The following is a 55,621-nucleotide window of genomic DNA, read 5'->3' on the forward strand; positions in this document are numbered from 1 at the left end:
GGCTGTTCGCCGGGCTGGAAGGGCTGCGCCGCAAGACCGCCGACCTGCGGCAGGGGCGGGCGGGGCTGGTGCGCATCGCGGCCTCGCCCCCGCCGGCGATGTCCTTCCTGCCGGGGGTGCTGGCCGCCTATCGCAAGGCGCATCCCGACATCCTGGTGCGCGCCCATGTCGCCCCGGTCGCATCCCTGATCACCATGCTGCGCGCAGGCGATGTCATGCTGGCGCTGGCGCTGGACGACACGATGCCGCCCGATATCGACGTCGAGCCGCTGGGGGGCACGCGGTTTACCTGTCTCTTGCCGCCGGACCATCCGTTCCTGGACCGCGACGGGCTGACGCTTGCCGACCTGCAGGATCAGGCATTGATCTCCTATCGCGCGGCGACCCGCCCGCATCACGAATTGTCCCAGGCGGCCCGCGCCCAGGGCCTGCGGTTCGAGCCGGTCCTGGAAATCGACATGTCGATCACCGCCGTCGGCTTCGTGCAGGCGGGACTGGGGATTGCGGTGGTCGATTCGCTGCTGCCCTGGGCGCAGTTCGCGGGCATCCGGCAATGCCCGCTGCTGGACGATGTGGCGCTGCCCCTGTCGCTGCTGACGCTGAAGGGCCGCGTGCTGTCGCGCGCGGAAAGCCTGATGCGGGACACGATCCGAAGGCATAAGCCCGACTTATAGCCCGCGCCGCTTTGCGTCTTGGACGCGGATCGCCGCTTCTGGTTCCATCGCCTCGACCAATGACGGAGTGGCGGAATGGACGGGACCGTAACGGACTGGAAGATCGGCGTCGATATCGGCGGCACCTTCATGGATTTCTGCGCGCTGGAGGCGAGTTCGGGCCGCGTCGCATCGCTGAAGGTGCTGACCACGCCCGACGATCCCGGCGCCGAACTGCTGGAAGGGCTTCGGCTGCTGGCTGAACGCGAGGGGCTGGATCCGGCAAGGGTCAGCCGCTTCGTGCACGGCACCACGGTCGGCATCAACACCATCATCCAGCGCAAGGGCGCGCGCCTGGCGCTGATCACCAATGCGGGCTTCGAGGATGTGATCGAACTCGCCCGGTTGCGGATGCCCGAGATGTATTCGCTGTTCTGCCACCGGCCCGACCCGCTGGTCTCACGCGACATGATCTTCGGCATCCCCGCCCGGATGCGCGCCGACGGCCGCCAGACCCTCGCCCCCGATGAGGCCGCCATCGCCGATGCCGTGGCCCGCGCCAAGGCCGCAGGCGCCGAGGGGGTGATCGTGGCGCTGCTGCATTCCTGGCGCGACGGCTCGCAGGAGGCCGCCGTCAAGGCGCAGATCGAGGCGCAGGCGCCCGATCTGTTCGTCTTCACCTCGGCAGAGGTCTGGCCGGTGATCCGCGAATACGAGCGCAGCTCGACCGCGATCCTGAACGGCTATGTCCATCCGCGCGTCGCGGGCTATCTGACGGCGCTGGAATCGCGCCTGGCGGGGCAGGGGGTTCCGGCCCGCGCCATGCTGACCAAGTCGAACGGCGGGCTGATGACGGCGGCCGAGGGGCGGCGCGACTGCGTCTCGATGCTGCTGTCGGGCACGGCATCCGGCGTGATCGGCGCAAGCTGGCTGGCCCGTCAGGCCGGCGAGGATCGCATCCTGACGCTGGATATCGGCGGCACCTCGGCCGATTTCGCGCTGATCGTGGACGGGCAGGTGCAATTCGGATCGGACGAGCTGATCGGCGAGTTTCCGTTGCACATCCCCTCGGTCTCGGTCAGCTCCATCGGCATCGGCGGTGGCTCCATCGCCAGCGTGGACGCGCAGGGGGTGCTGCGCGTCGGGCCGGAATCGGCGGGATCGAACCCCGGTCCGGCCTGCTACGCACGCGGCGGGACACAGGCCACGGTGACGGATGCGATGGCGGTCTGCGGCTGGCTGGGCCACAGCCAGATGGCCTACGGCCAGTTGCAGATGGACGTGGCGCTGGCCCGGCAAGCCGTTGCTGCCTTGGCCGAGCAGCTTGGCCGCAGCCCCGAGGAAACCGCGCAGGCGATCCTCGACATCGCGATTTCCGAGATGTTCGTCGAGGTCGAGAAGCTGTCCTCGCGGGCCGGCGTCGATCTGCGGGATTTCGCTCTGATGCCCTTTGGTGGCGGCGGGCCGATGCTGGGGGCGTTCCTGGCGCGCGAACTGGGGATCTCGCGCGTCATCGCCCCGCGCCGTCCGGGCGTGGTCTCTGCGCTTGGCGGTCTGGTGGCCGATCTGCGCGGCGACTTCATCCGCACGGTCTTTGCCGATCTGGGCGCGGATCTGACCGCGCCGTTCCGGGCGCTGACCGATGACGGTCGCGCCTGGCTGGCCGCCCAGGGCCATCACGGCGCCGCCGACCTGCGCCTGTCCGCCGACATGCGCTATGCCGGCCAAAGCTACGAGATCGAGGTCGATCTGGAACCCGCCTGGCTGAACGATCCCGCCCGCATCGCGCAGGCCTTCCACGCCACGCATCTGCGTCTTTACGATTTCGACGACCCCGAGGGCCGGATCGAGATCGTGAACCTGCGCCTGTCCGCCATCGGTGCCGGGCCGAAGCCCGAATTTCCGACAGAGACGGGCGACCCCGCCCCCGCCCGGCCCGCGCGCCATGTGCCGGTGCATCTGGGGGCCTGGCAGGAGATCCCGCTCTATGACCGCGCGGACCTGACGGGGGGCGCGCGTTTCCACGGTCCCGCCATCGTCGCGCAGGAAGACACCACCTTCGCGATCCCCGAAGGCGCGGCGGCCCGGGTGGACGACCACCTGAACATCCACCTGAGCTTTGCGGAGTAAGCCCATGTTCGACAAGATGACGCTTCAGGTCCTGGCCAACCACGCCCGCGCGGCGGCCGAGAACATGGCCCATACGCTGCACCGCACCGCCCATTCCGCCTTCGTCAAGGAGACGCAGGACTTCACCGTCATGCTGATGGACAAGGGCGGCGACACCTTCGCGGTGCCGATGGACCTGGGCGCGACCTGGTATCCGGGCCTGACCTATGGCCGGGCCATCGCCATGGTGGACGATTACCGCCCGGGCGACGTGGCCTTCACCAACGACCCCTATTCCGGCCATGTCGCGACCCATGCCCCCGACACCCACCTGTGGAAGCCGGTCTTCGCGGATGGCGAGATCGTCGCCTGGACCGGCGGGCATATCCACAACACCGACATGGGCGGCGCGGTGCCGGCGTCCCTGTCCCGGTCCCTGACCGAGATCCATCAGGAAGGCATCCGCTTCCCGCCGATGAAGCTGGTCAACGAAGGCGTCTTCGACGAGCAGATCCTGCGGATCATGCAGACCAATGTCCGCAAGCCCGCGCTGAACATCGGCGACATCAAGGCGCTTGTCGGCGCGCTGAACACCGGCGAGCGCAAGGTGCATCAGATGATCGCCCGGTTCGGCAAGCAGGGCTTCGTCCAGGGCGTCGCGGCGCTGAAGGACCAAGCCGAGGCGCAGGCCCGCGACATCCTGCGCGCGATCCCGGACGGGGATTACCAGTTCGCCGATTACGCCGACGAGGACAGCGACCAGGCCAATCCCTGCCGGCTGAACCTGACCCTGAAGATCCGCGGCGACAGCGCGGTGCTGGATTTCACCGGATCGGACCCGCAGCTTGGCAGTTCGCTGAACGTGCCTTCGGGCGGGGATCCGCGCCATACCATGCTGCTGGTGGGGGTCTATTACGTCCTCTACACGCTGAACCCGCGCATCCTGCTGAACACCGGGCTGACGCGGCCCTTTACCTGCATCGCGCCGGAAGGCACGGTGCTGAACCCGGTGGCGCCCGCTGCCGTGGGGATGCGGTCGCTGACCTGCGCGCGGTTGCGGTCGGTGATCTTCGGGGCATTCTCGCAGGCCATTCCCGACCGGATGCCCGCCGCGCCCGCCGGCAACAACTGCATCATCAACGTGATGACGCGGGACGAGCGCACGCAGAAGACGGTCATCGCTGCCGTGAACCCGGTGGTGGGCGGCGGCGGCGGCATGCCCTGGCGCGACGGCACCAACGGCTCGGGCGCGGACGCGGCCTATTTGAAGAACACTCCCATCGAGATCACCGAGACCGAGGTGCCGGTGGAATTCGTCCGCTACGGCCTTGCGCAGGACAGCGGCGGGGCCGGACGCTGGCGGGGCGGGCTGGCCACCGAGATGGCCTTCCGCGTCTTCGCCCCCGATAGCCGCATCACCGCGCGCAACCGCGACCGCAGCGTCTTCCGCCCCTGGGGGATCCTGGGCGGCAAGGCGGCGGGCCTGGCCGAGATGATCGTGAACCCCGGAACGCCCGAGGAACGGCGCACCGGCTCTGCCGACACCGCGATCCTTGGCCCCGGCGATGTGCTGATGATCCGTTCCGCCGGGGGCGGCGGGCGCGGCAACCCCTTCGAGCGCGAGGTCTGGCGCGTCGAGCAGGATGTGGCGCGGGGCTATGTCTCGGCCGATGCGGCGCGGCGCGATTACGGCGTGGTCGTCGGCGATGCCGATGCCACGGCGGCGCTGCGGGCGCAGGCGACGGAACACCAGGGGCATTTCCATTTCGGCCCCGAACGCGACGGTTTCGAGGCGCGCTGGACCCATGCCGCCTATGAGACCCTGACGGAGATCCTGGCGGCGTTGCCGATCCATTGGCGCTTCTTCGCCAAGACCGAGATCTTCCGCCGCATGGAGGGCAATGGCCCCGAGGCCGTGCACCGCGCCTTCGACGCCGTCTGCGCGCGTTTCCCCGACCTGCCGCGCCCGGCCCTTGCGCAGGCCGCGGAATGACCGGGCAACTGGTCCGGCTGGCCGAGACGGGGCGCGCGCCGGTCGCCTTCCGTTTCGACGGGCACGACATGACCGGGCTCATGGGCGACACGGTGCTGACCGCGATCCTGACCGGCGCCGGATCGCTGCGCCCGGCCGAGTTCGGGCCGGAACGGCGCGCGGGCTTCTGCCTGATGGGCGCCTGCCAGGACTGCTGGATCTGGGCCGAGGACGGCTCGCGCCTGCGCGCCTGCTCGACGCCCCTTGCGGCGGGGATGCGGCTGCTTTCCGAGGCGCCGCAAGGGTGGCCCGCATGACGCGGGTGCTGGTCGTCGGCGCCGGGCCTGCGGGCATCCGCGCGGCAGAGCGGCTGGTCCGCGCGGGCCTGCGCCCGGTCGTGGTGGACGAAGCCGCGCGGGCCGGCGGCCAGATCTATCGCCGCCCGCCCGAGGGCTTTACCCGGCCGCCGGAAAAGCTCTATGGCTCCGAGGCCGGGAAGGCGCGGGCGCTGCACGCGCTGTTCGACGGAATGGTGGCGACGGGGCAGGTGGATTATCGCCCGCAATCCTCGGTCCATGCGATCCGCGACGGGGTGGCGCATGTCGGCGCGGCACGCATTCCCCATGACCGGCTGATCCTGGCGACGGGGGCCACCGATCGCCTGGTCCCGGTGGATGGCTGGCAGCGTGCCGGGGTCTATTCCCTGGGCGCGGCGCAGATCGCGCTGAAGGCGCAGGGCGTGGCCATCGGGCGGCAGATCGTGCTGGCAGGATCGGGGCCGCTGCTGACCCTGGTGGCGACGCAGCTGCTGGCGGCGGGGGCAGGGGTCGCGGCGGTGCTGGACACCTCGTCCCTGGCGACGCAGATGCGGGGTGGCATCGGCATGGCCCTGGCCCGCCCGGCGGTGACGGCGCGCGGGCTGGCGATGCGGGCGCGGCTTGGACGGCTTTATCACGCCGGCGTCCGGCTGGAGCGGATCACGGACGACGCGGTGCATTGGCGCGATGGCAGGGGCCGGGCGCAGGTCACGGAATGCGACGCGGTGGCGCTCGGCTGGCACCTGCGGGCGGAAACGCAACTGGCCGATCTGGCAGGCGCGCGCTTTGCCTGGTCCGACACCTGGGCGCAATGGCTGCCGGTCGCGGACGAGATGGGCCGGGCGGGGCCGGGCCTCTATCTGGCCGGAGACGGGCTGCGCATCCTGGGCGCGGACGGCGCCGAAGTCGCGGGTGCCCTGGCCGCTAATGCCTGCCTGAACGACCTGGGGACCGCCACGCCCGGCACGCGCGCGCTGCTGCGCCGCGCCCGGCGGCTGCACCGCTTCGCCGCCGCGATGGCGCGGGCCTTTCCCTGGCCCTCGGGCCAGCTGGATGCGCTGCCCGATGCGGCTGTCCTGTGCCGCTGCGAGGGGATCACCTTGGGACAGATGCGCGATGCCGCAGGCCTGGGCGGGGCCGAGGCCAATCGCGTGAAATCCCTGGGCCGCATCGGCATGGGTCGCTGCCAGGGCCGCTATTGCCAGCTTGCCGCCGCTGCGCTGATCGCCCGCCACGCCGGTCTTGCTCCGCAGGAGGGGGGCCGGCTGCGCGGCCAGCCCCCGGTGCGCCCGGTGCCCGTCGGCGCGTTGCTGGAGGACTGACAGCATAATCTTCCGTGCCTCGGTGCGGCACGGTGATTTCTGCTGCCCGATGCGCCCCTTCGGCAGCTTTCGCCGGCCGCCCCGCGCCACCCTTGTCCCAACAGCCGAGGATGCCATGACCCTTGCCTTCGATCCCCTGTCCCTGACCCTGCCCGCAGGCCATTTCATCGACGGCGCCTATGTCGAGGACGAGGCGCGGCTCGAGGTGCGCGCCCCCTCCAGCGGCCGGGTGATCGGCCATATCCCCGTAGCCGATGCGGCCATGGTGGACCGCGCGGTGGCGGCGGCGCGGCGGGCGCTTGCCGTGTCGGGATGGGCGACCCTGCATCCCCGCGACCGTCTGCGCGCGCTGCATGCCTGGGCCGACCTGATCGAGGCCGAGGCCCCGGCGCTCGCCCGGCTGGAGGCGGTCTGCTCCTCCCGCCCGGTCGCGCATGTGGCCGCGGGCGACGTGCCGGTGACGGCAGAACAGATCCGCTTCTTTGCCGAATTCGCCGACAAGGAAGGCGGCGACCTGGTGCCCACGGGCGCGGGCAGCCTGGGCTTCATCGCCGCCGAGCCCTATGGCGTGGTCGGCGCCATCGCGCCCTGGAACTTCCCGATCTCGATGGCGGGCTGGAAGCTGGCGCCGGCCTTGGCCGCAGGCAATGCCGTGGTGCTGAAACCGTCCGAGATGACGCCCTGGTCCACGCTTTACATGGCCGAACTGTCGGTGCGCGCAGGCATTCCCGCGGGGCTGGTCAATGTCGTCCTGGGCGACGGGCCGGTCACCGGGGCGGCGATCACCGGGCATGCCGGCATCGACAAGGTCAGCTTCACCGGCTCGACCCGCGCGGGGGCGGCGATCATGGAGAATATCGCGTGCACCGGCATCAAGCCGATGACCCTGGAACTGGGCGGCAAAAGCCCGATGCTGGTGTTCGACGATGCCGATGTCGACCTGGCCGCCACCTGCCTGGAGCGCGGCATCCTGCCCAATGCCGGCCAGTTCTGCGTCGCCGGATCGCGCATCATCGTGCAGCGCGGCATCGCCGATGCGCTGGCCGAGCGGCTGGCCGACCGCTTTGCCAGGCCGCGGCCGGCGCCGACCTGGGCGGAAAGCCCCGGCTTCTCGCCCATCATCTCGGACCCGCAGCTGCGGCGGATCGACGGCATCGTGCAGGCGGCGCGGGCGCAGGGCGGCGAGATCCTGTGCGGCGGCACCCGCTTCGATCACGAGGGCAGCTTCTACCGGCCGACCCTGATCGGCGGCGTTTCGGCCGACAATCCCGCCGTGACCGAGGAAATCTTCGGCCCGGTCGCCACCTTCCAGACCTTCGACACCGAGGAGGAGGGGCTGGCCCTGGCCCAGCACCCGACCTATGGCCTTTGCGCCGGGCTGTTCACCCGCGACCTGTCCCGCGCCCTGCGCCTGACCCGGCGGCTTGAGGCGGGGACGGTCTGGGTCAACCGCTATGGCCGGTCGCGCGACCATATCCTGCCGACCGGCGGCTGGAAGGCCTCGGGGCTTGGCAAGGATCTGGGACGCGAGGCATTCGCCGCGAACCGCCGCACGAAATCGGTGCTGATCGACATCTGAAGGAGAAGACCATGACCGCCCACAAGATCGCGCTGATCCCCGGCGACGGCATCGGCGTGGATGTGACCGACGCCGCGATGCAGGTGCTGGACGCCGCCGCCGCGCGCTTCGGCTTCACGCTGGAACCGTCCCGCTTCGACTGGTCCTGCGAGACCTGTCTGGCGACCGGCCGCATGATGCCCGAGGACGGGATCGAGCAGCTGCGCCCCTTCGACGCGATCTATCTGGGCGCGGTCGGCTGGCCCGCCACGGTGCCGGATTCCGTGTCGCTGCACGGGCTGCTGCTGCCGATCCGCAAGGCCTTCGACCAATATGCCAACATCCGTCCGCACCGGCTGCTGCCCGGCGTGGAAGGCCCGCTGAGGGCGGAAGGCTTCGACATCCTCTGCATCCGCGAGAACACCGAGGGCGAATATTCCGGCGCCGGCGGCCGCGTCCACCAGGGCCGCGACAACGAGGTCGCCACCGAAACCGCGATCTTCACCCGCAAGGGGGTCGAGCGCATCATCCGCTTCGGCTTCGAACAGGCGCGGGCGCGGCGCGGGCACCTGACCTCGGTCACGAAATCCAATGCGCAGAAATATTCGATGGTGTTCTGGGACGAGGTGACGCAGCAGGTTGCCGCCGAATATCCCGACGTGACCGTCAGTCCCATGCATATCGACGCCATGGCCGCCAAGATGGTGATGGCGCCGCAGGATCTGGACGTGATCGTCGCCTCGAACCTGTTCGGCGACATCCTGACCGATCTGGGTGCGGCGATCCAGGGCGGCCTGGGCTTCGCGGCCTCGGCCAATATCTGCCCCGACCGCAGCGGCCCGTCGATGTTCGAGCCGGTGCATGGATCGGCCCCCGACATCGCGGGCAGGAACCTTGCCAATCCCATCGCCGCGATCTGGTCGGGGGCGATGATGCTGGAGCACCTGGGCGAGAAGCCCGCCGCCGATGCGGTGCTGGCCGCCATCGAATCCGCCACCGCCCGGGGCATCGGCATCCGCCCCGGCTTGCACGGCACCGATGCCATTACCGCAGCCGTCCTGGCCGCGCTGGAGGAACACGCATGAACCAGATGACCGATTTCGGCCCGCAGTTGAACGATCCCGGCCTGTTCCGCCAGGCCGCGCTGATCGACGGCCAGTGGATCGCCCGCCCCGACATGGAGGTAATGAACCCCGCCACCGGCCGCGCCATGGGCACCATGCCCGACTGCACGGCAGATGAAACCGCGCAGGCCATCGCCGCCGCGGAACGCGCCATGGTGGCCTGGCGCAAGCGCACCCATGCCGAGCGCGCCGACCTGCTGATGGGCTGGTATCAGCTGATGCTGGACCACGCCGACGACCTGGCGCAGATCCTGACCGCGGAACAGGGCAAACCCCTGGCCGAGGCGCGGGGCGAGGTGCTTTATGGCGCCTCCTTCCTGCGCTGGTTCGCCGAGGAAGCGCGGCGCATCAACGGCAAGATCATCCCCTCGCCGGTGCCGGGCAAGAAGGTCTTTGCCATGAAGGAGCCGGTGGGCGTCTGCGCGATCATCACGCCCTGGAACTTTCCCATCGCGATGATCACCCGCAAGGTGGCGCCGGGGCTGGCGGCGGGCTGCACGATGGTGGTGAAGCCGTCGGACCTCACCCCCTATTCGGCGCTGGCGCTTGGCGTGCTGGCCGAACGCGCGGGCATCCCGGCGGGCGTCATCAACATCCTGACCGGCCGCCCCGAGGCGATCGGCGCCACGCTGACCGCCAGCCCGGTGGTGCGCAAGCTGTCCTTCACCGGCTCGACCCGCGTCGGCGCGCTGCTGGCCGAGCAATGCGCGCCGACGCTGAAGCGCATGTCGCTGGAGCTGGGCGGCAACGCGCCCTTCATCGTCTTCGACGATGCCGACCTGGACGCGGCGGTCGAGGGCGCGATGCTGTCCAAGTTCCGCAACGGCGGGCAGACCTGCGTCTGCGCGAACCGGATCCTGGTGCAGTCGGGCATCCACGACGCCTTCGTCGCGGCGCTGGCGAAGCGTGTCGATGCGCTGCAGGTCGGCCCCGGCACGGCCGAGGGCACGACCATCGGCCCGATGATCAATGGCGCCGCCATCGCCAAGATCCGCGCCCATGTCGAGGACGCGCTGTCCAAGGGCGCGACCCGCGCCACCGCCGCGCGCGATCTGCCCGATGCCTATGCCGATCCGGTGGTTCTGGTCGGCGCCACGACCCAGATGCAGCTGGCCGCCGAGGAAACCTTCGGCCCCGTCGCCCCGATCTTCCGCTTCGAGACCGAGGAAGAGGCTCTGGCCATCGCCAACGGCACGCCCTTCGGCCTGGCCGCCTATTTCTTCACCCGCGACATCGCGCGGGCCTTCCGCGTGGGCGAGGCCTTGGAGTTCGGCCTTGTCGGGCTGAACACCGGCGCGGTCAGCCATGCCGAAACGCCCTTCGGCGGCGTCAAGGCCTCGGGCCTTGGCCGCGAGGGAGCGCAGGACGGGATCGAGGAATATCTGGAAACCAAGGCGTTCCATTTCGGCGGGCTGTAAGGCCCGCCCCTTCTCGAAACGCTGTCACACCCCATGAAAGGGCGAGCGGCCTGTAGGGTGGGGTTTCACCCACTTTTTGCCGGGCGCGCGGTGGGGTGAAACCCCACCCCAAGGCCTGCGCCCAAGGCCCGCCGTCACAACCCCAGGCACAGCCGATAGGCATCCAGGATCGAGGCGTGCAGGTCGCGGCTGGCAACGGCATCGCCGATCCGGTGCAGCGCGAAACCTTCGCCTGACTCGTGCAACTCGGTGAACAGATCGTCCAGCGGCAGGGTGCCGTGTTCGACGACCACCTGCGCGGCGTCCAGGCTGCGTTTCGCCCCCGTCATCTCGTTGCGCAAGGTGGCGCGCAGCCGGTTTCCCCGGCGCTCGACCCGGATCAGCGCGAGATCGGTCAGGGTGGCGAGGCCCGCCTGATAGAAGCGTTTGCGGAAGCTGGTGGCGTCCTGATAGGGCATCTCGGTCGCCGGGACCGCGTCGGGAGTGGCAAGGGTGACGGTCCGCCCGGCATCGGCCAGCTTCAGCGCGCAGGACGGCGCTGCCTGCCGCCCGGTGCCGTCATAGACCAGCACCTCGCCCTGGGCCGCGACCGCGCCGGTCAGCAGATCCCAGGTGCTGTGGCAATGCTCGGCCCCCTCCAGCCAGTCCAGGTCGGGAATGCCGCCGGTCGCCACGACGACGATGTCCGGCGCCTCGGCCAGGATGTCGGCCGCCTCGGCCCAGGTGTTCAGGCGGACATCCACCCCCAGCCGGCCCAGTTCGCTGCGCCGCCAGTCGATGATGCCCAGCAGGTCGCGGCGCCCCGGTGCCTTGGCCGCCACCAGGATCTGCCCGCCAAGGCGCGCCGCTGCCTCGATCAGGGTGACGCGGTGGCCGCGTTCGGCCAGCACGCGCGCGGCCTCCATCCCCGCCGGGCCGCCGCCCACGACAATGGCGCGGCGCGGCGCAGGGGACCGGGGGATCGCGTGGCCCAGGGTGGTTTCGCGCGTGGTCGCGGGGTTATGGACGCAATGCGCCTTGCGATACAGGCAATAAGAGGCGCCGACGCAGGGGCGGATGCGATCCTCGACCCCGGCCGCGATCTTGGCGACCAGATGCGGGTCGGCGATATGGGCGCGCGTCATGCCGACCAGATCCGCGATCCCGTCGCGCAGCACATGGCGCGCGGTGGCCACGTCGCGGATGCCGCCCGCGTGCAGGACCGGCAGCGACACCGCCTGCCGGAAGGCGCGGATATGCGCCAGATAGGGGGCTTGGGGCTGGAACATGCCGGGCATGTTGTCCTCGGTCAGCAGCAGGTCGCTGTCCATGCGGCCATAGATGCAGTCGAACAGATCCACATGCCCCTCGGCCTGGATCATCCGGGCGATCTCAAGGGCTTCGTCGGCGGTCAGCCCGTCCGTGCCGCCTTCGTCGACGACATAGCGGATGCCCACCACGAAATCGTCGCCCACGGCACGGCGGACCGCCTCGTGCACCATCAGCGCGAAGCGGGCGCGGTTGGCAGCCGATCCGCCGAAGCCGTCGGTGCGACGGTTGGTGCGCGGCGACAGGAACTGGCCGATCAGGTGCCCGCCGGTCAGCGTCTCGACCCCGTCCAGCCCCGCCTCCTGGCAGCGCCGCGCGGCGGCGGCGAAATCCGCGATCACCCGGTCGATATCGGCGCGGTCCATCTCTTTCGGAAAGCTGCGGGTCCGGGTCTCGCGCACCCGGGACGGCGCAATGGCCGGCAGCCAGGCGCCGCCAAGCGCCGTGGCCCGCCGCCCCAGATGCGAGATCTGGCACATGATCGCCGCCCCCTGGCCATGGATCCGGTCCGCCATCGCCGCCAGATGCGGGATGACCGCGTCATCCGCCAGGTTCAGCTGCCCCCCGCCCCAGCTGGAATCGCGCGAAATCATGGCCGAGCCGCCGATCATCGTCATGCCGATGCCGCCCCTGGCCTTCTCCTCGTGATAGGCCATGTAACGCTCCCCCGGCATTCCGCCATCGTCCAGCATCGAGGCATGGCTGGTGCTGACGATGCGGTTGCGCAGGTCCAGCCCCCGTAGGCTGAAGGGGCGAAGAAGCGGGTCGGCTGATCGGGCGTCGGGGGCGAACATTTGCATGCTGTGATCCTGTCTGCAGCGGCACGTTGGGGCGCAAGCCGCCCCCTCAACCTGCCTAGATGCCGTAATGGGCCAGCGTTCCTCTGGTGGCCATGAAGGTGGCTGTCCCTCGGGGTGATGATGTCGGAAACGGGGTCCGTTGGTTTCGGCCCCAGGCATCAGACGGGGAACAGCCATGGACTTATTATGCAGGAATCGACGTGTCGCTGGAACAGAGCAGTGTTTGCGTGGTGGATGCGTCTGGTAAGATCATGCGCGAAACGAAAGTGGCGAGCGAACCGGGGCATTCTCGCGGCACTTCGCCGAACTTGGATTTCCAGTCGCCAGGATCGGTCTCGAGGCAGGCCCTCTGTCGCAATGGTTGCGTGAGGGTCTGGTCGTCAAAGGTTTTGACGTGGTGTTGCTGGAAACGCGGCATGCGAAGGCTGCGCTGTCGGCGATGACGGTGAAGGCGGACCGCAGGGACGCGCGTGGAATCGCGCAATTGCTGCGCATGGACTGGTGCCGCCCTGTGCATGCGAAGTCGGCAGATGCCCAGGCGACGCGGGCGTTGCTGGTCGGCCGCGAGCTGTTGCAGGCCAAGCTGCGCGATGTCGAACCCAGCATCCGCGGCATGCCTCACGTGGCTACGGGCTCAAGGTCGGCGAGGTAAGCCACGGGTGTTTCGAGGCCCGTATTCGCGAGCTCATCGAAGGGCATGACATGCTGGCGACGGTCATCGGTCCGATGCTGAAGGCGCGCGCCGCCTTGTGGGAGGAATTAACCCGGCTGCACCCTGCGATGTTGAAGATCGCCCGTGTCGATCCTGTCTGCCATCGGCTGATGAGTCTGCCTGGTGTCGGAGCCTTGGTTGCGCTGACCTATCGCTCTGCGGTTGACGATCCAGGGCGGTTTTCCAGGTTCCAAGCCGTTGGTGCCTACCTCCGATTGCTGCCCGGAAAATATCGGTCGGGCGAGACCGACAGAGATGGCGGTATCACCAGGGTCGGTGACGGCATGGTGCGTAACGCGCCTTATGAAGCCGCGCATATCATGCTGACGCGCGCCTCAAGGTTCGCTTCATCTCCGAGATCCGCCGCATCGTCGGTGCGCATCTGCTGCGGGTCGCGCCAGATTACCTCGACACCCGCCACGCCACCGATCTGCTGATGCTGGACGGCCGGGACATGCGCATAGCCGCCAGGGTGCAGCGCCATGGCTATGCCGGCAGCTATCCCTGCGACCTCACTATCCGCTCGCGCCGGCCCTCGGGCAATCCGACCGGACTGGCCAAGATTGTGAACGGCGAGGGCGACTGGCTGTTTTATGGCCACGCCAATGCCTCCGGGACGGGGTTCGACCTGTGGTGGCTGCTGGACCTGCGGGCCTTCCGGGCCGGGCTGATCCGCCACGCCTCGAACGGCTATCCGACCGAGCCTGCGCAGATCGACGGCATTCGGAAAAGCTCAGCCAGAACCGATTGGCCTTCTCGGCCATCCTTATCGCCACTTGATGGACACCGCATCGGAATAGCCCCCGTCACGGCTGGCCTAACCGCTCCGGGTTTGAAATGATGCCTGCCGCTTCGGCCTCTGGAACGGGCGCGAAGGCTCCTAGTTGTGCCCCGAAGCTGACACCTCGATCCGGCTCGCTTCCGGGCTACACGGGTCGCTGAACGTCCAGCGAAATCCAGCGGCATCTTTTTTCGGGTGTGGGGGCGAGCGTGGGGTGGCACGCGGCGGCATTCGTCTAACCGGCTGATATTACATCGAAATGTGCGAGAGAATTGGTGGAGCCAAGGGGAGTCGAACCCCTGACCTCTTGAATGCCATTCAAGCGCTCTACCAACTGAGCTATGGCCCCACCGGAGGTCTCGGGCGGCGTCTCCGGCGCCCGTGTGAGGCGTCGTATAGGAGGGGGCGCCGGCGGGTGCAAGCGGAAAAATACGGCATCGGGGAAAAATTCTCGCGCTGTCCGCCAAGCCCAATAATCATGGCGGTTTTCCTGGAAAACCCGCGGTTCAAAACCCTGCGTGGGCAGGCGCGCGGCTGCCCCGAGATCGTGCCGCGAACCCCGCCAGGACGGTTTGCCCCTTGCGGTTCCGGGCCGCAATCGGGGCAGTGCCGGGGCCGGCCCCGGTCCGGCGCCGATGCCTGTCCTGCCGCGGGCGACCTGTTCAGAAGACGGGGGCGACTGCGCCGTCCCCCATGGTCAAGGTGGCGATGCCCATCGCTGGCCGGGCGGCTGGCGCGGATGGCGGATTCGCGCGGCAATCACGCCGCCTGATAAGGATCCGCCGCGGCGGCCGGGCGCCTGGCAAGGCTGCCCCTCAGCCCCGGCCGTGCGGCTCCTGCCAGTCGATCAGCGGGTTGATCGGGATGATGCGATGCGGGTTTATCGTGTCGTGGCTATAGTGGTAATGGCGCACGATATGGTCGAAATGCACCGTCTCGGCCACGCCGGGCCATTGGTAAAGCTCGCGCGTCCAGCCCCAGAGGTTCGGATATTCCCGCAGCCAGCGCCGGTTGCATTTGAAATGCGTGTGATAGACCGGGTCGAAGCGCAGCGCGGTGGTGAAAAGCCGCCAATCCGCCTCGGTGATCCGCGCGCCGCAGAGATAGCGGTTGGCGGACAGATGACCCTCGAGCCAGTCCAGCGTCTCGAAAAGCGGGCCGACCGCCTCGTCATAGGCCGCCTGCGATGTGGCGAATCCGGCCTTGTAGACGCCGTTGTTTACCCGGTCGTAGATGCGTTCGTTCATCGCGTCGATCCGGTCCAGCAGCTCGGCCGGGCAGTAATCGTCCTCATTCCCGGTCAGCCTGTCGAAGGCCGAATTGAACATGCGGATGATCTCGGCGCTTTCGTTGCTGACGATGGTCTGCTGCGCCTTGTCCCACAGCACCGGCACCGTCACCCGGCCCGAGGCTTTCGGATCCGCCCTGAGGTAGAGGTCGCGCAGATAGGGCAGGCCGTAAAGGCGATCCCCGGTCGCGCCGGGGAAATCGGTGGCGAAGGTCCAGCCCTCGGACAGCATGTCGGGATGCACGGCCGAGACGCCGATATGCGGCTCCAGCCCCTTGAGCGCGCGAAAGATCAGCGTGCGATGCGCCCAGGGACAGGCATAGGAGACATAGAGGTGATAGCGCCCGCTTTCGGGGCCGAAGCCGCCCTTGCCGCTGAGGCCGGGGCGGCCGTCCGGGGTGATCCAGTTGCGCCAGGCGGTCACGCTGCGCTGGAAGCGCCCGCCGCTGCTTTCGGTGTCATACCATTCGTCATGCCAGACGCCGTCGATCAACTGGCCCATGCCGCCCCCCCGCGTTTCCGTCCGGCCCAGCATAGCCGAGCGGGCAGGGCGGGCAACCGCCCGGTTCAGTTGCCCAGTTGCGCCTGCGCCCAGCCGGCGATCGAGGCGGCGTTCATGGCGCCCGATTGCCGCGCGATCTCGCGCCCGCCGCGATAGAGGATCAGCGTCGGGATGCCGCGGATACCCAGGGCGGCGGCGACCTGCGGCTCGGTCTCGGAGTTCAGCTTGATGAGCCGCATCTCGGGCTCCAGCATGCCGGCGGCGCGGGCGAATTCGGGCGCCATCATCCGGCAGGGGCCGCACCAGGGCGCCCAGACATCGACCAGCACCGGGATCGAGTTGCGGCCGACCTGGCGCTGGAACATCGCCCCTTCCACATCGGCGGGATGGCCGGAAAACAGCGCGTCGCGGCATTTGCCGCAGCGTGCCGCGCGCGCGTCACGCTCGGGCGGCAGGCGGTTCGTGGCGCCGCAGGCGGTGCAGACGATCTGGCGGTCGGTGCCGGACATGGTCAACCTCGGGGTTCCGGGCAGGGCTGCCCCGATATATTCGCAGGCGCGTAGGTAAACAAGGCCCGCCCTGCCGGAGCCCTATCCGCCCCGCAAAAGCCGCGCCGCGTCGCCGTAACAGGCCAGCCCCGTTTCCTGCGCCGGGCCGGCATCCGGCCCCAGGTCGCGGCGCAGCTGGCAGATGGCCTCGTGCTGGCTCAGGAACACCTGGCCGGACAGGTGGCGCATGAAATCGCTGCGCCGCAGCCGGTCCATCACCGGCCCCTTGACCTCCGAGAGGTGCAGCTTGATCCCGCCCTCGGCCAGGCGGCGGTTGATCTCCTCGAGGCTTTCCAGGGCGCTTGCGTCTATGTCGTTGACCGCGGGGCACATCAGCACGACGTGGCGCAGGCGCGGCCGGTCGGCAACCAGCGCGGCGATGCGGTCCTCGAGAAAGCGGGAATTGGCGAAATACAGGCTTTCATCGACGCGCAGCGACAGGATCTCGGGCCAGATCAGCACCCGGTGACGGTCGACATTGCGGAAATGCTCGGTTCCCGGCACCTGGCCCACCACGGCGGAATGCGGCCGCGAGCTGCGGTAAAGCTGCATGACCAGCGACAGCAGCACCCCGGCGCTGATCCCAGGCTCGACCCCGACCAGCAGCGTGACCAGGATGGTCGCCGCCATGGCCAGGAAATCGCGCGGCGAATAGTCCAGCACCCGGCGGATGGCGGGGAAATCGACCAGCGACAGCACCGCCAGGATGATCGTCGCTGCCAGCACCGCCTGCGGCAGGTCGGCCAGCAGCGGCGTCAGGAACAGCGCCGCCAGCGCGATGCCGATGGCGGTGAACACTCCCGCCGCCGGGGTCTGCGCCCCCGCGTCGTAATTCACCACCGAGCGCGCGAAGCCGCCCGTGACCGGATAGCCCGCGCTGAGCCCCGCGGCGATATTGGCGGCGCCCAGCCCGATCAGCTCCTGGTCCGGGGCGATCCGCTCGCGCCGCCGCGCCGCCAGGGTCTGCCCGACCGAGACCGATTCGACGAAGCCCACGACCGAGATCAGCAGCGCCGCCGGCGCCAGCGCCGCCAGCAAATCAAGCGACGGGATGGGCAGCGACAGCCCCGGCAGGCCCTGCGGGATGGCACCGACCAGCGCCACGCCGCGCCCGCCCAGGTCCAGCGCCTTGGCCAGCGCGATGGAAACGGCGATGGCCAGGATCGGTGCCGTGCGCGCCAGCATGTCGGCCAGCCAGCCGGGCAGCCCGGCCCGCACCAGCCCGCGCCTGCCCCAGCGCCGCGCCGCGTAAAGAAAGGCCAGCGACCCGGCGCCGATGGCCAGCGTCCAGGGATTGGTCCGGGGCAGGCCGGCGAAAAGCGCGGGCAGGATCTCGGGCAGGGTCGAGCCGCCGCCGCCCAGGCCCAGCAGGTGCCGGATCTGCCCGGCCGCGATCAGGATGCCCGAGGCGGTGATGAAGCCCGACATCACCGGATGGCTCAGGAAATTCGCCAAAAACCCCAGGCGGAAGATGCCCGCCGCCACCAGCATCGCGCCCGAAAGCAGCGCCAGCGCCACGGCGGCGCTCAGCGCATCGGCCAGCCCCGCCTGCACCACCGGCCCGATGGCCGAGGCCGTCATCAGCGAGACCACCGCCACCGGCCCGACCGCCAGCACCCGCGAGGTGCCGAAGACCGCATAGGCGACCAGTGGCAGGATCGAGGCGTAAAGCCCGACCTCGGGCGGCAGGTTGGCCAGCATGGCATAGGCCAGGCTCTGCGGGATCAGCATGATGGTGACGATCACCGCGGCCAGCAGGTCGGCGCTCAGCAGCGCCCCGCCATAGCCGCGCGCCCATTGCAGCATGGGCAGGCGGTGGATCAGGTGCATCTGCGGCGGACCCTTTGCCCTGTTTTGACGATTGCGATTCCAGCGGCCATTGTTGCGGAGAAGAGGACGGGTTCTGGGTGGATGAGGCCGATGGCGGGGATGGCGCCGCCGGGGCAGAATCCCGAGAGCCCCCAGCCCAGGCCGAACAGCGCCGATCCGCCGACCAGGGCCGGGTCGATGTCGCGCCGCTCGGGCAGGTGGAAGCGCAGCGCCAGCACCGGCGCCGGCCGGCGCAGCACCAGCCGGTAGCCCGGCAGGGCCACCGCCAGCGCGCCGCCCATCACGAAGGCCAGGGACGGATCCCAGGCCCCGGCAATGTCGAAGAAATTCAGAACCTTCGCAGGGTTGGCCATGCCCGAGACCGCAATCCCCGCGCCAAAGACCAGCCCAATCAGCAAGGCCGACAGCAAGACCATCTCAGAACCCTCCCGCAAGATGGCGCGTGGCATAGACCGTCGCCCCGGTCGCCAGCATGAAGCTCAGCGTCGCCACCAGCGAGCGCGCCGACAGCCGCGCCAGCCCGCAGACCCCGTGGCCCGAGGTGCAGCCGCCGCCATAGCTGACCCCGATCCCGACCATGAGCCCGCTGAGCGCCGTCCAGCCCAGCGGCACCGGGCTGGAGAAATCCACCGCGACCCCGCCCAGCCGCACCAGCAGCAAGGGCGCCGCCACCGCGCCGGCCAGGAAGGCCAGCCGCCAGCCGCCGCCCGGCGCGAAGGCCCCGGCCAGGATCCCGGTCATGCCGGCGATGCGGCCGTGCAGCGCCATCAGCAGCACCGCCGCCAGCCCGACCAGCCCGCCGCCCAGCAGCGATTGCACAGGGGTGAACTCGGTGGTGAACGCGGTCATGCCCCGCCTCCGTCTTGATGATCCCCGTTCCCGCGGTCGCCAGCTTCGCGCCCCCCGCCTTCCAGGCCGCGGGTGATGCCCGGCAGCGCCCAGACCGGGCAGAAGCGCAGCGCCGCGGTCGCCAGCAGCACCAGCCCGGCCAGCGCCGCCGCCCCGCTCCATGCCGGCGACAGCCCGGCCAGCAAGGCCAAGAGCACCAGCCCGATGCCCAGCACCAGCCGCAGCGCCCGCTCGGCGGTTCCGATATTGATCCGCATCCTTCCTCCTCCGCCTCAGTCCCAGGGCGCCTGCAGCAGGTCCAGCGGGATCTTCAGGTAGCGCCGGCCGTTCGCCTCCGGCGCGGGCAGCCGGCCGGCATTGGTGTTGACCTGCAGCGCATGCAGGATCAGCTTGGGCATCGGCAGGGTGCGGTCGCGCGCCTGCCGCGCCGCCACGAACGCGGCCTCGGTGCGGTATCGCGCCATGTGGCTGTTCCTGGCCTTCTGCTCGGCCACGGTCGATTCCCAGGCCGGCGCCCGCCCGCCCTGGCAATAGTCGTGGCCGGTGAAGACCCGCGTCGCGTCCGGCAAGGCCAGGATCGCCTGGATCGAGCGCCACAGCGCATGCGCGTCGCCGCCGGGGAAATCCGCCCGCGCCGTGCCGCTGTCGGGCATGAACAGCGTGTCATGCACGAAGGCCGCGTCGCCGATCACATAGGAGATCGAGGCCAGGGTATGGCCGGGCGAGAACAGCACCCGCGCCGGGATCGAGCCGAGGCGGAAGGTCTCGCCCTCGGCGAAAAGCTTGTCCCATTGCGAGCCGTCGGCGGGAAAGTCCGGCCAGTTGTAGAATTCCTTCCACAGTTTCTGCACCTCGACCACCTTCTCGCCGATGGCGGTGGGGGCGCCGGTCCTGCGCCTGAGATAATCGGCGGCCGAGAAATGGTCGGCATGGGGATGGGTGTCGAGGATCCATTCCAGCGCGTAGCCCTTCTCGGCGATGAAGGCGAGGATGCGGTCGGCCTCGATGGTGGCGGTGGCGCCGGATTTCTCGTCATAGTCCAGCACCGGGTCGATGACCGCGCATTGGCCGGTCGCCGGATCGGCCACCACATATTGCACCGAGCCGGTGCGCGCCTCGTAGAAGCCGGTCACTTCGGGCGCGGGTGCCAGGGCCGCCGGGCCCGCATCGGAACCGGGTTCGGCCTGCGGTTCGGCCTGCGGTTCGGAACGGGTGGCGGGCCGGGTGTCGGAACCGGGATCGAGATCGAGATCGAGATCGGGTGTCGAGACCGGGCCGGCGGCCGAGGTCGGGGCATGGCGCATCGAATACTCCTCCTGCACGCAGATCGCGCGTCGCAATAAAGCATATTCAAGTATGCGAATATATGCAAGGCCGCCGGAGGAGGGAAAGCTTGCGCCCTTGCGCTTGACGGCGGCAGGATCTTCGATTCTTCTGAAGAACCGGGGCGTCATCGTGCGGCGGCGCGCCTTCGCAGGGCTTGATTTCGCAGCATCTTGCGGAAAGGCAATGCCAGACTGGCGCCAGGAGTTCCAAAGCCAACGGGAGGAGAAGGGAATGAGGATCGGCTGCCCCAAGGAGATCAAGCCGCAGGAATTTCGCGTCGGCCTGGCACCCGCCGCCGCCGCCGAGGCGGTCATGCGCGGCCACCAGGTTCTGGTCGAGACCGGCGCCGGCCTGGGCTCGGGCTTCGCCGACGAGGATTACCTGGCCGCGGGGGCGCAGATCGCACCGGATGCGGCCGCGGTCTTTGCCGAGGCCGAGCTGATCGTCAAGGTCAAGGAGCCGCAGGCGCCCGAACGCGCCATGCTGCGGCAGGGGCAGGTGCTGTTCACCTATCTGCACCTGGCGCCCGATCCGGCACAGACGCGCGAGCTGCTGGCCTCGGGCGTGACCGCGATCGCCTATGAGACGGTGACGGATGCGCGCGGCGGGCTGCCGCTCTTGGCGCCGATGTCCGAGGTGGCGGGGCGGCTTGCACCGCAGGTCGGCGCCTGGGCGCTGCAAAAGGCCAATGGCGGGCGCGGCGTACTGCTGGGGGGCGTGCCGGGGGTCAGGCCGGCCAATGTGCTGATCATCGGCGGCGGCGTGGTCGGTGCCGCGGCGGCGCGGGTCGCGGTCGGCATGGGTGCCAACGTGACGGTGATGGACCGGTCGCTGCCGCGGCTGTCCTGGCTCGACGATCTCTTCATGGGCAAGCTGACTACCCAGCATGCCAGCGCAGCCGCGACCGCCGAGCTGATCCAGCGCGCCGACATGGTGATTGGTGCCGTGCTGGTGCCGGGGGCTGCGGCGCCGAAGCTGGTGTCGCGGGCGCAGCTTGAAACCATGCCGCGCGGCGCGGTGCTGGTCGATGTCGCCATCGACCAGGGCGGCTGTTTCGAGACCTCGCGCCCCACCACGCACCAGGATCCGATCTACGAGGTCGACGGCGTGATCCATTACTGCGTGGCCAACATGCCCGGCGCGGTGGCGCGCACCTCGACCCAGGCGCTCGGCAATGCCACGCTGCCCTTCCTGCTGGCCCTGGCCGACAAGGGCTGGCGCCGCGCGCTGGCCGATGACGCGCATCTGCGCGCCGGCCTGGCCACGCATGAGGGGCAGCTGACCTCGCCGCCGGTGGGCGAGGCGCTGGGGCTGGCGGCGATCACCCCCGACCAGCTGCTGGCCGGCTAGGGCTTCGCTGCGGCCCTAGCGCCAGAATCGCTTGGCATCGACGAAGGCCTCATGGGCTTCGGCGGCGGCCTCGATCAGGTTGCGCTTGTCGCGATCCGTGCCCAGGATCGCGGCCGCGGCGGGATCGCCGGCCAAGCCCAGCCGCTCGACCAGCGCCGGGGCGGCCGCCAGGTCGTTCAGCGCCCCCATGCGATCCTGCAACGCCTCGAGCGCGGCCAAGAAGCGCGCGGCCCGCCGCCTGCGGCGCTTTTCCGCATAAAGCGGCGCAAAGAACTCGGCGGCATAGCGCAGCTTCTTGGCGTCCTTGCGCAATTCGTGCCGGGTCTCGTCATCCACATCGGCAAGGCCGATGCCGTCCTTCTTGACCTTGCGGCGCAGGCGGTCGAGCGCGGCCGAGGCGTATTCGCGCAGGGGCAGGCCGCGGATCTCGGCGCCCGAGGGCTGCATGGTCCAGGGTCCGATGGCAAGGTATTCCGCCAGGTCAAGCATCAGCAGCCGCGCCCGGCGCGATTCCAGCATCCCGCGGGCCTGGTCATAGGCCGCCATCCGCGCCGGTTCCAGCCGGGCGCGCAACGCTTCCGGCCGGCAGCGCATGCGCAGCACGTCCAGGTCGCGCGCCTCGCCCAGCACCCCGGCAAGCCAGCGGGTTTCCCGGTTCAGCCGAGGGCCGGTCTCGTCCTGAAGCATCGGCCTGAAGATGGCAAAGGCCGAGCGCAGCCGGCGCAGCGCCACCCGTGCCTGATGCACGGCCTCGGGGTTTGCGGGGTCGACCAGCGGCTCGTTGAGCCGGAACTGCCGCAGGCAGGCGGCGCCGATCGCGCGAAACCCCTCTGCCGCCACCATGTCGCGATGCAGGGCGACCGGCGCCGCCTTGTGCATGTGCAGCACCGGCCCCAACAGGCGAAAGCCGTGATCCGCCTCGGTCAGGACGCCAAGGCGCAGCGGCGCGATCTCGTCCAGCCGGCGGGCCAGCGCGTAAAGGGCGGCGGGCGCGCCGTCGCGCAGCGCCAGCCGCAGCTCGCAGCGCGCCGAGCGGCGGTCGGCGGCCGTCACCTCGCCGCGGTCCAGCGCCAGCTCGATATCGGCGCCCTGCCAGGACAGGGTCCAGAGCTGCCGCCGGAGGCACAGGCCGAACAGCGGGCCGATCTCGGCGATCTTCGCCGGCGGAAGCGTGCAAAGCGGCGTGCGCTCGTCCAGCACCGGCCTGTCGGCCGCGACGGGCTGGCGCCATTCCGGCAGCACGAACAGATCGGCGGTGCTGCCTGTGGCCCTGACGGTCTGGACGCGCGCGGTTTCGCCCTCACTTTCGCCTTCGGTCAGGCTCAGCGTGAAGCCGGCGGTGGCCAGATCCCGGTCGGGCGTGTCGAAATAGGTGGCACGGACCGGCAGGACGGCCGGCTCGCCCGGCAGCAGGTCCGAGGCGCGCAGGGCCTCGGCCGCATCGGGTGCGATCTCGAGCATCAGTTCCGGCACGGAGACCATGGTTTTCTGTTGCGGCATTTCGACCTTCCATCGGGCGCTTCCAGACATCGTGCCGGCCCGTCCCGGAACGGGTGGCGGCAGATGCAGGATAACCGATGCCTGAAACACCTCCATGTCGGTTTTCGCCGAAACGCCGATAGCGCCGGGATCATCGGCAGGGATCGGGCGGGCTGACCAGGCCGTGACCGAAGACCTCGTCATGGCCGGCCTTGCCCAGGTCGCGCGCACTGGATCGCAGCCGGGCCCGCACCTCGGCCGGGGTCAGGTCCGGCTCCTTCTGCATCAGCAGCGCGGCGGCGGCGGTGACGAAGGGCGTCGCGAAGGAGGTGCCGGTCTTGGTGCGCGCCCCGCGGATCGAGGCGGCGGTCCAGACATCCACCCCCGGCGCCGCCAGGTCGATATGCCCGCCCCGGTTCGCCCGGCGATAGACCTGGGCGCGGCGGTCGACGGCGGTGACGGCGATCACCTGCGGATAGGCGGCCGGATAGGCCGGCTTCGCCGCCGGCCCGCCATTGCCCGCCGCCGCCACCAGCACGATCCCGGCCCGGTCCATGCGGCGGATCTGTTCGGCCAAGGCGTCGTTGGCCGGCCCGGCCAGGGACAGGTTCACGATCCGCACCCGCTGCGCGGCCAGGTAGTCCAGCGCCTCGACCAGCGCGAAGGCATCGGCGCGCTCGTCCTGGCGCTGCTTGTGAAAGGCATCGACGGCGATCAGCGGCGCCTGCGGCACCAGGCCCGGCGTGCGGCTGTCGGCACGCCCGACCAGCAGCGCCGCCACCGCGGTGCCATGCAGCCTGTCGGAATCCGCCGCCCCGTCGCCCGAGGCGATGCGGTGCAGGCTGATCTGTGCTGTCTCCAGCGCCTCGTGCCCGATGTTGAGCCCGGTATCCACCATGCCGATCCGGGGCGGCGTGCCGCAGCCCGTGCCATGCGCCGGCCATGCGATCATCTGCCGGGCCGGGCAGTCGGCACCCCGGCAGCCCGGCGCATTGCCCGGCCGGTAGTAATGGTTGAAATCGGCTGCCGTGGCCGAGCCCATGCCGCGCACCACCTCGCGCGCCTGCTCAAGGGGCATGGCGGCGGGCTTGCGCAGACGGTGCATCGGCTCGCCCGCGCTCAGCCGGGTCTCGTGCAGCACCTCGAAGCCCATGCCCTGCAACTGCGCCAGGTCGGCGGGCGCCAGGCCGCGCGCGATCACCTCGTCCGGCGCGCGCTGGGGCAGGGGTGCGGCCTGCACCCGCGGCTGGGCCGGCGGCGCCCTGCGGCGGCGCGGGGCGTCATCGTCGTCGTCATCATCATCATCATCATCGTCGTCGTCGTCGTCGTCGTCGGCCCAGGCGGCAGCGGGCGCTGTCCAGTCGGCGCCGGGGCGCAGGTCGGCCAGCAGCATGGCGGCCAGCACGGTCACGAACAGCAGCAGGCGCGGCATTTCCCTTCCTCCATGAAGCCGGTTTCTGGACATTCTACGCCCGACACATTCTATTATTCCCCGCCCAGGTCAACTTTCCCCCTCCGGAGGTCTTCATGGATGCGGCTTTCGGCGAAGCCCTGATCGCCCTTTTGCCGAACCTGCGGCGGTTTGCGCTGTCGCTGTCGCGCCGCGCCGATCTGGCCGACGACCTGGTGCAGATCACCGTCGAGCGCGCCATCACCCATGCCGCCGGCTTCGACCGCCGCGCGCGGCTGGAGCCGTGGCTGTTCCGCATCATGCGCAACGCCTGGATCGACCAGACCCGGCGGCAAAGGACCGCGGGCGCCCAGCTCGACATCTTTGAAATGCCCGAGGCGCTGCCGGTGGACCCGGCCCCGGCGCTCGAGGCGCATCTGATGCTGCAATCGGTCGAGGCGGCGATGGCCACCCTGCCGCCCGAGCAGCGCGAGGTGCTGCATCTCGTCTGCGTCGAGGAGATGAGCTATGCCGAGACCGCCGAGGTGCTGTCGATCCCGGTCGGCACGGTGATGAGCCGGCTGTCGCGGGCCCGGCTCGCGCTGGCCGGGAAATTGGGAATAGAATGACGGGTGGCGCGTATACGGCGGGCAACCCGGCGGGAGAACAGGCCCATGCAGATCGACGATGAGACCCTGATGGCGCTGGCCGATGGCGAGCTGGAGCCCGGCCGGGCCGAGGCGGTGCGCCGGGCCGTCGCGGCCGATCCCGAATTGCAGCGCCGCCTGCACCGCTTTGCCGAGACGCGGCGGCTGCTTGGCACCCTCAGGACCGGCGCCGCAGGCGAAGACCCGCTGGCCGGCATGATCCGTGCCGCTGCCTCTGCCGCGCCGGAGCCTGCGCCGCAGGCGGCACCGTGCCCGCCCGCACCCGCGCCAAGGGCTCCGGCCGCGAACCTGAATCGCAGCCCATGGCTGGCGCTGGCCGCTTCGGCCGCGCTGGCCGTCCTTGGCCTTGGCTGGTGGGAGTGGTCGGGACGGGGCGGCGAAGGGCTGCCGGGGGCCGAACTGGCGGCGCTGGACGAATTGCCCTCGGGCGAGGTGCGGGTGCTGGCGGACGGCACCGAGATCAGCATGATCGCCTCGTTCCAGCTGCCCGAGGGGCAGCTTTGCCGCGAATACGAAACCGCCCGCGAGCGGATGCTGCGCATCGTGCTGGCCTGCCGCGACGCGGAGGGCTGGCAGGCGCGCTTCGCCGCCCGGTCCGAGGCGGATGGCGCGGACTACCGCCCGGCCTCGGGTCCGGAAAGCATCGAGGCGACGCTTGCCGCCCTGGATGCGGGCGAGCCGCTGACCCCGAGGACGAGGCGCTGGCCCTGCGCGCCCTGGCCGGGGAATAGATCGGCGGCGGCGGCGTAATCCTGCGGTGAGACCGCAAAGGAGAATGCCATGACCGCCCGCACCCTTGCCCCGACCCTGTCGCTTGCCGAACCGCGCCGGCTTGTGGTCGCGCTGCTGGCCACGGCCATCCTGGGCGCCGCCTGGGGCCTGCCCGCGACGCTGGAGGCAGGGGGGCGGATCACGCTGGCCGTCTCGGCGCTGGCAGTGCTGGGCTGGGTCGGCACCCGCCTGCCGGAATCGCTGGTGGCGCTGGCTGCCGTGCTGGCGCTGGTGCTGGGCGGCGTGCTGAGCGAGGTACAGCTTTTCGCCGCGCTCGGCAGCGAACTGATCTGGCTGCTGCTCTCGGCCTTCGTCATCGCCGCCGTCGCCAGGGATGCCGGGCTGACCCAGCGGCTGGTCGCGCCGCTGATGCGCCGGGGCCTGCGTTTCCTGCCCTTCGCCCTGCTGCTGACGCTGCTGGTGGCGGCGACGGCTTTCGTGCTGCCCTCGACCTCGGGCCGGGCGGCGCTGCTGCTGCCGGTCTTTGCCGCGATCGCCGGCGGCCTGCCCGATCCGGCGCTGCGAAAGCCGCTGGCGCTGCTGTTTCCGACGGCGATCCTGCTTTCCGCCGGAGCCTCGCTGATCGGGGCTGGCGCGCATCTGCTGGCCGCCGCCAGCATCCGCAGCGCCACCGGCTTGCAGCTGGGCTATCTGGACTGGGCCATGCTGGGCCTGCCGTTCTCGCTGGCCGCCAGCCTGGCCGGAACCGCGCTGATCCTGCTGCTGTTCGTGCCGCGCGCCCTGCTGATGGCGCCGCTGCCCCGGATCGAGACGCCGCAGCCGGACCCGGCGACCCGCCGCCGCCAGGCCCGCATTGCCCTGGTGCTGGCGGCGGTGGTCGGGCTGTGGCTGACCGCGCCGCTGCACGGCATCGGCATGGCGCTGGCGGCGCTGGTCGGGGCGTTGGTGCTGCTGACCCCGCCCTTCGCCACCCGCAAGCCCAAGGAGATCTTCCGCGCCGTCGATGTCGAGTTGCTGCTTTACATGGCTGCGACCGTGCTGATCGCCCAGGCGATGACCGCGACCGGGACGGATCGCTGGCTGGCCGGCCATGCGCTGGCCGCGCTGCCACCGGCGCTGACGGGGAGCCGCGCTGCGGTGGTGGCGCTGCTGGCCGCCGCATCGGTGGCGGCGCATCTGGCGATCACCTCGCGCTCGGCCCGCGCGGCGGTGCTGATCCCGGCGCTGGCGCTGCCGATGGCGGGCTGGGGCCATGATCCGGCGCTGATGATCCTGGTCGCAGTCATGGGCACCGGCTTTTGCCAAAGCATGATGGCCTCGGCCAAGCCGGTGGCGATCTTCGGCCATGCCGAGGGCGCGGGTTTCGCGCAGCGCGACCTGATGCAGCTGGCGCTGCCGCTGGCGCCGGTCGTGGCCGTGCTGCTGGTCGGCTTCGCCCTGCTGGTCTGGCCCGCGCAGTTGGAGCGGATGCGCGGCGGGGCGCGGGAAGCCCCCGTGGCGGCCTTGGCGGCGGCGGTCCCGGGCCCGGCGATTGCCGCCACCCGGCCCGCGCCCCGTCCCGAGCCCCGTCCCGTAGCCCAGCCCGAGCGCCCCCCGGCCGGGCCGCGCGATGTCCGCGCCATGGGCGAGTTGCAGCGGCTGCAGCACGAGGTGAACCGCGCCCTGCGCCCGGTGGGCCTGCGCATCACCATCCGATAAGACCCTTTCGGATCAAGGGGAAAGGGCGGCTCCGGCCGCTCTTTTCGCTTCCTGCCACGTATTTTTCGCATTGCGCCGGAATAATCCGCGGGCTTGGGCCGTAATCCCGCCAGACAACAGGAAAAAGGAGGCAGGATATGTCGCTGACCGTTCTGATCGCGCCCTCGGGGTTCAAGGAATCGCTTTCCGTCAACCAGGTGGCCGAGGCCATCGCCCGCGGCATCCGCCGCGCCGCCCCGCATGCCACCGTTTTGACGGCACCCATGGTCGATGGCGGCGAAGGCACGACCGAGGCGCTGATCGCTGCCACCGGCGGCCGCATGGTCGCCACCACCGTCACCGGCCCCCTGGGCCAGCCCGTGCCCAGTTTCTGGGGCATGATGGGCGGCGACGGCCCGCGCAGCGCGGTGATCGAGATGGCCGCGGCTGCCGGCCTGTCGCTGGTGCCGCGCGACCGGCGCGACCCGACGCTGACCACCAGCCGCGGCGTGGGCGAGCTGATCCTCGAGGCGCTGGACCATGGTGCGACGCGCATCCTGGTCGGCTGCGGCGACAGCGGCATCAACGACGGCGGCGCCGGCATGGCGCGGGCGCTTGGCGCGCGCTTTCTGGACGCCGAGGGGCGCGAACTGCCCGAGGGCGGCGGCGCGCTGGAGCGGCTGGAGCGCATCGATCTTGCCGGTCTCGATCCCCGGCTGGCGGGGGTGCGGATCGACGCGGCGGTCAACTGGCACAACATGCTGCTGGGCCCGCGCGGCGTGGCCCGCGTCTTCGGTCCGCAAAAGGGCGCCACGCCCGAGCAGGTCGAGGCGCTGGAACGCGGCATGACCCGCCATGCCGCCGCGATCCTCGCGGCCGCCAGGCGCGACGTGGCCGGGATGGCGGGGGCGGGCGCCTCGGGCGGGCTGGGGGCGGGGCTTGCCGGCCTTGCCGGCGCGACGCTGCATCCGCGCTTCGACATCATGCTGGACTATCTGGATTTCGACCGGCTGCTGGCCCGCGCCGACCTGGTCATCACCGCCGAGGGCGCGCTGGACGGGCAAAGCCCTTATGGCAAGGTGCCCTGTGAGGTCGCGCGCCGTGCCGAGGCGCTTGGCGTGCCGACCGTGGCGCTGGCCGGCACCATCGGCAAGGGCGCGCGCCAGACCTATGAACACGGGATCGCCGCCTATGCCTCGATCATGCGGCGCCCCTGTTCGCTGGGCAAGGCCATCGACGAGGGCGGCAAGCTGCTGCGCGCGGCGGCCGAAAACACCATGCGCATGCTGCTGGTGGGCCAGCGCCTGGCCTGGCGCGCCCGCGGCGCCTGAACATTGCGACTTGCGCTCCCGGCCGAACCGGCAGCCGGGATGCGCGGGGAACGGCCGCCCAAGGCCGCTCCGATCCTGCCGGTCCAACGCAAGTGACGGAGAAAGACCATGGCCAGCATTCGTGGCAATGACGACGACAACCGCCTGTTCGGCACCGGCCTTGCCGATCAGATATGGGGCATGTCCGGCGACGACACCATCTTCGGCTACCAGGGCAATGACAGCATCTATGGCGGCGGGGGCAACGACCGCCTGGATGCCGGCCAGGGTCATAACCGGGTCTGGGGCGGCGAGGGCAATGACGTGATCCTGGCCGGCGCCGGCAACGACACCATCGACGCGGGCAGCGGCAATGACGTGGTGCGCGCCGGCAACGGCAACAACCGCATCACCCTGGGCGAGGGCAACGACCAGGCCACCACCGGCAACGGCCGCGATCACATCGCTGCCGGCGACGGCAATGATGTCGTCCGCGCCGGCGCCGGCGCCGACACGCTGATGGGCGGCGAGGGCGATGACCGCCTGTTCGGCGAGGCCGGCAACGACCGGCTGTTCGGGCACGAGGGCAATGACACGCTGAACGGCGGCGGTGGCAATGATACCATGACCGGCGGCGAAGGGGCGGATGTCTTCGTCTGGAACGGCGGCCGCGACAGGATTACCGATTTCGACAGCGACGACGATCGCATCAACCTGTCGCATTACGCCCGGTTCGACGGTTTCGGCGACATCCGCGCCGCTGCCAGCCAGGTCGGCAACGATGTCGTCATCCGTGCCGGCAACGACCAACTGGTGATCGAGGACATCCGGCTGGGCCAGCTGGGCGGGGACGATTTCATCTGGTAGGCCGCCCGTTCCGGGCAGGCGCAGGCGGCGGCGCGGACGGATCTGCGCCGCCGTGGCGTCGCAGGCCGGCAGTCCCGGCCGGCTCAGGGCCCCGCATCATCGGCATGGCGTCCCGGCCCAAGACCCATGCCGCCGCCCATGCCGCCGCCCATGCCAGCGCCCGCCCCGCCGGTCCCGCCGCCGCCCTTGCCGCCTTCGCCACGCCCGCCCTTGGACGAGCTGCCGGCCTGGCGCGCCGGGCCTTGCAGCGGAATGGCGACATCCCGCGGCACCGGCGCAAGATCCAGCGCCTTGCGGATGAAATCGCGCAGCGAGACGACCAGTTCGGCGGTATGGGTCGGCCGGCCGGCGGCCATCTCGGCGGCGGCCTGGCTGGCCAGGCGCACCTGCTCCTCGGTGCCCAGCAGGATGATGTCCGAAAGCGCCGCCTCGACCGCGTCGCGGATGCGCCGGGCGCGATCCGAACCGGGGCCCTCCTCGCCCCCCGCCTCCTGCATGCGCTGCCGCAAGTCGCGCAGATGGGTCGGATCGACCAGCAGCTCTCCGGTGAAGGAACCGCCCAGCACCTTGTAGGCGGCGATCAGCGTGCGCAGCCGTTCGTTGATCTGCCGGTTCATGCGCTGCTGGCGCTGCTGGATGGTCAGCAGCATCAGCACCCGGATGCCGACGCCGATCAGCGTGAACAGCGCAAGGCCCAGCAGGGTGGTCAGGATCCCCTGCCAGGTGCTGAAGTCGAAATAGCGCATCGGCAGTTCCTCCGGCTGGCCGCGACCTGCCCGGCGGGCGGTCCATGGTCCCGTTTATCCCATCGCCTCGCCGCGATGCGCCAGAGGCTTTTCCGGGCAATGCCGCAATGGTCCGGACCGGCGGGTCCGGCCGCCGCCGCGGCGTTGCGCCACCGACCCCGAAACCGGCGCAGAACTGCCGCGGGGCGAGATCGGCATGATCGAGCTGTGCGGCCCGAACGTCTTCAAGGGCTATTGGCGCATGCCGGAAAAGACCGCTGCCGAGCTGCCCGGCGTGGCCGGATCCGCCGTCATCGGCCTGCCGCATCGCGATTTCGGCGAGGGGGTGACGGCGGCGGTGGTCCCGACCGGCAGCCCCGCCCTGGCCGAGGCCGAGCTGCTGACCGTGCTGAAGGGGCTGCTGGCGAAGTTCAAGCAGCCCAAGCGGATGTTGTTTCTGGACGAGCTGCCGCGCAATACCATGGGCAAGGTGCAAAAGAACCTGCTGCGCGACCGCTTTGCCGGGCTTTACGACGGGGCGGCGGAGCGTTGAGGGCGCGGCAGATCGGCGGCCTCTGCGCGGTGCGGCCCATGGCCCGACGCTCCCCGCGCTTGGCCGGCGCTGGCTGCCGGGGGATGCGAGAAGGCCGCCCCTTTCGGGACGGCCCAATGCTTCGCCAAAGGCGGGTCGTCGGCTTACATCATGCCGCCCATGCCGCCCATGTCGGGCATGCCGCCGGCCGGGGCCTTGGGCTCGGGCTTCTCGGCGATCATCGCCTCGGTGGTGATCAAGAGGCCGGCCACCGACGCGGCGTCCTCCAGCGCGGTGCGCACCACCTTGGCCGGGTCGATCACCCCGAACTTGAACATGTCGCCATATTCCTCGGTCTGGGCGTTGAAGCCGAAGGCCTTGTCCGAGGATTCGCGCACCTTGCCGGCCACCACGGCGCCGTCGACGCCGGCATTCTCGGCGATCTGGCGCATCGGCGCCTCCAGCGCGCGGCGGATGATGGCGATGCCGGCTTCCTGGTCCGAGTTCGCGCCGGCCAGGCCTTCCAGCGCCTTGGCGCCCTGCACCAGCGCCACGCCGCCGCCGACCACGATGCCTTCCTGCACCGCGGCGCGGGTCGCGTTCAGCGCGTCGTCGACGCGGTCCTTGCGCTCCTTGACCTCGATCTCGGTCATGCCGCCGACGCGGATGACGGCGACGCCGCCGGCCAGCTTGGCCACACGCTCCTGCAGCTTCTCGCGGTCGTAATCCGAGGTGGTCTCCTCGATCTGCTGGCGGATCTGCGACACCCGCGCCTCGATCTCGGCCTTCTCGCCGGCACCGTCGACGATGGTGGTGTTGTCCTTGTTGATCGAGATCTTCTTGGCGCGGCCGAGCATGTCGATGGTGACATTCTCCAGCTTCATGCCCAGGTCTTCCGAGATCACCTGGCCGCCGGTCAGGATCGCGATGTCCTGCAGCATGGCCTTGCGGCGGTCGCCGAAGCCCGGCGCCTTGACGGCGGCGATCTTCAGCCCGCCGCGCAGCTTGTTGACGACCAGCGTGGCCAGGGCCTCGCCTTCCACGTCCTCGGCCACGATCAAGAGCGGCTTTTGCGACTGGATCACCGATTCCAGCAGCGGGACCATCGGCTGCAGCGACGACAGCTTCTTCTCGTGCAGCAGGATATAGGCATCCTCCAGCTCGGCGATCATCTTGTCGGCATTGGTGACGAAATAGGGCGAGAGATAGCCGCGGTCGAACTGCATGCCCTCGACGACCTCGACCTCGGTCTCCATGCCCTTGTTCTCTTCGACGGTGATCACGCCCTCGTTGCCGACGCGCTGCATCGCCTCGGCGATCTGCTGGCCGATGAAGGCCTCGCCATTGGCCGAGATGGTGCCGACCTGCGCCACTTCCGAGCTGTCGTTGACCGGGCGGGCGGCGGATTTGATCGCTTCCACGACCTTGGCGGTGGCCATGTCGATGCCGCGCTTGAGATCCATCGGGTTCATGCCGGCGGCGACCGCCTTCATGCCCTCGCGCACGATGGCCTGGGCCAGCACCGTGGCGGTGGTGGTGCCGTCGCCGGCCTCGTCATTGGTGCGCGAGGCGACTTCGCGCACCATCTGCGCGCCCATGTTCTCGAACTTGTCGGAAAGCTCGATCTCTTTCGCGACCGAGACCCCGTCCTTGGTGATCCGCGGCGCCCCGAAGGACTTGTCGATCACCACGTTGCGACCCTTCGGGCCAAGCGTCACCTTGACCGCATCGGCCAGGATGTTCACGCCCTTCAGCATCCGGTCGCGCGCGTCGCTGTTGAACTTAACTTCTTTCGCAGCCATGTGCTCTGCTCCTTGAATGGGTTATCGGAAGGGGACGATCAGGCGATGATGCCCAGGATGTCGCTTTCCTTCATGATCAGCAGTTCTTCGCCGTCGACCGTGACCTCGGTGCCCGACCACTTGCCGAACAGCACGCGGTCGCCGGCCTTGACCGCGGGCGCGATCAGTTCGCCCGAATCCTTGCGCGCGCCTTCGCCCACGGCGATGATCTCGCCCTCGGCGGGTTTTTCCTTGGCGCTGTCGGGGATGATCAGGCCGCCCTTGGTCTTTTCGTCCGACTGGACGCGACGGACCAGAACGCGGTCGTGCAGCGGTTTGAAAGCCATAGTAGAACACTCCGGTGTTTCAGGTTGCAGTGTTGCAGCTGTTGGCACTCGGCTCGGGTGAGTGCCAATGGCAAACCATCTAGGCGCCTGCCCGCGGCCTGTCAACGGCCTGCAATCGGGAAATCCGCCATGAAATCCGCTTGACGGGCTTTCCGCGGCGCGGCTAGGCCCAAGGGGAAGCAGCGGGGGCGGAGCTTATGGTGGAACGGCGTCTGAAGGCCCTTGTCATTGCCGAGGCGGCGAACCCGGAATGGGTCTCGGTGCCGCTGGTGGGCTGGTCGCTGGCCCATGCGCTGCGCGACGTGGCCGATGTCCATATCGTCACCCAGGTCCGCAACCGCGATGCCATCCTGCGCGCCGGCCTGGTCGAGGGGCGCGACTTTACCGCCATCGACAGCGAGCGGCTGGCCGCGCCGATGTGGCGGCTGGCGGAAAGGCTGAGCATGGGCAAGGGCGTCGGCTGGACCATGAAGACCGCGGTCTCGACGCTGGGCTACGGCTATTTCGAGCGGCTGGTCTGGCGTGCCTTCGGCCCGGCGATCCGCGCCGGGCAATACGATGTCGTGCATCGGGTGACGCCGCTGACGCCCACGGCGAACAGCCGCATCGCGCCGCTTTGCGCCCGCGCGGGCGTGCCCTTCGTGCTGGGGCCGCTGAACGGCGGCGTGCCCTGGCCCAGGGGTTTCGACAGCGAGCGGCGGCGGGAACGGGAATGGCTGTCCTATGTCCGCGGCGCCTACAAGGCGCTGCCGGGCCGCGGCGCGATGCTGCGCCATGCCTCGGCCATCCTCTGCGGCTCGCTGCACACGCTGGGCGAGATCCCGGCGGGCTTCCGGGCCAAGACCGTCTGGCTGCCGGAAAACGCCATCGAGCCCGCGCGCTTCAGCCTGACCGCGCCGCAGCCCGGCACCTTGCCGCTGCGCGGCTGCTTCATCGGCCGGCTGGTGCCCTACAAGGGCGCCGACATGGCGATCGAGGCGGCGCTGCCCCTGCTGCGCGATGGCCGCATGGTGCTGGACATCGTCGGCGACGGCCCGCAGGCCGGGGCGCTGCGCGACCTGGTCGCGCGCGAAGGCGTTGCCCAGGCGGTGCGGTTCCACGGCTGGTTGCCGCATGCCGAGGTGCAGGGCGTCGCGGCGCGGGCGCAGCTTCTGGTGTTTCCCTCGGTGCGCGAGTTCGGCGGCGGCGTGGTGCTGGAGGCGATGGCGCTTGGCGTGGTGCCGGTGGTCGCCGATTACGCCGGGCCGGGGGAACTGGTCGACGATGCGACAGGCTTTCGCATTCCGATGGGCCGCCGCGCCGCGCTGGTGGCGGGGCTGCGCGAGCGGCTGGAGGCCATCGCCGCCGATCCGGCGGTGCTGGGCGTCATGGCGGCGGCGGGGCAGGCCCGCGTCATGCGCGACTTCACCTGGGCCGCCAAGGCCGCGCAGGTCGAGCGCATCTGGCGAGCGGTGATCGCCGGGGCGCCTTTGCCGCAGGAATTGCCGCTGCCGCGCTAGGCTGGCGCGTTGCCCGCACCCGTGCCATGCTGCACGCCACGCTGATGCAGGAACCGACTCCATGCGCCTTACGCCGATCCTGACCGCCCTTTTTGCCGCCGTGACCCCGGCCTTGCCGGCCGCGGCGCAGGATTGCATGGGACAGAACCTGTTCGAGCGCATGCCGCCCGAGCGGCTGGCCGAACTGCACGCGGCGGCCGAGGGCGTGCCCTATCGCCATGGCCTGTTCTGGCAGGCCGAGAAGGGCGAGCAGCGGGTCACTCTGCTGGGCACCTATCATTTCGCGGATCCGCGCCACGATCTGACCATGGAGCATTTCGGCCCCGAGATCGACGAGGCCGCCCTGCTGATGGTCGAGGCCGGCCCCGAGGAGGAGGCGAAGCTGGCCGAAGCCATGGCCTCGGACCCGTCGCTGCTGGTCGATCCCGAGGGGCCGACCCTGCCCGAGCGTTTCAGCGACGTCGAGTGGAAGTCGCTTTCGGCCGCGCTCGAGGCGCGCGGCCTGCCGGCGGTGATCGCCAGCCGGCTGCGGCCCTGGTATGTGGCGGTCATGCTGGGGGTCTCGCCCTGCATGATGCGGGTGATCGAGGAAAAGGGCGATCCCGGAGGGCTGGATCACCTGCTGGTGGAGCGCGCCGAGGCCGCCGAGGTGCCGGTCCGCGCGCTGGAGCCCTGGGATACCGTATTCACCCTGTTTGCGGGCATGACCTCCAAGGAGGAGGAGGACATGATCCGCGCCGCCATGCCCGCCGCCGAATATGCCGACGATTACGCGGTGACGCTGGCGGACGCCTATTTCTCGGGCGACAGCTGGCTGATCTGGGAATTCGGCCGCTTCGACGCCTATGACAATTCCGGCCTGACCCGGGCCGAGGTCGATGAGCAGATGCGGCTGGCGCAGGAAAAGCTGATGGACCGGCGGAACGAAAGCTGGATCGAACCGATTGAACAGGCGGCGGCCGAGGCGGCCGGGCAGGGCAAGGGCCTGGTGATCGGCTTTGGCGCGCTGCACCTGCCGGGCGAGCATGGCGTGCTGCGGTTGCTGGAAAACAGGGGCTGGAACATCAGCCCGATCACGGTGGAGGGGATGGGCGATGGCGGATGAGCTTTGGCGCGAGGAACGCGAATTCTGGCTGGCGGGGGTGGCCGAGGCAGCGCGCAAGCTCGACGGCTCCTGCCTGATGGCCTTTCGGCCCACCGGCATCATGGACCGCGCCGCGGTGATCGCCGCGCTGCAATCCGCGCCGCGCTGGCAGGAAGTCACCATGGCCGAACGGGCCAGCATCGAGACCGACGAGGTCTGCGTGCTGGCCTATCGCGCCACCGCGCGCCGCGCCGGGGCCGAGACCTATCGCGCGCTTTGCACCACCACCTGGATCCGCCGCGCCGGCGACTGGCGCATCCTGCAGCACCAGCAGACCCCGGTCTGATCCCCGCCCGGCCGGACCCCGCGCGGCGGGCAAGGCGGCCCGGGCCGCGGTGCCGCCCGTCGATAGACATTGCCGGGCCGCGCCCCTATAACCCCGGCGAATTTTCCGCCCAAGCTTCAGGGGATCCCCATGATCAAGGTTTTCGGCCACAAGGCCCCCGACACCGATTCGACCGGCTCGCCCATCATCTGGGCCTGGTATCTGTCCGAAGTCCGCAAGACCCCGGCCAAACCGGTGTTGCAGGGCGAGCCGAACACCGAGGCCGCCTGGATGCTGGCGAAATGGGGCCTCGAGATGCCCGAGATCATCGCCGATGTGGCGCCGGGCGAGCAATGCGTGGTGGTGGACACCAACAACCCCGCCGAGCTGCCCGATTCGCTGGCCGAGGCCGATGTGATCGAGATCATCGACCATCACCTACTGGCCGGCGGTATCAAGACCCGCCTGCCGATCAACATCACCATCCGCCCGCTGGCCTGCACCGCGACGATCATGCACGACCTGATCGGCGACGAGGATCTGGCCCGCGCGCCCCGTGCCATCAAGGGCGCGATGCTGACCTGCATCCTGTCGGACACGCTGGAGTTCCGCAGCCCGACCACCACGCCCCACGACCGTTTCGTGGCCGAGAAGCTAGCCAGGGATCTGGGCGTCTCGATCCCCGAATACGCCGCCGAGATGTTCGCGGCCAAGTCGGACGTATCGGCCTTTACCGAGGAAGCCCTGCTGCGCATGGACAGCAAGGAATATGAGCTCGGCGGCAAGCAGCTGCGCGTCTCGGTGCTGGAGACGACCGCGCCGCAGGTGCTGCTGGACCGCAAGGCGGCGCTGATCGCCGCCATGCCGGCCGTCGCGGCCGCCGACGGCGCCGACGAGGTGCTGCTGTTCATCGTCGATATCCTGAACGAGGAGGCCACCCTGCTGGTGCCGAACGATTTCGTCCGGCAGGTGGCCGAGAAAAGCTTCAACGCGACGGTTTCGGGCGACAGCGTGGTCCTGCCCGGCATCATGTCCCGCAAGAAGCAGATCATCCCGGCCCTGGCCGTCTGAGTGAAGGACCGTTCCATGACGCAGATCATCCGCGCGCTCGACGAGATCGCCCCGAATTACGACGTCCTGTTCTGCGATCTCTGGGGCTGCCTGCATAATGGCGTCGCCGCCTTCCCGGCCGCGGTCGCCGCCTTGCAGGCCTTTCGCGCCCAGGGCGGGCGGGTGGTGCTGCTGACCAATGCGCCGCGGCCGCAGCAATACGTGGCCGCGCAGCTCGACCGCATGGGCGTGCCGCGCGATGCCTGGGACGCCATCGTCAGTTCGGGCGACGCCGCGCAGGACGCCATGTTCGCCGGCGCCGTCGGCCGCCGGGTCTGGGCCATCGCCCAGCCCAAGGACGAGGGCTTCTTCACCGACATCCCCGAGGAATGGCAGGACGCCCCGGCCATCGAGCGCGTGGCGCTGGACGAGGCCGAGGGCATCGTTTGCTGCGGGCTCTTCGACGACCTGGTCGAGGTGCCCGAGGATTACCGCGCCCGGCTGATGCTGGCGCGCGAACGCGGGCTGAAGCTGCTTTGCGCCAATCCCGACGTGGTCGTGGACATGGGCGAAAAGCGTCTCTATTGCGCCGGGGCGCTGGCCGAGCTTTACGAGGATCTGGGCGGCACCTCGCTGTATTTCGGCAAGCCGCATCCGCCGATCTACGACCTGGCGCGCCGCCGGCTGGGGCTGGGCGAGGATGCCCGCATCCTGGCCATCGGCGACGGCATCGCCACCGACATCGCCGGCGCGGCGGGCGAGGGGCTGGATGCGCTGTTCGTCACCGGCGGCCTCGGCTTCGACCAGTTCGGCCCGGATGTGGAAAACCCCGACCCGGCGCGGCTTGCCGAATGGCTGGCGCTGCGGTCGCAGAACCCGGCCTACGCCATCGGCCGGCTGCGCTGAACGGTTCGGTAACAATCCGTCCTTTTGGATGGTGCCAGTGTTATTTTGTTGCGCTCCCCCGGTTTTGCTGCTATGCAGCATAAATCCACTCATCGGGAGCATTGAATGATGCTGGACAACCTTCCGCGCGGCACGATCGTCATCGAGGATCTCGAGGTCGGGATGATGCGCTACCTGCAGAAGGTAGTGACCGACGAGGATATCGAGATGTTCGCTCAGGTCTCGACCGACCGCAATCCGGTGCATCTGGACGATGACTATGCGCAGGACACCATCTTCGAGGGGCGCATCGCCCATGGCATGCTGACCGCCGGGCTGATCTCGGCCGTGATCGGCGAGCAGCTGCCCGGCCATGGCACGGTCTACCTGGGCCAGACGCTGAAATTCATGGCCCCGGTCCGGCCCGGCGACATGGTCCGCGCCGAGGTCACGGTCGAGGCGATCGACCACGCAAAGCGCCGCGTGACCCTTGCAACCCGCTGCCTCGTCGGCGATACGGTCGTCCTGAAAGGCGAGGCCGTCGTTCTGGCGCCAAGCCGCAAATTCGACTGACAGGGCCGGCCGCCGGCCCACCGGGGGCCCGATTGCGCATCCATCACGACTGGAAAGCTCTGCCGCTCGATGCCCGCGGGGCCACCGTCGCCATGGGCAATTTCGACGGCGTCCACCTGGGCCACCGCTCGGTGATCGACGCGGCGCGCGCCGCCTGCGACGCGGCGCTTGGCGTCATCACCTTCGAGCCGCATCCGCGCGAGTTCTTTGTGCCCGACGCGCCCCCCTTCCGGCTGATGAACGTGGAATCGCGGGCCAACCGCCTGGCGCGGCTGGGGGTGGACCACCTTTACGAACTGCCCTTTGACGCGGTGCTGGCCGGGCTTGCGCCCGAGGCTTTCGCGCGCGAGGTGCTGGTCGAGGGGCTGGGCGTGCGCCATGTCACCGTGGGCGCGGATTTCTGCTTTGGCCGCAAGCGGTCGGGCGATGCGCAGACCCTGGCGCAACTGGGGCGCGAGATGGGCTTCGGCGTCACCGTGGCGCCGCTGATCGGCGACGGTGCGCTGCAATACAGCTCGACCGCGATCCGCGAGGCGCTGGCCGAGGGCCGCACCCGCGACGCCGAGCGCATGCTGGGCCATTGGCACCGCATCGACGGCGAGGTGCTGCATGGCGACAAGCGCGGTCGCGACCTGGGTTATCCGACCGCGAACATGGCGGTCGAGGGGCTGCACCTGCCGGCGCTTGGCATCTATGCCGTGCTGGTCGACGTGCTGACCGGGCCGGACCGCGGCAGCTACAAGGGCGTGGCCAGCCTGGGCGTGCGCCCGATGTTCGGCGAGAACCGGCCCAACCTGGAGGTGCATATCTTCGATTTCTCGGCCGACCTCTATGGCCAGCACCTGTCGGTGGCGCTGGTCGAATACCTGCGTCCCGAGGCGAAGTTCGACGGCCTGCCGGCGCTGGTCGCGCAGATGGATCGCGACAGTGCCCAGGCGCGCGAGATCCTGGCGACCCGCTGATGCGCGAGCGGTTCTGGGAACTGCCGCTTGCGCGCCTCGACAAGCAGGAATGGGAGGCGCTTTGCGACGGCTGCGGCAAGTGCTGCCTCAACAAGATCGAATATGAGGATACGGGCGAGCTGGCCTTTACCCGCGTTGCCTGCCGGCTGCTGGACGGCCAGACCTGCCAATGTTCCAGCTATCATAACCGCCACGATTTCGTGCCCGATTGCGTCGTCCTGACGCCCAGGAAGCTCAAGGAGATCGCCTGGTGGCTGCCCTCGACCTGCGCCTACAGGTTGCGCGCCGAGGGCAAGCCGCTTTACGACTGGCACTATCTGATCTCGGGGGATCGCGAATCGGTGCATCGCGCCGGCGCCTCGGTGCGCGGCTGGACCGTCAGCGAGCTTTCCGTGACCGAGGACGATTGGGACGAGCATATCATCGAGGATCTTTCATGAGTTTCGCCTCGGACAATGCGGGCGGCGTGCATCCGCGCATCATGGCTGCGCTTGCCGCCGCGAACCAGGGCCATGTGCCCGCCTATGGCGAGGACAGCATCACCCGCGCCGCCCAGGACCGCTTGCGCGAACTCTTCGACGCGCCCGAGGCGGCGGTGCATTTCGTGGCCTCGGGCACGGCCGCCAATGCGCTGTCGCTGTCGCTCTTGGCGCCGGGCTGGGGCAAGGTCTTCTGCCATGCCGACGCCCATGTGCAGACCAGCGAGACCGGGGCGCCCGAGTTCTTTTCCGGCGGCGCCAAGCTGATCCCGATCCCTGGCGCCGGCGGCAAGATCGCCCCCGAGGCGCTGGCCGAGGCGCTGGTGGTCCATGGCCGCGATTCGGTTCATGCCGGGCGGAACGCGGCGCTGAGCCTGACCAATGCGACGGAATGGGGCACCGTCTATCGGCCGGACGAGGTCGAGGCGCTGGCCGCCATCGCCCGTGACGCCGGGCTGGGCCTGCATATGGACGGAGCCCGCTTTGCCAATGCGCTGGCCGGGCTGGACGTGGCGCCGGCCGACCTGTCCTGGCGGGCGGGTGTGGACATCCTGTCGCTGGGCGGCACCAAGGACGGCTGCATGGGGGTCGAGGCGGTGCTGATCTTCGACCCCGCGAAATCCGAGGAGTTCCAGTTCCGCCGCAAGCGGGCCGGGGCGCTTGTGTCCAAGCACCGCTACCTGGCGGCGCAGGTGCTGGCCTGGCTCGAGGGCGACCTGTGGCTGCAACTGGCGCGCCACGCCAATGCCATGGCGCATGAACTGGCGCTGGGTCTGGCGCGCCTGCCCGGCGTGCGCATCGACCAGCGTGTCGAATCGAACGCGGTCTTCGCCACCATCCCGGCCGATCTGCATCGCCGCGCCTGTGCCGGCGGCCTCTGCTATCACCTCTGGCCGCATACCCAGCAGCCGGCCGAGGACGAGCCGGTCGGCATCCGCCTGGTCTGCGGCTGGGACACGCGGCTCGAGGATGTAACCGGCGCTTTGCAGGCCCTGGCCGAGCCGAAGCCCCTCCGAGCCGAGCCGCAGGCCCTGGGCTAGGCCAGCGCCGCCTTCAGCAGCGCCAGCGCATGCTCCACGGTGGCGGCGCGCACCGCGGCCCGGCCGAGCGGGCCGAAATCCACCGTCTCGGTCCTGACGCCAAGGGCATCGGCAATGCCGAAGCAGACCCGGCCCTCGGGCTTATGCTCGGACCCGCCCGGCCCGGCAATGCCGGTCACGGCGACCGCCACGCCCGCTTGCGAGCGGGCCAGCGCGCCTTGGGCCATTTCGGCCGCGATCTCCTCGCTGACCGCGCCGTGGGCCTCCAGAGTCTCGGGGCGGATGCCCAGCATCTCGATCTTGGCGGCGTTGGAATAGGTGACGAAGCCGCGGTCCACCGCATCGGATGACCCGGGCACGTCCGTCAGTCGCCCGGCGATCAGCCCGCCGGTGCAGCTTTCGGCGGTGGCGATCAACACCCCGCGCCGGCGTGCCAGATCCAGGACTTCGGCGGGGTCGGTCACAGCATCGGCTCCAGCACGGCGTGGTAGAGCCCGGCCAGGATGACCGAGACCACGCCGGCGAACAGGCCCGCCCACAGGTCGTCCGCCATCACCCCCAGCGTGCCGCCGCGCCGGTCCGCGCGCCCGACCAGCCAGGGCTTCCAGATGTCGAACAGCCGAAACAGCAGGAAGGGCGCGACGAATCCCGGCCAGGCCGCCAGGATCGAGACGCCCTTCTGCGCCAGCGGGATGACGGTGAAGCTCATCGCGAGCCATTGCCCGGCCACCTCGTCGATGACCACCCAGGACGGATCGCCCTCGGCGCTGTCCGCCAGCACCCGCGGCACCGCCCAGAAGCCCAGCAGCGTCGCCAGCACGAAACCCGCCGGCACCAGCATCGGGTGCAGCCATTCATAGGCGGCGACCCCCAGCACCACCGCGGCGGCCGAGCCCCAGGTGCCGGGCGCCGGCCGCAGGTGGCCGATGCCGAAGAAGGTTGCGATCGCCTTGTCCATGATTAACCCCCCAATTACCCCTTGACCAATGTGACGGTGGCCATGGCGGCGATGCCTTCCTCGCGCCCGGTAAAGCCCAGCCGTTCCGAGGTGGTGGCCTTGACGCTGACCCGGTCGGGCTCGACGCCGATGATCTCGGACAGGCGCAGCGCCATGGCGCCGGCATGGGGCCCGACCTTGGGCCGCTCGCAGATCAGCGTCACGTCGGCATTGGAGATCTCATAGCCCATCTGCCGCGCCAGCATCGCGGCATGGCGCAGGAAGATATGGCTTTCCGCCCCCTTCCATTGCGGGTCCGAGGGCGGGAAATGCCGGCCGATGTCGCCCTGCGCCAGCGCACCATAGATCGCGTCGGTCAGCGCGTGCATCCCCACATCGGCGTCGGAATGGCCCAAGAGCGCCTTGTCATGCGGAATCTTCACCCCGCACAGCCAGACATGATCGCCCGCGGTAAAGGCATGCACGTCGAAACCATTGCCAAGCCGGATGTCCATCGCGTCCCCCAGGATACGCTCGGCCCGTGCGAAATCCTCGGGCCAGGTCAGTTTCAGATTGTCCTCGTCGCCCGGTGTCACGGTGACGGGCAGGCCGGCGCGGATCGCCAGTTCCACGTCATCCGCCGCGCCCTCGGGATGGGCGCGATGCGCGGCCAGGATGGCGTCCAGCGCGAAACCCTGCGGGGTCTGGGCGCGAAACAGCCCCTCGCGGCTGGCGGTGGCGGTGACGCGCCCGTCCGCGGCCCGCCACAGCGCGTCGGTGACGGGCAGGGCGGGCGCGGCGGCGGGGGCGCCGGCGGCAAGCGCCGCGACCACGCCGTCGATCACGCGGGGCGAGACCAGCGGCCGGGCGCCGTCATGGATCAGCACATGGGTCACGCCGGCGCCCTCCAGGCTTTCCAGCGCGGCGCGCACGCTGCCCGAGCGCGTGGCGCCGCCCGCGACCAGCGTGACGGGGCCCGAAAGCTCCGCGACGCCGTGCGCCATGTCTTCGGGCGCCAGCGTCACCACGATGCGCGGGAAGCCGGCAAAGGCGGCGATGCTGCGCCCGAGCACGGTTTGCCCGGCCAGGCTGCGCCATTGCTTCGGCAGGCCCGCGCCGGCGCGGGTGCCGCGGCCGGCGGCGGTGATGATGGCGGCATATGTGGCGGGTATGGTCATGGCCGCCAGATGTAGGTCAGCCGCCGCCCCGAGGCAATCGCCGCCGGTCAGGCGTTTCGTCGCGGCCAAAAGACGCAGCCGGTGGTGGCCCAAGGCGCGGCTTGTGCTTATAAGGACGGCCATGTGCCGCCTGCCATTCAGCCAAGGATTCCCGCCATGACCGATCCCGCCATCACCGATCTTTCCAAGGATGCCGCCGCCCGCGCCGCGGTGGCGCTGGTCGAGCCGGGGATGCGGCTGGGGCTGGGGACCGGCTCGACCGCGGCGATCTTCGTGCGCCGCCTGGCGCAGCGGGTCAGGGAAGAAGGCTTCGCGCTGCGCTGTGCCGCGACATCGAAGGCGACGGCGGAGCTGGCCGTCTCGCTGGGGCTGGCGATCGAGGAACTGGACGCTATCGGCTGGCTGGACCTGACCATCGACGGTGCCGACGAGGTGGACCCGGACCTGAACCTGATCAAGGGCGGCGGCGCCGCGCATCTGCGCGAAAAGATCGTCGCCACCGCCTCGGACCGCATGGTGGTGATCGCCGACCAGGGCAAGGTGGTGGACCGGCTCGGCGCCTTCCACCTGCCGGTCGAGGTGATTCCCTTTGGCTGGCAGGCGACCAGGACGCTGATCCAGCGCGCGCTGGACCGGCTGGAACTGACCCAGCGGCCGATCCTGCTGCGCAAGCGCGGCGACCAGCCGCTGCTGACCGACGAGGGCAACCTGGTGTTGGACCTGGCGCTGGAATCGATCCCCGATGCCGAGGCGCTGGCGGCGGAACTGTCCTCGATTGCCGGGATGGTTGAACACGGGCTGTTCCTGAATATCTGCGACCTGGCGATCATCGGCTGCCCGGACGGCTCGGTGGTGGAATTGCGGCGCGAGGACATGGCATGAAATTCGACTACGACCTTTTTGTCATCGGCGGCGGTTCGGGCGGGGTGCGCGCGGCGCGGATCGCGGCCAGCGAATACGGCGCCCGCGTCGGCCTGGCCGAGGAAAGCCGCATGGGCGGCACCTGTGTCATCCGCGGCTGCGTGCCCAAGAAGCTGATGATCTTCGCCTCGCAGGCCGGGGCGGCGGCGGCCGAATCGCGCGGCTATGGCTGGCAGGGCGCGGATCAGGGCCGCTTCGACTGGGCCGAGTTCCACGGCAAGCTGCTGCGCGAACTCGACCGGCTGGAGGGCGCCTATACCTCGGGGCTGGCGAATGCCGGGGTCGAGATCCACATGCAGCGCGCCCGGCTGCACGACGCGCATACGGTCGAACTGGCCGACGGCCAGCGCCTGAGCGCCAAGCATATCCTGATCGCGGTCGGCGGCCGGCCGCAGCGCCCCGACATTCCCGGCAAGGAACTGGGGCTGATCTCGGACGACCTGTTCACGCTCGACAGGCTGCCGGGCCGGGTGCTGGTGGTGGGCGGCGGCTTCATCGCCTGCGAATTCGCCACCATCCTGCAAGGGCTGGGCAGCGCCACCGTGCTGGCCTATCGCGGCGATGCGGTGCTGCGCGGCTTCGACGGCGAGATGCGCCGCCACGCCACCGAGCAGCTGCGCGCCATCGGCGTCGATGTGCGGCTGAACACCAACCCGGCGCGGCTGGACCGCGAGGGGGCGGGCGTCCGCGCAAGCTTCGAGGACGGCGAGAGCGAGATCTTCGACGCGGTGATGTTCGCCACCGGCCGCGCGCCCTATACCAAGGGCCTGGGGCTGGAAGACGCCGGCGTCAGGCTGGGCCGCAGGGGCGAGATCGCGGTGGACGAGTGGTCGCAAAGCTCGGTGCCCTCGGTCTTTGCCGTGGGCGACGTGACCGACCGGGTGAACCTGACCCCGGTCGCGATCCGCGAAGGCCACAGCTTTGCCGACACCATCTTCGGCGCCCGGCCGCGCAAGGTCGACCACCGGCTGGTGGCCAGCGCCGTCTATACCCGCCCGCATGAGGTGGCGACCATCGGCCTGACCGAGGAAGAGGCCGAGGCCTGCGGTCCCGCCGACATCTATGTCGCCAGCTTCCGGCCCATGCGCTCGCTTTTCGCGGGCTCGGATGCGCGGGCGGTGATGAAGCTGGTGGTGGACGGCGAGACCGACAAGGTGCTGGGCTGCCACATCTTCGGCCCCGAGGCCGGCGAGATGATCCAGATGGTCGCGGTGTCGATGGGCATGGGCGCGACCAAGGCCGATTTCGACGCCGCCATCGCCGTGCATCCGACCCTGGCCGAGGAGCTTGTGACCATGCGCAAGCCCTCGCGCCGCGTGGGCGCGGCAAAAATGGACAAACCCGCGGCATCGGCTTGATTTTCCGGCCGAAGGCACCAGTTTCAACCAGACAGACATCAAGCGAGGCACGAGAGGTATGGCAGGACAAGGCCCCTGGGGCGGCGGCGGAGATGACGGCAAGGGCGGCAGGCAGCCGCCGCAAGGGGGCGGCCAGCCCCCGTGGGGCAGTCCGGGCGGCGGCAGGGACGACCGGCCGCAGGGTCCGCGCCGCGGCGACCAGATCCCCGAGATCGAGGAACTGGTGCGCAAGGGCCAGGACCGGCTGCGCGTGCTGATGGGCGGCAAGGGCGGTGGCGGTGGCAACCGCGGCGGCGGCCCGCGCCGGCCGCAGGGCCCGCAATTCCAGATGAGCCGCGGCACCTGGGGCATCGCCGCCTTGGCCGTGCTGGCGGTCTGGGCCTTTTCCAGCTTCTACACCGTCAAGCCCGAGGAACGCGCGGTCGAGCTGCTGTTCGGCAAGCCCGTGGGCACCGGCGAGCCGGGCCTGAACTTCGCGCCCTGGCCCGTCGTCACCGCCGAGGTGGTGCAGGTCTCGGGCGAGCGGACCACGGAAATCGGCACCGGCCGCGCCGGGCCGATGGATTCGGGGCTGATGCTGACCCGCGACCAGAACATCGTGGACATGGCCTATCAGGTGGTCTGGAACATCTCGGACCCCGAGAAATTCCTGTTCAACCTGGCCGATCCCGACGACACCATCCGCGCCGTCTCGGAATCCGCCATGCGCGACATCGTGGCGCGTTCGGAACTGGCGCCGATCCTGAACCGCGACCGCGGCGCCATCGCCGACGACCTGAAGCTGGCGGTGCAGAACACGCTGAACGACTACGAGGCCGGGATCAACGTGCTGCGCGTCAACCTGGACCGCGCCGACCCGCCGCGCGAGGTGATCGACAGCTTCCGCGAGGTGCAGGCCGCCCAGCAGGAACGCGACCGGCTGGAGAAAGAGGCCGACGCCTATGCCAACCGCGTGCTGGCCAGCGCCCGAGGCGAGGCCGCCGCCGTGATCGAACGCGCCGAGGCCTATCGCGCCGAGGCGGTGAACAACGCCGAGGGCGAGGCGGCGCGCTTCAATTCGGTCTATGACGAATATGTCAAGGCGCCGGAGGTCACGCGCCGCCGGATGTATCTGGAAACCATGGAAAAGGTTCTGGGCGGGGTGAACAAGGTCATCCTGGACGGCGAGGCCGGGCAGGGCGTGGTGCCCTATCTGCCGCTGGATCAGCTGCGCAGCGGGGCCTCGGGCTCCGGCAACACCAATACCGGCGGGGGGAACCAGTGATGAACCGTGCAATCTCGCTTCTGGCGCTGCCCTTCCTGGTCGTGGTCGCGGTCCTGGTGATCTCGGCGCTCTATATCGTCGACGTGCGCGAAAAGGCCCTTGTCCTGCGCTTCGGCGAGGTGGTCGAGGTGCGCGAGGAACCGGGCCTGGGCATCAAGGTGCCCTTCCTGGACAACGTGGTGAAATACGATGCCCGCATCCTCGGTCTGCCGACCCCGCCGATGGAGGTCACGCCGCTGGACGACCGCCGCCTGGTGGTCGATGCCTTCGCGCGCTGGCAGATCACCGACGTGGTGCAGTTCCGCCGCGCCGTGGGCGCCGGCGGCATCGAATTCGCGCAGCGCCGGCTGGAGCCGATCGTGACCAACGCGATCCGGCAGGTGCTGGGCTCGGTACCCTCGACCACGGTGCTGTCGGACGACCGCACGCCGCTGATGAACCGCATCCGCGACCTGGCGCGTGACGACGCCCGCGACCTGGGCATCCGGGTCATCGACGTGCGCCTGACCCGGACCGACCTGCCCGAGCAGAACCTGACCGCGACCTATGCCCGGATGCGGGCCGAACGCGAGCGCGAGGCCGCCGACGAGATCGCCCGCGGTGGCGAGGCCGCGCAGCGCGTCCGCGCCGCTGCCGACCGCACCGTGGTCGAGCTGACCTCCGAGGCGCGCAAGCGTGCCGAGGTGGTGCGCGGCGAGGCCGATGCCCGCCGCAACGCCATCTATGCCGAGGCTTTCGGCCGCGATCCCGAGTTCTTTGCCTTCACCCGCTCGATGACCTCCTATGAGCGGGCGCTGAAGGGCGAGAACAGCTCGCTGGTGATCCAGCCGCAGGGCGAGTTCTTCGACTACCTGCGCAATGACGGCGCGGACCGGGCCAATCCGGTGCCGGTGCCCCGGCCGGCCTCCACCCCTGCCGCATCGGACGAGACCGAGACCCAGGGCGCGCTGGCACCGGGCGAGGCGGTCGCCCCGACCGAGACCAATCGCGAGGGCGAACCGCTGGGCGCCGGCGCCGGCGTGACGCTGACGCCGCTGCCGGAATCGCTGGCCAGCCCGCCGCAGGAAGAGCCGGTGGTGCCGCCGGCCTCGGCCGACTGATCCGCGTAACGAACGGCACAAAAGGAAAGGCGGGACGCATCCACGTCCCGCCTTTTTCATGTCCCGCCTTTCATTCAGGCGCCGGTCACTCCAGCCCGATGAGCTTGCTGTCCTGGCGCTGTTCCTCTTCGGAAAGTTCGCGCTGCCATTCCCGCCAGATCGAGACCAGCAGCGCCATCAGCACCGGGCCGACGAACAGCCCGACGATGCCCATGGTCTTGACCCCGCCGATCAGGCCGAAAAACGTGGGCAGGAACGGCAGCTTGACCGGGCCGCCGACCAGGACCGGGCGGATGGTCTTGTCCACCACGAACAGCTCGCAGGTGCCCCAGATGAACAGCGCCGCCCCCTCGACGGGCGAGCCGCTGGCCACCAGATAGGCCGAGACCAGGGTGAAGGACAGCGGCGCCCCGCCGGGGATCAGCGCCATGAAGCCGGTGATGACCCCGAAGGTCACCGGCGAGGGCACGCCGGCCAGCCAATAGGCGACGCCCAGGATCACCCCCTCGCCGATGGCGATCAGCGTCATGCCGGTCACGGTCGAGCTGATGGTGGCCGGCACGACGCGGGACAGCCGGCTCCAGCGGTCGGGCAGGATGCGGCGGCCGACCTGGTCGATCTGCGCCACGATCTTGTCGCCGTCGCGATACAGCACGAACAGCGTGATCAGCATGAACAGCAGGGTCAGCGCCAGGTGAAAGGCCAGCGTTCCCGCCGTCACCGCGCCGCGATAGATCGCGCCGATATTCGAGCCGCTGACCAGCTGCACGATCTCGCTGATGCCGCCGGGTCGGCCGATATAGGTCTGCCAGTTCTCGTCCAGCCAGTCGCCGACCTGCGGCAGTTCGACCATCCAGCCCGGCGTCGGCGCGCCCGAGCTGTTGATCAGGATGGCCCAGTTGATCCAGTCGCGCAGTTCGCGGAAGGCATAGATCAGTGCCATGGCGATGGGGATCAGCAGGAAGCAGACCAACACCAGCACCAGCAGCGTCGCCGCGCCGGTGCGGCCCAGGTTCAGCTGATGGGCCGCGCGTTCGCGCAGGGGCCAGCTGGCCAGCGCGATCACCATGGCCGCCAGCACCGGCACCAGGAAGCCGTGGAAGAAATAGATCGAGGCCGCCACGATGGCCAGCAGCAGCCAGCGCGCGGCCGAGATATTGGTCAGCAGGGGAGGCCGGTGCAGCCGCAGCCCGACCTGTTTCGGGCTCTGCCGCGGTGCGGCGGGATCGTTCAGCTCTGTCGCGGTCGTGGGTTTCGGCATTTCGCCTGTCGTCATGGTCCCGATCCTGGCAGGGGACGGGGTAGTGCCCGCCCTGCCGTAACGAGATAACATCTGGCCCCCGGCTGCAAGCTGGAATGCCGCCTCGGGCCCGGCCAGCCACGCATTTCGCGGCTCACGATTCTGTGGGCGGAACGATGCCCGCCGCGCCCTGCGGGAGGTGACAGCCGCCGCCCTCCGCGCTAGTCTGGCGCCACCAAGGGGAGCCCCGGCAAGGGGCTGAGAAACCGCTGGCCTTACGCAACCTGGCGACGGGCGGCGCGGTGACCCTTCGAACCTGACCCGGATCATGCCGGCGGAGGAATGGGAATGATCGACCTGCCTTTTGCCGGCCTTAACCGCAAGGCCGCCCGCAGCGACGGCCTTGCCCCAGCCATGAGGGCATGATGACCGAAAGCTTCTTCGAAACCCTGCGCCGGGAATGTGCGACGGAATGGTCCGCCGCCGTCGGCCACCGCTTCGTGCGCGAACTGTGCGACGGCAGCATCGCGGATGCGGTGATGGCGCGCTACCTGGTGCAGGACCACCGTTTCCTCGACGCCTTCCTGACGCTTCTGGGCGCGGCCATCGCCTCGGCCGACCGCTTCGAATCGCGGCTGCGCTTCGGGCGCTTCGCCGGCATGGTCTCGGGCGAGGAGAACGACTATTTCCTGCGCGCCTTCGCCGCGCTCGGCGTGGGCGAGGCGGACCGTGCCGCCATTCCCGACAGCGCGCCCATGGCGGGATTCCAGGCGCTGATGCGCGAGGCGGCGGCGACGCGTGCCTATCCCGCCGTGCTGGCGGTGCTGAACGTGGCCGAGGGGCTTTATCTCGACTGGGCCATGCGCGCGCCCAAGCCGCTGCCCGAGAATTTCGTCCACGCCGATTGGATCACGCTGCATGACAACCCGTTCTTTCGCGATTTCGTGGGCTTCCTGCGGGATGAGTTCGACCGCGCCGGACCCGAGGCCGCAGAGCAGGCGCGGGATTTCTTCCGCCGCGCGGTCACGCTGGAACTGGCATTTTTCGACGATGCCTATGCAGTTTAGCCGTCAGTCCTCGATGATTTCGATGTCGGGCGGGCTGCCGGGCGGCCCGCTTGCGCGATAGTCCAGCACGATGCGCGCAAGTCCGGCCGGGGCCAGCCGCTCGGATGTGTGGCGCATCTCGTCAAGGCTCCACCAGCGAAATTCGCGGATGGTGCCGGCCTCGGGGGCGTCCTGGACCGCCGGGGTGAAAGCGGCGGTCTCGATCAGGAAATAATCCTCGGCTTGCCGCCAGCGCCGCTGGTGCAGCGTCATCGCCACGCGGCGGCGCCAGACCAGCGGGCCCAGGGCGGGCAGGGCGAACCCCAGTTCCTCGGCCAGTTCGCGGCGCAGGGTCTGTTCCGGCGTCTCGCCCGGTTCCGCGCCGCCGCCGGGGGTGATCCACCAGTCGCCGCCACCGTAATCGACCCGCATCAGCAACACCCGGTCCTGCGGGGTCAGCAGGATGGCGCGCATGGCCTGTCTGTCGATGGTCCGCATCGTCCTTGCCATGAAAAAAAGGCCCCGGCGGCGCGGTCGCGCTCCGGGGCCTGGGTTGGTCAGGAAAGGGGGTTATTCGTCGTCATTGTCCGGCACGTCGGCGATGTCGTCCAGCGACATGTCGCCGTCATCGTCATCGTCCAGCAGATCGTCGTCCAGATCGCCGGTATCGGCGTCATCGTCCAGATCCTCGTCATCGGCCAGATCTGTCTGGTCCGTGTCACGCGAAGCGGTCTTTTCCGAGATCAGCGAGCGCGAGCGGCCGTTGGTCAGGCTTTCCACGGTAAATTCCGCGCCGCAGGCCGGGCAGGTCATCGGATCGTTCATCAGGTCGTAAAAGCGCGTCGCGCAATGGGGGCAAAGGCGTTTCGTGCCCCATTCCTCTTTGGGCATGGTGTTCTCTTTCTGCCGCGTTCAGCTAAATCCGCTGTCCCCTGCCACAGCCGGGGCAGGCTGTCAAAGCCTTTTCCCCCTTGCGGGCGGCCGGTGGTGCGGGGGAAAGATGGGCAGAGGCACGGCCCTTCGCAAGATGGGGGAACGGATGGACAGGATTCTGGTCGGTGGCGACATCCCGGTGACGCTGCGGCGCTCGGCCAGGGCGCGGCGCATGACCCTGCGCGTGGTGCGCGCGGGGGGCGAGGTGGTGCTGACCCTGCCCAGCCGCGCCAGCCTGTCGGACGGCCGCGCCTTTGCCGAATCGCGGACCGAATGGCTGCGCCAGACCCGCGCCGGGATGCGGCCGCTTTGCGCCGTGGAACATGGCGCCCTGCTGCCGGTCGAGGGGCGCCCGCGCCGGATCGTGCCCCATGACGGGCGCCGGGTCGAGCTGTCGGACGCGCTGTTGCTCGTGCCGCAGCGTCGCCCCGCGGGCCTGCTGGTCGAGGTCTGGCTGAAGCAGCTGGCCCAGGCGCGGCTGATCGCGGCCTGCGACCGCCATGCCGCGGCCCTGGGGCGCGGCTTCCGGGCGCTGGCGCTGCGCGATACGCGCTCGCGCTGGGGCAGCTGTACCCATGACGGGCGGCTGATGTTTTCCTGGCGGCTGGCCATGGCGCCGCCCGAGGTGCTGGACTATGTCGCCGCGCATGAGGTGGCCCATCTGCTGCACATGGACCATTCGCCCGCCTTCTGGGCCGCGACCGGCCGGCTGATGCCCGATTATGCGCGCCATCGCGACTGGCTGCGCCGGCACGGGCATGAACTGCTGGCATGGCGCTTTCGTCCCTGATCGGGGCGGCTTGACGGCGCCCGGATTTGTGATCACAGATGGCGCATGACAGCTTCGCGAACCTCGGAAAGTTCGGCCCATGAGCGGCTTTATCGCAACCTGCGCCAGCGCATCATGCTGGGCGAATTGCCGCCCGGCCTGCCGCTGACCCTGCGCGGCATCGCCGCCGAGCATCGCGTCTCGATGACCCCGGCGCGCGAGGCGGTGCGGCGGCTGGTGGCCGAGGGGGCGCTGTCGCTGTCCTCCTCGGGGCGGATCGCGACGCCGGAACTGTCGGTTGAGCGGATCGAGGAGCTTGCCGCGCTGCGCGGGCTGATCGAGCCGGAGCTGGCCGCCCGCGCCCTGCCGCGCGCCCACCAGGCCCTGATCGAGCGCATGGCCGTCATCAACGCCGCCATCGGCGAGGCGGCCGAGCGTCACGATGCCGTGGGCTATATCCGCACCAACCTGGAGTTCCACCGCCTGCTTTACCTGCGCGCCCAGGCCCCGGCGATGCTGGCCATCGTCGAGACGGTCTGGCTGCAGCTCGGCCCGACCATGCGGGCGCTTTACGGCCGGATGAAGCGCAATGAGCCGCCGCGCCATCACCGCATGATCCTGGCCTCGCTGCGGGCCGGGGACGAGCCGGGGCTGCGGCTTGCCGTCCGTGCGGATGTGACGCACGGGTTGCGTCATCTGGGATCGACCTAGGCTCGGCGTGCTTGTCAGCAGGCGCCGCAAGGCGCCCGCTGGAAATGCCCTGCCTGATCTGGGGACAGCGGCGCGGCGGCGACCAGGACCGGCAGACCGTCCATGCCGGCCCTGGTGCCTTGCGGCGGATCGGGGTGCCCCGCGGCCTATTGCGCCGCTTACCCGGCCGGTTCCGGGGTGGGGCCGGAGCGCCCGGCGAGATACTGCCGCAGCAGCACCATGCCGAGGATCGCGGCGCCGATGGCGGTGGAAACGATTTCGGGTGCGATCATCATCAGTGCCGCGGCGGGCAGCAGCATCCGCTCGACCAGCAGCAAGGGCCCCAGCATCCAGTTGGTGATCGCGGCCGACAACGCGATGATGCCCAGCACGGCGCCCGAAAAGGCCAGCAGGAAATCGGGCAGGGTGAAGGATTGCGTGACCAGCAAGAGCGAGGGCGAGAAGACGAAGACGAAAGGCACCATCGCCTTGCCCATGGACAGCCGGAAGGCGGTGTTGCCGGCCTTGAAGCCGTTGGCCCCGGCGATCCCGGCCCCGGCATAGGCGGCCAGTGCCACCGGCGGGGTCACGTCGGCCAGCACGCCGAAATAGAACACGAAGAAATGCGCCACCAGCGGCTCGATATTCATCATGCCCAGCACCGGCGCGGCGACGGCGACCATGATGATGTAATTCGCCGTCGTCGGCACGCCGCAGCCCATCAGCACGCAGACCACCGCGGTCATCAGCAGCGTGAACAGCAGCGTCAGCGTCTGGATGCTGAGCAGCTCGAAGGGCAGCACCGCCAGCAGGCCATGGAAGGAGGTGGCCCAGTCCTGCGCCACGCTGGTGACCATGAAGGCGATCTTGAAGCCGACGCCGGTCAGGGTCACGACGCCGATCACCACCCCGACCAGCGCCGCGGCCGCGGTCACGGCCAGCGATTGCCGGGCGCCGGCGACGAAGCCCTCATAGATGCCGGCGGCGGTTTCCTTGACGCCCTCGATGGCGCCCGACGCCATCACCCGCTGGATCAGATAAACCGCCATGCAGGCGGTGATGGCCCAGAAGGCCGACAGGAAGGGCGTGCGGCCCGACATCAGCATCCAGACCAGCAGGACCAGCGGAAAGACCGACAGCCAGCCCTCGCGCAGCACCTTGCCGGCCTTGGGCAGCTCCTCGGCGCGCAGGCCGCGGATGCCCAGCCGCTTGGCTTCCAGGTGGACCTGGACCAGCACGCCGAAGAAATGCATGAAGGCGGGCACCACGGCGGCGATCAGGATGGTGCGCAGGGGGATGCCCAGGTATTCGACCATCAGGAAGGCGACGGCGCCCATCACCGGCGGCGTGATCTGCCCGCCGGTCGAGGAGGCGGCCTCGACCGCGGCGGCGAAATGGCGCTTGAAGCCGATCTTGATCATCGCCGGGATGGTCAGCGCCCCGGTGGTCACGGTATTGGCGATCGACGAGCCCGAGATCGTGCCCAGCATGGCCGAGGACACCACCGAGACCTTGGCCGGCCCGCCGGCGAAGCGGCCGGTCAGCGCGGTGGCCAGGTCGATGAACAGCTGCCCCAGGCCGATCTTCTGCGCCATCACCCCGAACAGCACGAAATGGAACACATAGGTGGCGATCACCCCCAGCGCGGTGCCGTAGATGCCCTGCGAGGTCAGGTAGAGATGGTTGACGATATTGGCCCAGTCCGCTCCGGGATGCACCAGGATGCCCGGCATCGACTTGCCGAAATAGGCATAGGCGATGAACAGCGCCGCGATGACCGGCAGCGGCCAGCCCATTGAGCGGCGCACCGCCTCCATCAGCACGACCAGCAGCACCGTGCCCATGGCGATGTCGATCGCCAGCGGGTTGCCGACGCGGAATTGCAGCTGGGCATAGATCCACGGCACGTAGAAGGCGCTGACCGCGCCGCCGATGGCCAAGAGCCAGTCCGTCACCGGCACGCCGAGGATGGCGAAGCCGTCGGTCCTGTGGCGGTTGCGCGCCAGGAACGAGAAGCTGAGATAGACGATGAACAGCGACACGCCCATGTGCAGCCCGCGATGCGTGGTCGCGCGCGGGATGCCGAAGCCGGCCGTATAATAGTGATAGGCCGCAAGCAGGAACAGGACGATCCCCGACAGCACGGCGATGGGGCGCGTCACGGTGCGGAAACGCGCCTCGGGATCGTATTCCTCTTCCAGGGCGCGAAGCTCGTCGTCGGTAAGCGGGCGGGTTGGCTCGGTCATGCGGTTTTCCTGCCGTTCGGTTCAGGGGCAAAGGACGCGGACCGGGGGGCCGGCCGCGTCCTTTCGTCAGCTTGCGGCCAGGCTCATTCGAGCTTGCCGGCCTCCTTGTAGAAACGCTCGGCGCCCGGATGGAAGGGGATGCCCGCGCCCTCGGTCGCATTGTCCAGCGTGATCAGCTTGCCCTTGGCATGGCCGGCGGCGAACAGCTTTTGCGTATTCTCGTTGTAAAGCGCCTGGGTGATGCCGTGGATCAGCTCCTCGGGCTGGTCGGCGCTGGTCACCAGCTGCGCCCCGACCGAGATCGTGGCGACATCGGCATCCTGGCCTTCGTAGGTGCCGGCCGGCACGGTATCGGCGGCGAAGAAGGTGTAGGTTTCGCGCAGCTTGTCGACCTCGGCGCCGGTGATCGGCACCAGCACCACGTCATGCTGGCTGGCCAGCTCGGCGATGGCGCCGGCCGGATAGCCGCCGACGAAGAAGAAGGCATCCATGGCGCCGTCGCGCATCCGGTCGGCCGCCTGGTCGGGCTTGAGATATTCGGGCCGGATGTCGGATTCCGACAGGCCGAAGGCCTCGAGGATGATCTTGGCATCGACCAGCGTGCCCGAGCCCGGCTCGTCCAGCGACACCCGCTTGCCCTTGAGGTCGGCGACCGAGGCGATGCCGGCATCGGCCCGCGCGACCAGGTGGATGCTTTCGGGATAGAGGTTGGCGATCAGCCGCAGTTTCTCGACCGCCGGCTGGCCTTCCCACAGCCCGGTGCCGGT

Annotated in this window: 53 protein-coding genes, 1 tRNA gene, 1 pseudogene and 1 riboswitch (2 of these 56 running past the window's edge); of the genes and pseudogenes, 33 read left to right on the top strand and 22 right to left on the bottom strand. The window is 69.7% G+C overall.

The features are described 5' to 3' along the window. The 8 genes from ESD82_RS01190 to ESD82_RS01225 form a co-directional block, all read left to right on the top strand. Positions 1-674 carry the 3' portion of a LysR family transcriptional regulator gene (locus tag ESD82_RS01190; RefSeq protein WP_147428424.1) on the top strand. The gene continues 208 nt to the left of window position 1, outside the view, so 674 of the gene's 882 nt are visible here — the last part of the coding sequence; its start codon lies off the left edge, out of view; its stop codon occupies positions 672-674. Positions 675-749: 75 nt separating this feature from the next. Further along, positions 750-2,783, top strand: a complete 2,034-nt coding sequence (locus tag ESD82_RS01195) for a hydantoinase/oxoprolinase family protein (RefSeq protein ID WP_147428423.1) — start codon at positions 750-752, stop codon at positions 2,781-2,783. Positions 2,784-2,787: 4 nt separating this feature from the next. Next, positions 2,788-4,755, top strand: a complete 1,968-nt coding sequence (locus ESD82_RS01200; RefSeq protein ID WP_147428422.1) for a hydantoinase B/oxoprolinase family protein — start codon at positions 2,788-2,790, stop codon at positions 4,753-4,755. After that, the gene (locus ESD82_RS01205; protein WP_028710680.1) at positions 4,752-5,051 is read left to right on the top strand and encodes a (2Fe-2S)-binding protein; all 300 of its coding nucleotides are present in this window, start codon (positions 4,752-4,754) and stop codon (positions 5,049-5,051) included. The genes ESD82_RS01200 and ESD82_RS01205 overlap by 4 nt, the downstream gene beginning before the upstream one ends. Next, a complete protein-coding gene (locus ESD82_RS01210; RefSeq protein WP_147428421.1) occupies positions 5,048-6,373 on the top strand; it encodes an NAD(P)/FAD-dependent oxidoreductase in 1,326 nt (441 codons plus the stop codon). Before ESD82_RS01205 ends, ESD82_RS01210 begins: the two co-directional genes overlap by 4 nt. A 115-nt stretch (positions 6,374-6,488) precedes the next feature. Continuing rightward, entirely contained in the window at positions 6,489-7,952 is a 1,464-nt protein-coding gene (locus ESD82_RS01215) for an aldehyde dehydrogenase family protein (protein WP_147428420.1), read from the top strand. Positions 7,953-7,963: 11 nt separating this feature from the next. Then, positions 7,964-9,016: a tartrate dehydrogenase gene (locus ESD82_RS01220; RefSeq protein WP_147428419.1), complete on the top strand. Its 1,053-nt coding sequence runs from the start codon at positions 7,964-7,966 to the stop codon at positions 9,014-9,016. Continuing rightward, complete coding sequence (locus tag ESD82_RS01225; protein ID WP_269147206.1) at positions 9,013-10,473, top strand: NAD-dependent succinate-semialdehyde dehydrogenase; 1,461 nt, start codon at positions 9,013-9,015, stop codon at positions 10,471-10,473. The genes ESD82_RS01220 and ESD82_RS01225 overlap by 4 nt, the downstream gene beginning before the upstream one ends. Positions 10,474-10,607: 134 nt before the next feature. Here ESD82_RS01225 and ESD82_RS01230 read toward each other — a convergent pair whose 3' ends face one another. After that, on the bottom strand, positions 10,608-12,581 hold the full coding sequence (locus ESD82_RS01230; RefSeq protein WP_208852040.1) for an NADH:flavin oxidoreductase: 1,974 nt from the start codon (positions 12,579-12,581) through the stop codon (positions 10,608-10,610). A gap of 194 nt (positions 12,582-12,775) precedes the next feature. On the opposite strand from ESD82_RS01230, the pseudogene ESD82_RS01235 reads away from it, so the two are divergent. Together ESD82_RS01235 and ESD82_RS21945 are read left to right on the top strand one after the other, a co-directional pair. Next, positions 12,776-13,658, top strand: a pseudogene (locus tag ESD82_RS01235) (IS110 family RNA-guided transposase); the annotation flags it as partial. Positions 13,659-13,729: 71 nt separating this feature from the next. Beyond that, positions 13,730-14,134, top strand: a complete 405-nt coding sequence (locus ESD82_RS21945; RefSeq protein ID WP_208852055.1) for a hypothetical protein — start codon at positions 13,730-13,732, stop codon at positions 14,132-14,134. A 213-nt stretch (positions 14,135-14,347) separates the two neighbouring features. Here ESD82_RS21945 and ESD82_RS01240 read toward each other — a convergent pair. The 8 genes from ESD82_RS01240 to ESD82_RS01275 form a co-directional block, all read right to left on the bottom strand. Continuing rightward, positions 14,348-14,423 (bottom strand) — tRNA-Ala (locus ESD82_RS01240). Positions 14,424-14,889: 466 nt separating this feature from the next. Then, entirely contained in the window at positions 14,890-15,864 is a 975-nt protein-coding gene (locus tag ESD82_RS01245) for a glutathione S-transferase family protein (protein WP_147428418.1), read from the bottom strand. A gap of 65 nt (positions 15,865-15,929) precedes the next feature. After that, a complete protein-coding gene (gene trxC, locus ESD82_RS01250) occupies positions 15,930-16,373 on the bottom strand; it encodes a thioredoxin TrxC (protein ID WP_147428417.1) in 444 nt (147 codons plus the stop codon). 81 nt (positions 16,374-16,454) lie between these two features. Continuing rightward, on the bottom strand, positions 16,455-18,242 hold the full coding sequence (locus ESD82_RS01255) for a SulP family inorganic anion transporter (protein ID WP_147428416.1): 1,788 nt from the start codon (positions 18,240-18,242) through the stop codon (positions 16,455-16,457). Continuing rightward, positions 18,233-18,658: a DUF6691 family protein gene (locus ESD82_RS01260; protein WP_147428414.1), complete on the bottom strand. Its 426-nt coding sequence runs from the start codon at positions 18,656-18,658 to the stop codon at positions 18,233-18,235. Before ESD82_RS01260 ends, ESD82_RS01255 begins: the two co-directional genes overlap by 10 nt. A gap of 1 nt (position 18,659) precedes the next feature. After that, positions 18,660-19,091, bottom strand: coding sequence for a YeeE/YedE family protein (locus ESD82_RS01265; RefSeq protein WP_024845605.1), 432 nt, complete (start codon positions 19,089-19,091; stop codon positions 18,660-18,662). Beyond that, on the bottom strand, positions 19,088-19,348 hold the full coding sequence (locus ESD82_RS01270; protein ID WP_147428413.1) for a YgaP-like transmembrane domain: 261 nt from the start codon (positions 19,346-19,348) through the stop codon (positions 19,088-19,090). Before ESD82_RS01270 ends, ESD82_RS01265 begins: the two co-directional genes overlap by 4 nt. 15 nt (positions 19,349-19,363) lie before the next feature. Beyond that, a complete protein-coding gene (locus tag ESD82_RS01275) occupies positions 19,364-20,395 on the bottom strand; it encodes an MBL fold metallo-hydrolase (protein ID WP_407672798.1) in 1,032 nt (343 codons plus the stop codon). A gap of 253 nt (positions 20,396-20,648) precedes the next feature. Between ESD82_RS01275 and ald the strand changes: the two genes are divergently transcribed. After that, a complete protein-coding gene (ald, locus tag ESD82_RS01280; RefSeq protein ID WP_024845955.1) occupies positions 20,649-21,767 on the top strand; it encodes an alanine dehydrogenase in 1,119 nt (372 codons plus the stop codon). Between the two features lie 15 nt (positions 21,768-21,782). Here the strand turns inward: ald and ESD82_RS01285 are convergent, their stop codons facing one another. Both ESD82_RS01285 and ESD82_RS01290 read right to left on the bottom strand, forming a co-directional pair. Next, positions 21,783-23,267: a CYTH and CHAD domain-containing protein gene (locus ESD82_RS01285; RefSeq protein ID WP_147428411.1), complete on the bottom strand. Its 1,485-nt coding sequence runs from the start codon at positions 23,265-23,267 to the stop codon at positions 21,783-21,785. 130 nt (positions 23,268-23,397) lie between these two features. Continuing rightward, complete coding sequence (locus ESD82_RS01290) at positions 23,398-24,678, bottom strand: S8 family serine peptidase (RefSeq protein WP_147428409.1); 1,281 nt, start codon at positions 24,676-24,678, stop codon at positions 23,398-23,400. A 95-nt stretch (positions 24,679-24,773) separates the two neighbouring features. Between ESD82_RS01290 and ESD82_RS01295 the strand changes: the two genes are divergently transcribed. From ESD82_RS01295 to ESD82_RS01315, 5 genes are all read left to right on the top strand, one after another. Further along, complete coding sequence (locus tag ESD82_RS01295) at positions 24,774-25,265, top strand: RNA polymerase sigma factor (protein ID WP_147428407.1); 492 nt, start codon at positions 24,774-24,776, stop codon at positions 25,263-25,265. 45 nt (positions 25,266-25,310) lie between these two features. Beyond that, the gene (locus ESD82_RS01300) at positions 25,311-26,054 is read left to right on the top strand and encodes a hypothetical protein (RefSeq protein ID WP_151208807.1); all 744 of its coding nucleotides are present in this window, start codon (positions 25,311-25,313) and stop codon (positions 26,052-26,054) included. Between the two features lie 30 nt (positions 26,055-26,084). Further along, positions 26,085-27,734 (top strand): SLC13 family permease, encoded by a 1,650-nt coding sequence (locus ESD82_RS01305; protein WP_208852041.1) that lies wholly within the window; start codon positions 26,085-26,087, stop codon positions 27,732-27,734. Positions 27,735-27,871: 137 nt separating this feature from the next. Continuing rightward, the gene (locus ESD82_RS01310) at positions 27,872-29,044 is read left to right on the top strand and encodes a glycerate kinase family protein (RefSeq protein WP_147428405.1); all 1,173 of its coding nucleotides are present in this window, start codon (positions 27,872-27,874) and stop codon (positions 29,042-29,044) included. A 108-nt stretch (positions 29,045-29,152) separates the two neighbouring features. Further along, positions 29,153-29,890 (top strand): calcium-binding protein, encoded by a 738-nt coding sequence (locus ESD82_RS01315; RefSeq protein WP_024845962.1) that lies wholly within the window; start codon positions 29,153-29,155, stop codon positions 29,888-29,890. 83 nt (positions 29,891-29,973) lie between these two features. On the opposite strand, the gene ESD82_RS01320 is transcribed toward ESD82_RS01315, so the two are convergent. Then, the gene (locus ESD82_RS01320) at positions 29,974-30,636 is read right to left on the bottom strand and encodes a hypothetical protein (RefSeq protein ID WP_147428403.1); all 663 of its coding nucleotides are present in this window, start codon (positions 30,634-30,636) and stop codon (positions 29,974-29,976) included. A gap of 196 nt (positions 30,637-30,832) precedes the next feature. Here ESD82_RS01320 and ESD82_RS01325 point away from each other — a divergent pair, with 196 nt between their 5' ends. Further along, positions 30,833-31,168 carry an AMP-binding enzyme gene (locus ESD82_RS01325; RefSeq protein ID WP_024845964.1) on the top strand — a complete coding sequence of 112 codons (336 nt, stop codon included), beginning with the start codon at positions 30,833-30,835 and terminating at the stop codon, positions 31,166-31,168. Between the two features lie 143 nt (positions 31,169-31,311). Here the strand turns inward: ESD82_RS01325 and groL are convergent, their stop codons facing one another. Both groL and groES read right to left on the bottom strand, forming a co-directional pair. Next, on the bottom strand, positions 31,312-32,949 hold the full coding sequence (gene groL, locus ESD82_RS01330) for a chaperonin GroEL (protein ID WP_024845659.1): 1,638 nt from the start codon (positions 32,947-32,949) through the stop codon (positions 31,312-31,314). A gap of 38 nt (positions 32,950-32,987) precedes the next feature. Continuing rightward, positions 32,988-33,275 (bottom strand): co-chaperone GroES, encoded by a 288-nt coding sequence (groES, locus tag ESD82_RS01335; protein ID WP_019353022.1) that lies wholly within the window; start codon positions 33,273-33,275, stop codon positions 32,988-32,990. Between the two features lie 197 nt (positions 33,276-33,472). Here groES and ESD82_RS01340 point away from each other — a divergent pair, with 197 nt between their 5' ends. The 9 genes from ESD82_RS01340 to ESD82_RS01380 all read left to right on the top strand — a co-directional run bounded on the left by ESD82_RS01340 (position 33,473) and on the right by ESD82_RS01380 (position 41,172). Next, complete coding sequence (locus ESD82_RS01340) at positions 33,473-34,774, top strand: glycosyltransferase family 4 protein (RefSeq protein ID WP_028710803.1); 1,302 nt, start codon at positions 33,473-33,475, stop codon at positions 34,772-34,774. A 61-nt stretch (positions 34,775-34,835) separates the two neighbouring features. Further along, a complete protein-coding gene (locus ESD82_RS01345) occupies positions 34,836-35,879 on the top strand; it encodes a TraB/GumN family protein (RefSeq protein WP_024845657.1) in 1,044 nt (347 codons plus the stop codon). Continuing rightward, positions 35,869-36,204: a DUF4440 domain-containing protein gene (locus ESD82_RS01350; protein WP_024845656.1), complete on the top strand. Its 336-nt coding sequence runs from the start codon at positions 35,869-35,871 to the stop codon at positions 36,202-36,204. Before ESD82_RS01345 ends, ESD82_RS01350 begins: the two co-directional genes overlap by 11 nt. A gap of 129 nt (positions 36,205-36,333) precedes the next feature. Further along, positions 36,334-37,254, top strand: coding sequence for a manganese-dependent inorganic pyrophosphatase (locus tag ESD82_RS01355; RefSeq protein ID WP_147428401.1), 921 nt, complete (start codon positions 36,334-36,336; stop codon positions 37,252-37,254). A 15-nt stretch (positions 37,255-37,269) separates the two neighbouring features. Continuing rightward, positions 37,270-38,139, top strand: coding sequence for a TIGR01459 family HAD-type hydrolase (locus ESD82_RS01360; protein ID WP_147428399.1), 870 nt, complete (start codon positions 37,270-37,272; stop codon positions 38,137-38,139). Between the two features lie 108 nt (positions 38,140-38,247). Next, on the top strand, positions 38,248-38,691 hold the full coding sequence (locus tag ESD82_RS01365) for a MaoC family dehydratase (RefSeq protein ID WP_024845653.1): 444 nt from the start codon (positions 38,248-38,250) through the stop codon (positions 38,689-38,691). Positions 38,692-38,723: 32 nt separating this feature from the next. After that, the gene (locus ESD82_RS01370) at positions 38,724-39,653 is read left to right on the top strand and encodes a bifunctional riboflavin kinase/FAD synthetase (protein WP_024845652.1); all 930 of its coding nucleotides are present in this window, start codon (positions 38,724-38,726) and stop codon (positions 39,651-39,653) included. Continuing rightward, a complete protein-coding gene (locus ESD82_RS01375; RefSeq protein ID WP_024845651.1) occupies positions 39,653-40,093 on the top strand; it encodes a YcgN family cysteine cluster protein in 441 nt (146 codons plus the stop codon). Before ESD82_RS01370 ends, ESD82_RS01375 begins: the two co-directional genes overlap by 1 nt. Further along, a complete protein-coding gene (locus ESD82_RS01380) occupies positions 40,090-41,172 on the top strand; it encodes a threonine aldolase family protein (protein ID WP_147428397.1) in 1,083 nt (360 codons plus the stop codon). The genes ESD82_RS01375 and ESD82_RS01380 overlap by 4 nt, the downstream gene beginning before the upstream one ends. Here the strand turns inward: ESD82_RS01380 and ESD82_RS01385 are convergent. Genes ESD82_RS01385 through ESD82_RS01395 form a run of 3 tightly spaced genes read right to left on the bottom strand, consistent with a single transcriptional unit; the run spans position 41,169 to position 43,287 of the window. Next, positions 41,169-41,636 carry a CinA family protein gene (locus tag ESD82_RS01385; protein WP_147428395.1) on the bottom strand — a complete coding sequence of 156 codons (468 nt, stop codon included), beginning with the start codon at positions 41,634-41,636 and terminating at the stop codon, positions 41,169-41,171. The two genes, ESD82_RS01380 and ESD82_RS01385, sit on opposite strands and share 4 nt — an antisense overlap. Beyond that, a complete protein-coding gene (locus ESD82_RS01390; RefSeq protein WP_024845648.1) occupies positions 41,633-42,130 on the bottom strand; it encodes a phosphatidylglycerophosphatase A family protein in 498 nt (165 codons plus the stop codon). Before ESD82_RS01390 ends, ESD82_RS01385 begins: the two co-directional genes overlap by 4 nt. A gap of 14 nt (positions 42,131-42,144) precedes the next feature. Continuing rightward, positions 42,145-43,287: a bifunctional 2-C-methyl-D-erythritol 4-phosphate cytidylyltransferase/2-C-methyl-D-erythritol 2,4-cyclodiphosphate synthase gene (locus ESD82_RS01395; protein ID WP_147428393.1), complete on the bottom strand. Its 1,143-nt coding sequence runs from the start codon at positions 43,285-43,287 to the stop codon at positions 42,145-42,147. Between the two features lie 147 nt (positions 43,288-43,434). On the opposite strand from ESD82_RS01395, the gene rpiA reads away from it, so the two are divergent. From rpiA to hflC, 4 genes are read left to right on the top strand one after another with little or no spacing between them, the layout of a single operon-like run. Next, the gene (gene rpiA, locus ESD82_RS01400) at positions 43,435-44,169 is read left to right on the top strand and encodes a ribose-5-phosphate isomerase RpiA (protein WP_407672800.1); all 735 of its coding nucleotides are present in this window, start codon (positions 43,435-43,437) and stop codon (positions 44,167-44,169) included. Then, positions 44,166-45,566, top strand: a complete 1,401-nt coding sequence (gene gorA, locus ESD82_RS01405; RefSeq protein WP_024845645.1) for a glutathione-disulfide reductase — start codon at positions 44,166-44,168, stop codon at positions 45,564-45,566. Before rpiA ends, gorA begins: the two co-directional genes overlap by 4 nt. A 58-nt stretch (positions 45,567-45,624) precedes the next feature. Further along, positions 45,625-46,830, top strand: a complete 1,206-nt coding sequence (hflK, locus tag ESD82_RS01410; RefSeq protein WP_024845644.1) for an FtsH protease activity modulator HflK — start codon at positions 45,625-45,627, stop codon at positions 46,828-46,830. Further along, the gene (hflC, locus tag ESD82_RS01415; RefSeq protein ID WP_024845643.1) at positions 46,830-47,930 is read left to right on the top strand and encodes a protease modulator HflC; all 1,101 of its coding nucleotides are present in this window, start codon (positions 46,830-46,832) and stop codon (positions 47,928-47,930) included. Before hflK ends, hflC begins: the two co-directional genes overlap by 1 nt. A gap of 85 nt (positions 47,931-48,015) precedes the next feature. Here the strand turns inward: hflC and ESD82_RS01420 are convergent, their stop codons facing one another. After that, positions 48,016-49,206, bottom strand: coding sequence for an AI-2E family transporter (locus tag ESD82_RS01420; RefSeq protein WP_147428389.1), 1,191 nt, complete (start codon positions 49,204-49,206; stop codon positions 48,016-48,018). A gap of 192 nt (positions 49,207-49,398) precedes the next feature. After that, a riboswitch (TPP riboswitch) is annotated at positions 49,399-49,530 on the top strand. A 62-nt stretch (positions 49,531-49,592) separates the two neighbouring features. Here ESD82_RS01420 and ESD82_RS01425 point away from each other — a divergent pair. Next, complete coding sequence (locus ESD82_RS01425) at positions 49,593-50,237, top strand: TenA family protein (RefSeq protein ID WP_244314479.1); 645 nt, start codon at positions 49,593-49,595, stop codon at positions 50,235-50,237. Positions 50,238-50,240: 3 nt separating this feature from the next. On the opposite strand, the gene ESD82_RS01430 is transcribed toward ESD82_RS01425, so the two are convergent. Then, positions 50,241-50,714 (bottom strand): NUDIX hydrolase, encoded by a 474-nt coding sequence (locus ESD82_RS01430; RefSeq protein WP_147428387.1) that lies wholly within the window; start codon positions 50,712-50,714, stop codon positions 50,241-50,243. Positions 50,715-50,786: 72 nt separating this feature from the next. Continuing rightward, positions 50,787-51,107 (bottom strand): TIGR02300 family protein, encoded by a 321-nt coding sequence (locus ESD82_RS01435; protein WP_024845639.1) that lies wholly within the window; start codon positions 51,105-51,107, stop codon positions 50,787-50,789. 148 nt (positions 51,108-51,255) lie between these two features. On the opposite strand from ESD82_RS01435, the gene ESD82_RS01440 reads away from it, so the two are divergent. Continuing rightward, positions 51,256-51,939, top strand: a complete 684-nt coding sequence (locus tag ESD82_RS01440) for a M48 family metallopeptidase (protein ID WP_147428385.1) — start codon at positions 51,256-51,258, stop codon at positions 51,937-51,939. A gap of 45 nt (positions 51,940-51,984) precedes the next feature. Beyond that, a complete protein-coding gene (locus ESD82_RS01445; RefSeq protein WP_024845637.1) occupies positions 51,985-52,629 on the top strand; it encodes a GntR family transcriptional regulator in 645 nt (214 codons plus the stop codon). 158 nt (positions 52,630-52,787) lie between these two features. Here the strand turns inward: ESD82_RS01445 and ESD82_RS01450 are convergent, their stop codons facing one another. After that, a complete protein-coding gene (locus ESD82_RS01450; protein WP_147428384.1) occupies positions 52,788-54,854 on the bottom strand; it encodes a TRAP transporter permease in 2,067 nt (688 codons plus the stop codon). An 83-nt stretch (positions 54,855-54,937) separates the two neighbouring features. After that, on the bottom strand, positions 54,938-55,621 hold the 3' portion of the coding sequence (locus ESD82_RS01455) for a TAXI family TRAP transporter solute-binding subunit (RefSeq protein WP_024845635.1). Its footprint extends 315 nt past the window's final position; 684 of the gene's 999 nt are visible here — the last part of the coding sequence; the start codon falls outside the window, past its right edge — the gene reads right to left on this strand; the stop codon is at positions 54,938-54,940.

Source organism: Paracoccus pantotrophus, from assembly GCF_008824185.1.
Taxonomy (GTDB): Bacteria; Pseudomonadota; Alphaproteobacteria; order Rhodobacterales; family Rhodobacteraceae; genus Paracoccus; species Paracoccus pantotrophus.

Coding starts and splice junctions, on each gene's coding strand:
- ESD82_RS01195 (WP_147428423.1), top strand. CDS start 750: ATGGACGGGACCGTAACGGACTGGAAGATCGGCGTCGATATCGGCGGC.
- ESD82_RS01200 (WP_147428422.1), top strand. CDS start 2,788: ATGTTCGACAAGATGACGCTTCAGGTCCTGGCCAACCACGCCCGCGCG.
- ESD82_RS01205 (WP_028710680.1), top strand. CDS start 4,752: ATGACCGGGCAACTGGTCCGGCTGGCCGAGACGGGGCGCGCGCCGGTC.
- ESD82_RS01210 (WP_147428421.1), top strand. CDS start 5,048: ATGACGCGGGTGCTGGTCGTCGGCGCCGGGCCTGCGGGCATCCGCGCG.
- ESD82_RS01215 (WP_147428420.1), top strand. CDS start 6,489: ATGACCCTTGCCTTCGATCCCCTGTCCCTGACCCTGCCCGCAGGCCAT.
- ESD82_RS01220 (WP_147428419.1), top strand. CDS start 7,964: ATGACCGCCCACAAGATCGCGCTGATCCCCGGCGACGGCATCGGCGTG.
- ESD82_RS01225 (WP_269147206.1), top strand. CDS start 9,013: ATGAACCAGATGACCGATTTCGGCCCGCAGTTGAACGATCCCGGCCTG.
- ESD82_RS01230 (WP_208852040.1), bottom strand. CDS start 12,581: ATGCAAATGTTCGCCCCCGACGCCCGATCAGCCGACCCGCTTCTTCGC.
- ESD82_RS21945 (WP_208852055.1), top strand. CDS start 13,730: ATGCTGGACGGCCGGGACATGCGCATAGCCGCCAGGGTGCAGCGCCAT.
- ESD82_RS01245 (WP_147428418.1), bottom strand. CDS start 15,864: ATGGGCCAGTTGATCGACGGCGTCTGGCATGACGAATGGTATGACACC.
- trxC (WP_147428417.1), bottom strand. CDS start 16,373: ATGTCCGGCACCGACCGCCAGATCGTCTGCACCGCCTGCGGCGCCACG.
- ESD82_RS01255 (WP_147428416.1), bottom strand. CDS start 18,242: ATGCACCTGATCCACCGCCTGCCCATGCTGCAATGGGCGCGCGGCTAT.
- ESD82_RS01260 (WP_147428414.1), bottom strand. CDS start 18,658: ATGGTCTTGCTGTCGGCCTTGCTGATTGGGCTGGTCTTTGGCGCGGGG.
- ESD82_RS01265 (WP_024845605.1), bottom strand. CDS start 19,091: ATGACCGCGTTCACCACCGAGTTCACCCCTGTGCAATCGCTGCTGGGC.
- ESD82_RS01270 (WP_147428413.1), bottom strand. CDS start 19,348: ATGCGGATCAATATCGGAACCGCCGAGCGGGCGCTGCGGCTGGTGCTG.
- ESD82_RS01275 (WP_407672798.1), bottom strand. CDS start 20,395: ATGCGCCATGCCCCGACCTCGGCCGCCGGCCCGGTCTCGACACCCGAT.
- ald (WP_024845955.1), top strand. CDS start 20,649: ATGAGGATCGGCTGCCCCAAGGAGATCAAGCCGCAGGAATTTCGCGTC.
- ESD82_RS01285 (WP_147428411.1), bottom strand. CDS start 23,267: ATGCCGCAACAGAAAACCATGGTCTCCGTGCCGGAACTGATGCTCGAG.
- ESD82_RS01290 (WP_147428409.1), bottom strand. CDS start 24,678: ATGCCGCGCCTGCTGCTGTTCGTGACCGTGCTGGCCGCCATGCTGCTG.
- ESD82_RS01295 (WP_147428407.1), top strand. CDS start 24,774: ATGGATGCGGCTTTCGGCGAAGCCCTGATCGCCCTTTTGCCGAACCTG.
- ESD82_RS01300 (WP_151208807.1), top strand. CDS start 25,311: ATGCAGATCGACGATGAGACCCTGATGGCGCTGGCCGATGGCGAGCTG.
- ESD82_RS01305 (WP_208852041.1), top strand. CDS start 26,085: ATGACCGCCCGCACCCTTGCCCCGACCCTGTCGCTTGCCGAACCGCGC.
- ESD82_RS01310 (WP_147428405.1), top strand. CDS start 27,872: ATGTCGCTGACCGTTCTGATCGCGCCCTCGGGGTTCAAGGAATCGCTT.
- ESD82_RS01315 (WP_024845962.1), top strand. CDS start 29,153: ATGGCCAGCATTCGTGGCAATGACGACGACAACCGCCTGTTCGGCACC.
- ESD82_RS01320 (WP_147428403.1), bottom strand. CDS start 30,636: ATGCGCTATTTCGACTTCAGCACCTGGCAGGGGATCCTGACCACCCTG.
- ESD82_RS01325 (WP_024845964.1), top strand. CDS start 30,833: ATGATCGAGCTGTGCGGCCCGAACGTCTTCAAGGGCTATTGGCGCATG.
- groL (WP_024845659.1), bottom strand. CDS start 32,949: ATGGCTGCGAAAGAAGTTAAGTTCAACAGCGACGCGCGCGACCGGATG.
- groES (WP_019353022.1), bottom strand. CDS start 33,275: ATGGCTTTCAAACCGCTGCACGACCGCGTTCTGGTCCGTCGCGTCCAG.
- ESD82_RS01340 (WP_028710803.1), top strand. CDS start 33,473: ATGGTGGAACGGCGTCTGAAGGCCCTTGTCATTGCCGAGGCGGCGAAC.
- ESD82_RS01345 (WP_024845657.1), top strand. CDS start 34,836: ATGCGCCTTACGCCGATCCTGACCGCCCTTTTTGCCGCCGTGACCCCG.
- ESD82_RS01350 (WP_024845656.1), top strand. CDS start 35,869: ATGGCGGATGAGCTTTGGCGCGAGGAACGCGAATTCTGGCTGGCGGGG.
- ESD82_RS01355 (WP_147428401.1), top strand. CDS start 36,334: ATGATCAAGGTTTTCGGCCACAAGGCCCCCGACACCGATTCGACCGGC.
- ESD82_RS01360 (WP_147428399.1), top strand. CDS start 37,270: ATGACGCAGATCATCCGCGCGCTCGACGAGATCGCCCCGAATTACGAC.
- ESD82_RS01365 (WP_024845653.1), top strand. CDS start 38,248: ATGCTGGACAACCTTCCGCGCGGCACGATCGTCATCGAGGATCTCGAG.
- ESD82_RS01375 (WP_024845651.1), top strand. CDS start 39,653: ATGCGCGAGCGGTTCTGGGAACTGCCGCTTGCGCGCCTCGACAAGCAG.
- ESD82_RS01380 (WP_147428397.1), top strand. CDS start 40,090: ATGAGTTTCGCCTCGGACAATGCGGGCGGCGTGCATCCGCGCATCATG.
- ESD82_RS01390 (WP_024845648.1), bottom strand. CDS start 42,130: ATGGACAAGGCGATCGCAACCTTCTTCGGCATCGGCCACCTGCGGCCG.
- ESD82_RS01395 (WP_147428393.1), bottom strand. CDS start 43,287: ATGACCATACCCGCCACATATGCCGCCATCATCACCGCCGCCGGCCGC.
- gorA (WP_024845645.1), top strand. CDS start 44,166: ATGAAATTCGACTACGACCTTTTTGTCATCGGCGGCGGTTCGGGCGGG.
- hflK (WP_024845644.1), top strand. CDS start 45,625: ATGGCAGGACAAGGCCCCTGGGGCGGCGGCGGAGATGACGGCAAGGGC.
- hflC (WP_024845643.1), top strand. CDS start 46,830: ATGAACCGTGCAATCTCGCTTCTGGCGCTGCCCTTCCTGGTCGTGGTC.
- ESD82_RS01420 (WP_147428389.1), bottom strand. CDS start 49,206: ATGACGACAGGCGAAATGCCGAAACCCACGACCGCGACAGAGCTGAAC.
- ESD82_RS01425 (WP_244314479.1), top strand. CDS start 49,593: ATGATGACCGAAAGCTTCTTCGAAACCCTGCGCCGGGAATGTGCGACG.
- ESD82_RS01430 (WP_147428387.1), bottom strand. CDS start 50,714: ATGCGGACCATCGACAGACAGGCCATGCGCGCCATCCTGCTGACCCCG.
- ESD82_RS01435 (WP_024845639.1), bottom strand. CDS start 51,107: ATGCCCAAAGAGGAATGGGGCACGAAACGCCTTTGCCCCCATTGCGCG.
- ESD82_RS01440 (WP_147428385.1), top strand. CDS start 51,256: ATGGACAGGATTCTGGTCGGTGGCGACATCCCGGTGACGCTGCGGCGC.
- ESD82_RS01445 (WP_024845637.1), top strand. CDS start 51,985: ATGACAGCTTCGCGAACCTCGGAAAGTTCGGCCCATGAGCGGCTTTAT.
- ESD82_RS01450 (WP_147428384.1), bottom strand. CDS start 54,854: ATGACCGAGCCAACCCGCCCGCTTACCGACGACGAGCTTCGCGCCCTG.